The organism is Kitasatospora sp. NPDC028055, assembly GCF_040637885.1.
Classification (GTDB): Bacteria; Actinomycetota; Actinomycetes; order Streptomycetales; family Streptomycetaceae; genus Kitasatospora.
Genome location: NZ_JBEZXE010000028.1, coordinates 1 through 57,671, shown reverse-complemented (window position 1 = coordinate 57,671; position 57,671 = coordinate 1). Strand labels below are relative to the sequence as shown.

The following is a 57,671-nucleotide window of genomic DNA, read 5'->3' as shown; positions in this document are numbered from 1 at the left end:
TCTCTCCTACGGGCTTGCCGATCGCGCTGGCCCAGGTCTCCAGGGCCTGCCTGCGGGCGTCGCCACCGTCATCACTTCTGGCCATTTCCGACACCCCACGTTTCTGACGTTTGATCAAAAGCGCGTCAGCAGAAGGATAAGCGACCGTTGCGACAATATGGAGATATCGCGCACAGACCGGCGACGCCCTTCGCGTCCGGCGGGTAGCCATCGAACGCGCAACTGCCGGGTTGACGCCGTCGGCAGAGGGTTTTGGCGCGCCACTCTCAGCCGGCCCACCGCCGCCCTCGACAATGGGCAGCACCCTGACCTGTACAGACAGAAAGTTGATCAAGATTCCGGGGAAGATCCGTGCGTCATCGTTCCATCACCTCGGCCTTGCTCAGCGCCGCCGGCATCTGTTCGCATCGCTCCGCCCGACGATGTGGCCTCCACCTTCCTGACGATGCACCAGACTTGTTAGCGAACGCTCGAGCAGGCCCACGCAGAGACTCCGGAGGCAGAGCCCCCTTTACCCGCTACAGCATCGACCCCGCACGACACGAGCTGATCGCCACCTGGGGAACGGGCGAGGGCGATCTCGCCACCCGCACCGCCTCCCTCCCCGCCGAGGCCGAGACCTCCGTACTCCTGGGCCTGGCCCGCGCGCTCACCCAGCTGTCCGAGGCCGCGTGGCGCACCTACACGCATCCCGCCAGCGCCGCCGGCTCCCTGGAGCCCAACACCGAGGGCTGGCGCCGCGAGGAGGAACGCAAGCACTTCGCCGAGGTCGCAGACGCGATCGCCAAGCCGAACCTCCCCAGCGGCGGCTCGATGGTCGTCTCCTACTGCCGCCTGATCGAATCCGCGAATCGTGTCGGCCGCGCCCTGCACGAGCTCGACGACTCCGAGCTCGACGAGGCCGTACTCGCCGAGGCCGCCACCGAACTCGCCGCCGTTGAGAGCGCCGAACTCGGCGACCTGACCGGCCGCGCCCAGCAGGCCGTGCTCCTCAGCCGGAAAGACGCCTCCCCCGTCCAGGTCGCCGCAGCCAACAGCCTCCTGGAGCAGGACCCGTTCGGGCCGGCCGAGCTCGTCTCCGATATCGACCCGACCGCCGCCGCCGCGGCGCACTGGCTCGCCGCCGCGGCCGAGGTCACCGCCGAAGCCTCCGGTCAGAACCCCACCCAGGTCGTCCTCGAAGCCGACAACATCGAAGCCCTCCCCCACGAGACCCCCACCCTCGTCCTCGGCCTCCTCGAAGACGGTGCCACCCCGCACGACGCCGTAACCGGCCTCGTGCGCCACGCGATGCACATCACCGACGGCCTCCTGCCCGACCCCACCGCCCTGCGCGAACAGCTCGACGAGTTGGAGGAGACCGTCTCCGAGTACACCGGCGACGAGGAGGCCGACCTCACCAATGTCGCACTGCGGCTCACCCCCTTGGACCCCAGGCGGCCGGCCCGCGACCTCCTCGAAGACCTCCTCACCGGCATTTACGGCTGCTGTCTCCTCCACAGCGAGTACGAAGAGCTCGACGACGAGGACGACCTCGACGGTGACGTAGAGGACTGGGACGACGAGCAGGCCGAGCAGTACCAGCGGCGCAGCCGCGAGCGTTTCGCCCAGCTCGTCCGCGAAACCGCCGCACACCGCGACCGGCTCATCTGACCTCGCTCGTACGCGCCCCGCAGCTCCGACTGGACGTAGTCGATCACCTACGGTGACTTCGAACCCGCGGTGGCATTCCTGGGCTCCCTCCTGCTTCTGGTCACTCTCCGCGACGAGAAGCAGGAGCGGGCCGCCGCAGTGGGCCCTCCATCCCGGCAACGGAACCGTCCCCCGGTCGGCGGCGTCCCCGATTGCCGCTCAGAAGACGGCTCGGCCGCGACCACCGTGCGCTCACCAGCGCTGGAATCGGCGCTTGACCTGCGACGATCCCTTGGCGCGGCGTCAAGGGCGGCCCGGGGCGAGACTGAGGGAAACCCCTCCGCACGAGCCCTTGAGGCGATCACCATGCCGACCTCGATCCACGACCGTGGCCGCGTCTACCGGCGCTGCGGGTGCCGCGATACCCAGCGTCGACAGCTCGGCGCCCGCTGCCCCCACCTCTCCGCCGATCCCGGCCACGGCACCTGGACGTACGCCGTCGACGTCCCCTGGCCTGACCAGCGCCGCCACACCGTGCGCCGCGGCGGCTACCCCAACGAGGACGCGGCCCGCAACGACCTGCGCCGCTTCCTCGACGGCCACGCCTACGGCTACAACCCCGACCCCCGCCAGACTCTCGGCGACTACCTGATCGCCTGGCTCGCCGCCCAGGAGCTACGACTCAAGCCCACCACACTGGCCCGCTACCGCGCCTACGTCCACCAGGACCTCATCCCCGCCCTCGGATACATCCTCCTCGACAACCTCGCCTACGAACACATCGACCACTACGCCCGCGCCCAGCTCAAAGCCGGCCGCGGCCGCGTCACCGTCCACCGCATCCTCGCCACGCTCTCCAGCGCCCTCGGCGCGGCCGTCATCCGCCACCGCCTCGGCCACAACCCCGCCAAACCCGCCGTCGTCCCCCGACCACCCACGCCCGAGCGCCGGATCTGGACGCCCGACGAGGCGGTCCGCTTCCTGGAGTACGCGCACGAGCACGACCCGCTGTTCGCCCACCTCGTCGAGCTGATCATCAACACCGGCATGCGCAAGGGCGAAGCCCTGGGCCTGCACTGGGACGACGTCCACCTCGACGAGGGCGTCCTGTTCGTCCGCTACACCCTCTCCTCCGTCGACAACCATTACACCGTCCTCACCGCCCCCAAGACCACCAGCAGCCTCACCTGGATCGCCATCAACAACCGCGCCCGCCGAGCCCTCGAAGACCAGGCCGACCACCACTTCCTCGGCCTCGCCATCCCCGCCCACGGCTACGTCTTCCAACGCCACGGCCGCCCCCTCGACCCCCACTACGTCCTCAACCACTTCCACAAACTGTGCGACCAGGCCGACGTCCCCCGCATCGCCGTCCACGACCTGCGCCACCTCGCCACCACCCTCGCGCTCAACGGCGGCGTCCCCTTCGTGATCGTGTCCAAGACGCTGCGTCACCGGACCCTGTCGACGACCGCGAACATCTACAGCCACCTCAACCGCCAGGCAGCCCGAGAAGCCGTCGACGCAATCGCCCGCCTCCTCGACAGCGCCGAACTCGCCCTTCACACCGCCCAACGAGCGGACCGGCCACGGAATCTGATCGCCCAGTTCCGCGACCACCTCACCAACCGCCAACGCCGAACCCACCGCGAACGCCCAGCTCACGCACCCATTCCGCTGTGACCAGTGCGACCACCATGCGACCACCAGCTGACAAAACGCCAGAAAGGCCGCTCCCGCCAGAAGCGGAAACGGCCTACGACCTGCGAAAACGCTGGTCGGGACGACAGGATTTGAACCTGCGACCCCTTGACCCCCAATGCTCAACTACCATGGAACAGACGGGAGTTAGATGTCTTTGACGAGTGCGGCGCGGCGAAGAGATGACAGTTCGCCAATGTTTACTTTGTGCATGAGCGCCCGTTTTCGCCCATCCGCGTTCATGAGCGCTCATCGGGTGCGGTCCCAAAGTGGTCCCAGGGCCAGCGACCCCGCAGCAGCTACTGCCGGTGACCGAGATCTGTCGGTCCTTCAGCAAGCACCGCCGTACGATCCCGACAGCCGCTGTGTCGACGGCGCTGGCCGGCTCGCAGGTCCGGTTCCTGCGGGCGGATCATGGTCGCTTACCCGCTGGCTGCGGATGGTGATCTTCCGGGCGGTGTGTCTTCTTGAGCGTGTCTTCGCCGTCTGGTTCTGAATGCTTCGCGCACCGCCCCGCACGCTCTGCCGCCACACCCGACACGGCAGCCACTCTTACCTCAGAGGCACCACCCAGTCCGAGACAAGGGGAAGCTCATGGGACAGCGTGCGCAGCGTGGTCGGGTGTACCGGCGGTGTGGTTGTTCGGACGGTCACGGGAGGCAGTTGGGTCCGTGGTGTGTGCGGTTGTTGGAGGAGGCGGGTCACGGGTCGTGGACGTACTGCGTCGACCTGGCCCCGGAGGACGGGAAGCGAAAGACCCGTCGGCGCGGTGGGTTCGCCACCCGCGCCGAGGCGGTCCGGGAGATGAAGGCGGTGCTGAACGGCGAGCTGCGCGGGGTGTACGAGGACCGTCGCGTCACGGTGGGGAGCTTCCTGCGGCAGTGGCTGGCCGTGAAGAAGGAGGAGCTCGCGCCGAACACCTACGCCGGCTACGAGGCGTGCGTGGAGCGGGATCTGATCCCCGCCTTCGGCCACAATCGGCTGCCCGACCTGCGCCCCAAGCACATCGAGTGCTGGATCGCCGACCAGCGCAAGGCCAAGCGCGGCAAGGTCACCGTCTACCGGATCGTCTCCACCCTGCGCAACACCCTCAACCACGCGGTGCGTTCCTGGGGGCTGCGCTACAACCCCGCCAAACACTCCGTCCCCGCCCGGCCCCGCGCCGAAGAGCGCACCTGCTGGACCCCCGACGAGGCCGCCACCTTCCTGCGCCACAACACGGAGCACTACGCCGACCAGCTGACCGACCTCTTTGAGGTCATGCTCGGCACCGGCATGCGCCGCGGCGAGATCCTCGCCCTGCACTGGTCCGACGTCCACCTCATGGACCGCAAGCTCTACGTCCGCTGGACCCTCGCCGCCATCGACAACGGAAAGATCCACCTCCGCGAGCCCAAGACCGAGGCCGGCCGCGCCTGGATCAGCCTCTCCGCCAGAGTCATGGCCGCCCTCCACCGCCAAGCCGCCATCCAGATGAACGCCCACCCGGAAGGCAGGCTGGAGGGCCTCGTCTTCGCCAAGCCGGACGGCCTGCCGCTGCGGCCTCAGTGGGTCCTCGACCAGCTCCGCAAGCGCACCACCGAACTCGGACTCCCCCGCATCGGCCTGCACGACCTGCGCCACACCGCCGCCAGCATCATGATCGCCGAGAACATCCCCATCGCCGTCGTCTCCAAGACCCTCCGGCACTCCACCCTCGCCCTCACGGTCAACCTCTACGGCCACCTCCTCAAGGACTCCGCCGACGAAGCCGTCACGGCACTCGCCTCCGCCCTCGACCGGGCGGACGCCCACGTGGCGAGCCCGGCCGACCCCGCCACCGGTTATCGCTTCGGACAGGCGGCGTGAGCCAGCAGGTACTCCTCGCGTCAGGCCCTCGTACCCGGCCGAGGATCAGCGGACTCCGAATCTCCGGAGCGAGCCTCCTCGGCCGGGTCCTCTGCCGTGTCTGGCTGGAGGAGTTCGAGAAGGTCCTGCGCTGCCCAGTCCGGCAGGGTGACCGCCGCTGGGACCGGGAGCTGGGCATCACGCCGCAGGGATTCCTCCTCGAAGATGGCTTCGGTGAGCCAGGCGAACGTGTCGTCGTCGAGCATGTCGGGGTGACAGGCGGCTGCGTCCGCGAGCCGCTCGGCGTCGGGGAAGGCGACCGAAGCGGCCCCCGGCAAGCTGCCGTTGCCCGCGGCGCGGGCGACGGCGCGGCGAGCCGCAGTCTCGTACCAGCCGGATCCCCACCATTCGCCGACCGACTCGGTGCGCGAGCCGTGCAGGGTGAGCAGCCGCAGGACGGCCTCGGGTCCGAGGGTTTCGTCGGCGGTCTGCCACAGGTCGATCTGGCGGTGGATGGAGGCGAGGATCGGGACCCAGACTTCCTCGAAGACGTCGCTGAGCGCGCTGCCGTCTGCGAGCCGGCGGGCGGGTGCGGTGAGGGCCAGGCGTACGGCCGGCCAGTCGACGCCTTCGGGATGGACGTGGGGCAGGACGCCGCGGGTGGCGGCGATGTTGGCGCGGGCCATCGTGATGTCGCGGATCTTGAAGTGCCATTCCTCGACGTCGCTCTCGCGGCGCCAGCACCATTCGGCGATGCCGCGCGCCGCCGCCGATGGAACCGGGTCCGGGACGATCAGCGGGTAGGTGCGCAGTCCGGCGCCGGCCCGCCAGGAGAAGTCCTCGCCGAGTGCCTTGATGGCCTCCGATCCGTCGTCTCCGACCCGGTGGCGGCTGATCGCGTCGTGGATGGTGTCCGCCCACAGCAGCAGAACCAGATCGTGGCGCAGATCCCGGGCTTGTTCGGGAACGTGGATGCGGGTGGCGTCCAGGAGCCCGGCCTCGGCGAAGGCACGGCGTGCGGCCTCGGCCTTGGCGCCCTGAGTGGGGTGTGTGCTCAGGTCGATGGTGAGGGGCTCGTCGAGTGGGCACAGCGGGGGCAGGCTGTCGTCCCAGTCCCAGTCCCAGTGCTCGGTCGGGTCGTCGACGGTGAGCAGGGCGTCGGCGGGGTTCCAGGTGACGCCGATGTGGAAGTTCGAGCGGGAGAACTCCCGGTAGAAGGACCCGGTTCCGGGCTCGTCGTCCTCGTCCGTCTCGTCCCAGAGTTCGCCCTCCGCCCAGCCGGCCTGGCGAAGCGGTGCGGTGAGCCGAGCGAGCAGCCTGGGGCCGGTGGCGTGCGGCGACAGGGTGTCGCGCGTTGTGCTGGTCATGGGTGGCCTGTTCAGTGCGTTCGCGTGCGGGGTGTTGCGCGGTTGGGTCATGGGGTGTCGCGTCCGGCTGCTTCCGCCTTCACCTGCAGCTCGCCGACGATGCGCCGCCAGCGCCGTGCTCCGCTCGTGTACCAGTGGTCTTCGCCGGAAGGTCGCCAGTCGGCGAGTTCACGGAGCTGTTGGGTGATCGTTTCGGTGTCGAGGCGGTCGCGGCCGCCTCGCCTGGGGTCGAGTGTCTGCGCGATGTCGTGGAGCCGGTGGGCGGCCCGGTAGTAGGACAGCTGGGTGTCGGTCAGACGGCGAACGGCGTAGCCGTGGCACTTGCTGCACCAGTCGTAGCCGTTGTCGTCGAGCAGGTCGGCGGCGGTCAGCAGGTCGTCGCCGGCGACGACGCCGCGTTCGCGGGAGTGGGCGCAGAACGGCGAGTGGCCCTTGCCCTGGATCCGAGGGTCGGCGTTGGTGGTGTAGACCTGCACGTCGGCGAGGACGCCGAGCGGGATGCCGCTGCCTCCGCTGCGCCATCGGTCGGCATCCGGGGCCTCGAACGGTTCGAGGTCCAGGTCCTCGGCGTGGGTCAGCAGCCCCAGCCACACCGGCTGGGGAAGTGTGCGGGAGCGGCCGTGGTCGTCGTAGCCGCCGTCCAGCGTCCTCAGGTCCCGCACGCCGCGGGCCATGGCGAGCAGGCGCAGGTTTCGCTCCGCGTTCTGGCGCTCGTACCCGAGCCAGGCCGCTCGCGTGGCGCCCTGTGCCAGGCCGAGGTCCTCGCCGAAGAGCGGGTCGTGCGCACTGCGCGGGTACTGCGGCCAGAGGCTCCCCTGGCCTTCGGGCCTGGGGCCGACCTCGCGGGCCCATGGTTCGATCACGTCGGCGGGGAGGTCCGCTGTGCCGGCGAGGAGGAAGCACTGCCATCCGCGGGCCAGGCGCTTCTCGATCACCGGCAGGGGCACAACTTCGGCGCCACCGTCCGTCGAGAAGACGGTGTACAGCTCGTCCGCGGCTGCGGGCCGAATCGAACGCAGCAGGCGCAGATGCTCCGCGGTGAGCGGCTGGCGTCCGTGGACCGGGGTGTCATCGAAGATCCCGGGCCGGATCGGGCTCGCCGAAGGCGCGGTGATGATGGTCGGCCTGTCCTGGTGGGCTTCGCAGTCAAGGCGGTGGGAGCGGGACAGGAGCCGGTCGGCGATGAGCCGGGGCACGCGCAGCGTGAGGGTGCGGCCCGCCCAGTCGGCGTCGGCGAGGTGGGTGATCAGCACCCCGGTCGTCCAGTCGTCCAGGTCCAGGAGGAAGCCGTGCTCGCGCCAGGGCGGTGTGGGGTCTTCCTTGACCTCGGGCAGGCGTACGGACACCCACTGCAGGGCGTCGTGCGCCGAGGACGTGACCGCGTCCCGAACCTGGACTTCCCAGGAGGCGACGAGTCCGTCGACCGCGGCTCGGGTTTCGGCATACCCCTTCCGATTGGGGCGGATGCCGCGGGTGGGATCGGCGACGCAGGTGCGCGCACCCGGCCCCTCCCAGCCGCGTCCGGCTTCGCCCTGCCACTCGCGCCAGAGCGCCTTCAGTCGCGCACCGACTTCCTTACCGGTCCCGATGGCGCTGAACGCCACCTCCTCGCTGGGGAGTTCGGGCTCCTCCATGGCCGCCGCGGCAGCGGCCGCAACGAGCCCTTCGGAGTCGACGAACAGCGCAGCCTGAGCCCGCAGGACCTCCAGGTACTGCTGCTTCGCGGCGAGCTTCGGCTCCGCCCACGACGCCAGCCAGGGGAACAGGGTGACGCTGGCCTGGGCCAGGTGGAGGCTCGTAGCCGCGCCGCGCCAGGTGGACAGCACGCTCTCCCACAGGCGCTTCGCCTCGTCGCGCGCTTCCCGGTCCTCCTCATCCGGCTCCTCATCGTCCTCGGAGGCAGCAGCGGCCGGCTCGAAGGGCTCGGTGCGCAGCAGGGCCGCGGCGGACTGGACCTCCTCCTGCTCCCAGCAGTCATCGGGGTCCGGTGCCGTGTACTGCCGCAGCTGGTACAGCAGCCCCAGGCCGCCCAGCGCTCGCAGGAAGATGCCGAGGCCACTGGTCGGTGATGCCCACTGTCCGGACTCCGCGCAGTGCGAGCACATCCGGCCGATCGTCTCGGCGTTCAGCGGCACCCGGGACATCGTGATGTCTCGGGTGCGCAGCTGGGTACAGGTCGTGCCGGCGTGGAGCTTGGCGTTCTTGCTCCTGGCCGAGCGGACCGCGATGGGCGCGTCCTGGAACGGGCCGAGCGGCACATCGGCGGTGAGCGGGCTGTCGAGCACGTGACTCCCCTATCGGTCTCGGCTTGCGAGCCTAGATGAGGGCACCGACAAGGTCAGCCGAAAACGCTGTTCCCACATGCGCCCTGCAGACGACAGCAAGCGGCCCTGCCTGACCGGTGATCTCCTGTCCGACCGGACGGTGTCGGAGCATTCCCCCGCGGTGAGCCAGCGCAGACGACCGTCCTTGGGAGAGCTCCGGCAGGTGAGGGCCAGACTGCCCGAAGGCGCACCCGAACGCCGTTCGCCGAGGCGGTCAGGGGTTGCCATTCCTACCTCGGCCCCAGGGGCGTACCCACGGCCGGTTCTGCCATCAGGCGCGGCCGTATTGTCGGAGGGTGCCGGTAGCCTCGTCTGGGGCGCAGGAAGGAGCACAGTTGGCCGGGTTCGAGATCAACCACCGTGCGATCGACGAGATGGTGTGCGAGATCAAGAAGAGTTTCGAGCAGGCGTCTCAGCGCCATCAGATCCGCGTTCCGATCGGAACGGACCTACCCGGCGGTTCCGGTGTCGAGGATGACCCTTTTCTGTCGAAGGCCCTGTTGTGGCTGGACGAACGGGCAGCAGAGCAGCGCGGGTACTTCCAGGACATGAAGGAGTTCACCGACCGCGAGCAGCTCCCGCAGGAGGAGGCAGCGGGGCTTGCCCTCCAGCTCGAGCAGCACGGCTTCGTCCGGATCTCCCGCAGCTTTGGCGGCGACGACACCGCCGTGTTCCTGGCGGACGAGGGCCGACTGGAGGTCCGGCGGCTCAAGAAGCTCGCTGGCGACCGCGTCCTGCGCGCCAACTACGTCGGCAATGCCCTCCTGCGATGGCTGCATGACCAGGGCGCCCCGGTCGGACCCGGCACGTTCACGCACGCACCCACCGCGTTCTTTGCCGGCACCGCATTCACCTGCGAGGAGGTCTTGGGCGCGGTCACCGAGCTCGTATCCGCCGGCCTCGCCCAGCGCGAAGCCGGCCACGACGGGAATGCACCGCACTTGCTGCGGATCACCGAGGGCGGCAACGCCTGCATCCGCGGCGGTCACACCGTGAGGAGCTACATGGACAGCCAGAACACCGCGCGAACTACGACGAACAACTACCATGGCACCGTGGTCAACGGTGGCATGAGCGGCGGCGTCGCCTCCACCGGCGACCACAACACAATCAACAGTGGCAACAGCATCGATGCCCAGGCCCTCGCCGACCTGGTCCAAGGCCTACGGACGGTCGCTCCGCAGCTCGGCCTGGACGCCGTCGACGCGGAGGACTACGCGGCCGACGTCGAGGCCCTCGAACGCGACGGGCGCGACCCCGAGCAGGGCGGCCGGATATGGCGCAGGATCACGCGACTGGCCGGCCCCGCGCTCACCACGGCCATCGCGACCGGCGTCGGCCAGCAGCTGATCGAACTCGGATCCGGCCTCTACAGCTGAACCAGGTGACGCGCAGGCGCCGACCGCCCCACGGTCGGCGCCTGCGCCTGCCACACCGACCGCAGCGGCCCGGCAGAGCTGCCGTCACCGCCAGTAGCGGCGATCAGCTGGGTTCCTCGTCAGCTGCCTTCTTGGGTTCGGCGTGCCTGCACAGTTGGTCGGCAACTGCCTTGTGCCCGAACTGAGCTGCTAGGGATGCGAGTTGATTGATGAGATGGGATTTCGTGTCGGTGGGCATGTCCTTGATGAGGTTCTGGAGGACTTTTGCGGTGGCAACCCAGGAGTTCGCCGGGTCGTAGGCTGATACCTCGGCGACCAGCGTGCCGAGCTGGCTGATGGATTCGGTGGACAGGTCCTGTGGGTGGCGTAGGACGAGGTGGGCCAGTGCAAGGCTCGGGTCCTCGCGCAAGGCGTCTCGCAATGAGCGACTGAGGTCGAGTTCGCGGCGGTGTTGTTCCTCCTTCAGGTTGTATTCGTGGGTGCGTCTGAGAGAGTGCAGGGCCGAGGCCAGGTCATCCGGTGTCGCCCATAGGCGTACAGAGGCCCAGCTGACGGTCACCGAGGCGTCAGGTACGGCCGCTGGAAGGCCGAGACGGGCATTGACCCGTTTCTCGACGCTCACTACGTCGGGCAGCGAATGGTCGCGCGCTATGTCGCGGATGATGTTCAGGACGTGGTCGCTCGCCGCGGCCTCGGGGTCGTGGTGTCGAGTCGCGTCGGGTGAATCGGACCAGCGGCCGGTGACCTCGAGGTGGAAGCGGTAGCACTCGGCAGCACTGGGCACGGTTCCTTGGATATGGAGTTCTCCCTCGCGTTGTTCTGGAACGGGACTACGTCTGCGGAACACCGGAGTGGCTTCCCGAGTTGGCGGGGTCCGCTTGCCTAACGCAGGTGATCAGCTCGTCGCGCAGGCGGGCGCGCTCAGTCAGTGGCTTTGTCGGCTCGGACGGCTCCCAGTGAGTGGCGAGCCGGTTGAGGCTCAGGAAGCGAACGGCACGGTTCTCGTCGGGTCCGTCGTGGACCGCCCGGGCGAAGACGTTGAACACGGCATCGCGAGCATCTGGTGCGGTGTCGGCGCCGTCCATCCACACGCTGAACGCCACGACCGCGGGATCGGGTAGGGGGTCGTGTTCGAGCGCGGTGCGCCAGCTCTGCACGATCCACGGGAGGTCGTTCTCCTTGTCCTCGCCCGCCAACAGGGATGGTGTGCCGTCTTCGTCGCTGCGGCCTGCGAGGTGGAGGAAGGCGTGGCTACCGGAGCTGCGGACCGTCGCCTTGGAGTTCGCGGCCCAGCTGCGAAGTACGCTCCTGACCTTCTTCCTCTGGTCGGGGTTGTCCCACATCTCGTTGATCGCCTTACCCACCGCGTCGGTGATCTTCTGGTTGCCACTTTCGGCCAGCGCGTCAAGCCGCAAAAGCGCCTCCCGTGGATACACCTGGCTCACCTGTCGGCACACCGCAGCCAGGGTCGCGCGCAGGGCGACGGGTTCATCCTCTTTCCGTGCCCATTCGAGGATCTTGTTCCTGACCATGCGGCCGGCACCGGCGTCCACGGCGGCGACCGATAGGAGGTCTCGGGCGTGCTCCCTGAGTACCTTTTTGGCCGACCACTGCGTTGTCACCGACTTGAGTAGTGCCACGGAGCGGGTTTTCTGGGTGTGGCGAAGGACCCACTCCGCCACGCGGTCGGCCAGTTGAAGCCCGAGATCTCCCTCGAGTTCGACGGCTTGAGTGGCGGTCCACTGCGTGAAGAGGTCGACAAGGTGGGCACGGTCCACCAGGAAGTACTCGACGACTGCCTCCGCGTATCCCTCGGAGGGCAGGGTCACGGAACCATCTGCCGAGAGCACGGCACCGATCATGTGGGTCAGCTCGATGATGCCCGGTCCCTGCTGACCGGGCCTCGGCACGGGCGTCTCCCCCAGAGCCTCCGCGAGGCTTTCCGCGGCGGGGTAGATCTTCTCGACCGGGGCGCCGTCCATGGCCGCAGCCGCGAGAAGGTAGTTGCGATGGTCACTGTCCGGGTGTCCGATGTGCCAATCGCGCAGCTGGTTGCGCCAGTCGGCGCGGGCCTCGATGACCCGGTCGATCCGCTCGTTGAAAGCAGCCTCTGCATCGTCCGCTGTCGCAGACGGGAGCAATGCGGTTGCCGGCCTGCGCTCCTCCTCCCTGATGGCGTCAGCCCAGCGCTTCACCTCGCCCGGGAGTCGGCCGGCGATCGCCTGGGCGATTCGCGGGTTGTCGATCCACAGCCCCGGATCCGCGCATTCCGGGGCGGCTGCCAGATAGGCCCGAAGAACGCTCTTCGCCTCTGCTGCCTCGAGCGTGACAGCGGCGTGGTCGCCGCCCTGCCCGACGGTCTCCCACAGTTGAGGACTGGCCAGTACGACGAGATAGGACCCGGCGTCCTTGAGGAGGGCGGTCTTCTGCAGCGAATAGCCGAGCCTGCTCACTGTGTCGCCCTCGGCCCGCAGGTCGAGGATCCAGCCCACTCCGCGCTGCCCTGCCAAGTCGTCCATAGCGAAGGGGTCGTCCGGCTCCCGCAGGAAGCGCTTGAGCGTTAGTCCCTTCCCGCTCAGGCCCCGCAGCAGGTGCAGGGCAGTGGTCTGGCGGCCAGTGCCAGTGTCTCCGATCAGGACGAGAACGTTCTCCCTGAGCAGGACAGTGGTGGCTTCTTCCTCGTTCTCGGGCGGCACGTAGACGGCGAGCTGCTCCTCCACCCAGGCCCTGCGCAGGTCGGTGTTGCGCATCCTGTTGATGATGTTCTGGAGCTGGATTCCGATCACGGTGCCGTTGTTCGCACCAGTAATGCTTTGCGTGACAGACGGTGCGGAGCTGGGTGGACGCTCGTCTGACTGCGAAGAGCCGACGTTCTCCTCGACGTTGTCATCCCCCTCGCCAAGGTCGGGTGTCTGGGCGGGGCCAACCGGCGGGCGCGAGGTCTGGGACCCGACGTCCGCGAGAAGCCGCTGCAGGCTGTCGGCGTCCGGCGGGGTGACCGTGTCCTGTGCAGGATTGCCGTATCGGGCCGCCGCCCCGAACGAATCTGCCGGCTCCTCATGTACGGAATACGCGGGTGCCGTCGTCTGCCCCGAACCCTGGACGGGGGCCTGCTCGAACCGGTCGCCGGATCGCGGTTGCCAGCCCGCAGGGCCGACCGTCTCGGGAAGGCTGTGGGTCTCCTGGCCGTCTGCCTGCATGCCCGTCGTCTCGATCGGCGACGAGTCTGCACCGGAGCCAGGATCGCGGGCGACGTCTCTGTCGGCCGCTTCTCCCGTCCGCGCCGGCGGGCTCGCGTCCACGGGAGGTGAAAGAGGTACGGCTGACCGGTCGGACTCATACGGGTCGGCCGGGCCATGGTCGGAGGGATTGAAGAGCGACCTCATGGGGCTTCTCCTGATCGTAGGCGGGCTGAGGGCCGGGGAGCGCTCGTTGGCCTGCGAGTTCAGCTCTTCATGCCCCACCGCCAATGACCGGCGCCGACATTCCGATCACGGTGGAGCCGTTGGAGACGTTCTTGAAGTCCTGGATGACCGTGCCCGTGACGATCGCCTCGCCCGCCTGCATGCCGGTCACATCACTGTCCACCTGGTCGATGCGCTGGACGACCAGAGGAGCAGACCCTTCGCGGTTCTCGCCGGTGAACGTGAACCGATGCGAGTAGATCTCCTCGATGGCCGAGCGGAGCTGGCCGAGGACATCGGTCAGCGCCGAATCACCCGGCACCACCAGAGTCGGATCCTGCTGGTAGCGCGCCAGCACCGTCCGTGCCAGGCGCAGCTCTCCGACTCGGTCGCGCAGCCGCTGCTCGTCGGCCACGAGCGGTAGGGAGACGGTGCCGACCAGTGTCGGCGGCAGGTCGGCCGTGGAGAGATCGTTCGCTTCCTGCCGCCCGTCGTGGCGATTGAGAAGAGCCTCAAGACGCTGGTACAGGAAGGTGAAGGTTGGCGGCAGAGCCGCAGCTGCCACCGCGGAAAGGCCGAGGATGTCGGACATCGGATCCCCCTGGAAAGTACGTGGGCTGATCGCCGGTAGCCATTCATACCTTCCTGGACCGGCTGGAGTGCGGCACATGCCAACGATGGCCAGATTCGCATTCCCCACAGAGGAGGATGATCGCCCACTTTTACGAACGATCGATTTCAGTTCGAATAATGAGTGCCATCTCCCGCACCAGTCACTCTCGCAACAGACGGATGGCGTGCCCATGTCCGTGCAGGAGAAACGGCAGCTCATCTGGGTGCAGGCGGATACGGGCCGCCCTCCAGGCAACTTCAGGCTCCAGCAGGCCACCAGAGGCCCGGACCAGACGCAACGCATACCAGCTCGTCATCGGAGCCAGAATCCATCGAGATAACGTCACAGCCGGAGTCTCGCACGCCGAAACGAAGGCCGAGCATGTGAATCCAGCCGATGGCCGAACTGAAAGCGCGAATTTACGCCAGTCCAACCACCCAACGAAGCCGGATCCCTCAAGGCAGTCCGTTTGGTGACCTTGATACAGGCGCAGACGGGCTCAAGTGCGGCACACGGGAGATGCTGTTCACTTGGTCGCGCGCAGTCCGTGGTGGTGCCGGCCCGCCGCTGAAAGCCGTCCTGACCTCGGCCGGGATCCCGTGCAGCAGAGCTTCCAGAGGACTACCCAACTCGCCGCGCTGGAGGCTGCGTTGCCGACTGTGCGGGACGAGGTGCGGGAGCCCGCCGGTCGAAACCGTCAGCCGGCGAACCGCATAGCCCCCCAGCACTTTGCCGCACCAGTCGAAGTCGTCGCGCGTTCCTCTCCGGTGGGTTGCACGATTGCTGCCCGTCCCAGCCGTCAGTCCGTCGTCCCGCCGGGCTCGCCCAGGACGACGCCGCCGTACACGGGGAGGTGATGGTGCAGGTGCCCTCGGCGCAGGGAAGCTGCTCCGGGGCCCCGGGATTGAAGGAGCCGTCTGCCGCCACCTCGGCGCCGGCGATGGTGACGCCGCTGGTGGCGGTGAGCGAGGGCATGCCGAGCCGCCGGGCGGAAACCGTCGTGGAGTGGTGTCGGCCCGCGTCGACCACGACCGTGATGGGCGAAGCGCCTCGGTTGAGCAGCATGGTGCGGATGCCGCCGTCTGCGGATTCGACGGCGTGGGCGGCGAGTTGGTCGGGCTGTGAGACCTGCACCGGAGGAGTCGGCCGGTGCCCATGAGCCGGGCGAAGAGCATGCCGTAGTACACGGGTTGGGCGCGGTACTGGCGGTCGCCGGTGCGGCACAGTGGCGTGTATAGGGTGCACTTGCCGTCCGTCAGGGAGCCGTGGAAGTTCGCTCCGACGAATCCGTGCTCGCCCAGCAGCATGAGGTAGTCGGCGGCCCAAAGGGCGGTCGCGTCGCTGTTGGAGACACCGGGGATTCCGCCGCAGGAAGCGGAGTTGGTCTCGCTCATCCGCAGCGGGAGGCCGACCTTCGCGGCCTCGGGGACGAGTGCGTCCAGTCGTTGGGCCTCGGTTCGGGCGGTCTGGGCCGACACCAGTGTCTCGGCCGTCCCGTGCTGTTTGTTCGCGCAGTTGGTCAGCGGGTAGAGGTGGCCGGTGAGCAGGGCGGCCTTGTCCTTGGCCCAGGGGAAGTATTCGGTGACGAAGCGCGTTCCCTCGTTGTATCCGGCGTCGTTGCCGACGAACGGCACCTTCGGCGATCCGGCCCGTACGGCGGCCAGGCAGGCCGCCGCGTCGGCGGGTTCGTCCTTCGCCGTCCAGTTCTTGGGCCGGAAGCCGTTGACGTTCCAGTGGTCGGGCTCGTTCCCGCAGGCGATGCCGACCAGCGAGGGGCCCAGGGCCTTGGTGACGGCGCTGGTGTCGGCGGTGACCTGGGCCGCGTCGAACTGGCCCTCGTTCTCGGAGTAGATGACCTTCCAGCCGGTGGCCTGGGCGAGCCGGGCCAGGGCGGAGAGTTGGCCGTCCGCCACGGGGACGTAGTGGTTGTCGACGCTTGTCCCCGCCGAAGCGCATGACGCCCGGCCCCCTCGGCCGGACGTGTGCCCGGCCCGTCAACGGTGGCAGCCGGTGACGGGCCGGGCGGCGAGGAGCGGACGGATGGTCCCGTCCGCCGGTCGGGTCAGCTGCCCCGGCACTCACCACGACCGATGTGCTGCTGTCGTCGATGTCCACGGCCGCGGCCCACGCGATCGACCCGCAGTACGTGGTGACCCCGGTGCAGAACTATTGGTTCGGGCTGGCGTCGTCTGTCCTCATGGCGCTCGTGATCACGGTGGTCGTCGAGAAGGTCCTCGCACGGCGTTCGGATCTGGAGCCCGACGAGCCCACCGCGGTCGAGGCGTCGGACGGGCCGACCACCCGGCAAAGCCAGGCGCTGCGGGTGACCGGCCTGTTCGCGCTGGGCATCACCCTGCTCCTGGTCGCGGCGATGATCCCGGCCTCCTCGCCGCTGCGCGGAGAGCACGGCGGCATCGTCAACTCGCCCGTGTTCAGCGGCATGGCACTCGTCCTCGGCGTGTTCTTCGCCCTGGTCGGCTGGGTCTACGGCCGCCGGGCTGGGACCTTCACCAGCGCCCGGGACGTCGTCTCCGCAATGGCCGAGGGCACGAAGGCCATGGCACCGACGATCGTCCTCTTCTTCGCGATCTCCCAGTTCCTCGCCTACTTCAAGTGGACGAACCTCGGCAACATCCTCGCGATCAAGGGCGCGGACGCACTGCGCGACCTGCACCTCAACGGCTGGCTCGTGCTGGTCGGCCTCGCCGTGCTGATCTCGGTGATGAACCTCGTCGTCACCAGCGGCTCCGCGCTGCGGGCACTGGTCGCCCCGGTCCTGGTCCCGATGCTGATGCTCGTAGGGATCAGCCCGCAGGCCACCCAGGCCATGTACCGGGTCGCCGACTCGGTCACCAAGTGCATCACCCCGATGAGCCCGTTCTTCATGATGGCCGTGGCCTACCTCCGGCAGTACCGCAGGAACGCCGGCATCGGCACCCTCGCCTCCTTCACCCTTCCAGTCGCCGCCGTCGCCTGGGTCGCCTGGGTCGCCTTCTTCATCCTCTGGTACCTGCTCGACATCCCCTTCGGCATCGGCTGAGCCGCCCGCCCGCTGCCCTCCCCGCACACCTTCGCAAGAGAAAGCCGATCATGACACCCGCCACAGCCACCCTCGCCGGCCGCGCCCAGGAAGTCTCCTCGGAGATCGTCACCGACATCCTGACCCTCGTCGGTCAGGAGACCAGCAGCTACGACCTGGCCCACCTGGCCGCGGGCCGGGATCTCCTGCACGACCTCGCCGTCCACCGGCTCGGTCGGCCCGGCGAGGAACACCGCCACGACGGCGGCGAGCGCGGCGACACCCTCACCCTGACCTACGCCGGCACCAGCCCCGGACACATCGCCCTGGTCGGCCACTACGACACCGTCTGGCCGACCGGCACCCTGGCCGGCTGGGCACCACCCAAGACGGACGAGGGCCGGGAGAAGCTCAGCGGGCCCGGCATCTTCGACATGAAGACCGGCCTGGCCCAGGGGATCTGGGCCCTGAAGCTGGCCCGGGAGTGCGGCGTCCCCGTCCCCACGGTCACCTTCGTGTTCAACGGTGACGAGGAGATCGGCTCCCGCTCCTCCCGCCCGGTGATCGAAGAAGTCGCGAACAAGGTCGACGCGACGTTGGTGCTGGAGCCGTCAGAGCGCGGCGCGGTCAAGACCGCCCGCAAGGGCAACGGCACCTTCCACGTCACCGCCAGCGGCGTCGAGGCGCACGCCGGCCTCGCGCCGCAGGACGGCGCCAGCGCCATCATCGCGCTGTCCGAGTTCGTGGTCGCCGCCGCGGCCGTCGCCTCCCCCGACCGGGGCACGACCATCAACACCGGCCTCATCACCGGCGGCTCCGCCACCAACGTCATCGCCGCCCTCGCCACCGCCGACATCGACATCCGCGTCAGCAGCAAGGCCGAACGCGAGCGCGTCGACGCCGAGTTGGAGGCCATCAAGGTCAGCGACCCGCGCGTCCACATCGACATCGACCACGGCTGGAACCGACCCCCGATGACCCTCAACACCGCCTCCGCCCCCCTCCTCGACCTCGCCCGCGAAGTCGCCCGGGAACAGGGCCACGACCTGCCCGCCGTCGCCGTCGGCGGCGCCAACTTCGTCGCCGCCCTCGGCCTGCCGGTGCTGTGCGGCATGGGCGCGGTCGGCGACGGCGCCCACGCCCAGGGCGAGTTCATCTACCCCGACACCGTCCCCACTCAGACCGCCCTGGTCGCCGGCCTGCTCGGACGACTGGCGGAACCGCTGCACTGCTGAACGGCGGCTCCTCCCCGTCGACGAGGCCCGGGTTTGCGACCCGGGCCTCGCGCATTCCCACGCGCGGTCGGTCCAGGCGTCCAGGACCAGGCGGGCCCGCTCGGGGCCGAGGTCGGCGAAGGAGGCGTCATGGTCGGCGGTGAAGCAGACCACCTCGCAGCGCCCGGTGCCGGGCCGTTCCACCTGCAGCGGGTCGGCGGGGCCGACGCCCTTCGCCTCGGTGTGGACGGCGAGCGAGGGGAAGCGGTTCTCGAAGACCGCCACCTGATAGTCGGCCGCCGGGATCTCGGTGGCCTTCCCCTCACCCGAGGGGCATAGCGGGCATTCGTCGGCCAGCGGGTGGTAGGTGCGCGCCTGGCAGTGGGCTGCGATGGTCACCCAGGCGCCGGTGGCGAGATCGCGGCGGACGGTGGACAGGTCGGCCACGGCCTCCAGCGGGCGCGGTCGCTGGAGGTCCGGGGCGTGGACCCGTCCAGGTCGAAATAGAGGAGTTCGCGGCCGTCCGCCAGTTCTGCGGTCGTCTTGATCACGGCTTCCCTCTCGGGACAGGGCTCGCCGCTACGGCCCCGGGCGGACATCGGCCGGGGCGGCGGCGGGCAGGGTGGAGCGCGGCGGCGGGCAGGGCAGCCGCCTCGGTGCGGGGGCGGCCGCCGGTTCCGTGGGAACCGGCGGCCGGCCGTGGTTCACGGGGCTCCTCGCCGTCGGGGGCCCCGGTTCGTCCGCTGCTACCGCCAGTCGAGGAGCAGCCAGCCGCGGTGCGGCAGGTTCCGGTCGACCTCGGCGGTGCGGCCGGTGGGGCTCTCCGGCATACGGCATCACCGGATACCTGCCAACCCCTTGGCCTGAGCCCAGCTCGGTGCCCAGCGTGCGAGCAGCACAAGCCTCTCCGGCACCTTCACCACCCCTCCGCCACCAAGGCCGACTCCCCGAACCCCCCAGCCTCCGTCTGCCAATTTTCCGGATCGGCAGCACACCTGGCGATCCGTCAGAATTGCTGGCGACCAGAAGCTGCACGATATGACCGGAGGCACGGCCCCATGACCCGCTACAGCATCGACCCCGAACGACGCGAGCTGATCGCGACCTGGGGAACCGGCGAGGGTGATCTCGCCGCCCGTATCGCCGCCGTCCCGGCCGGCACCGACACGGCCGCGCTGATGCGGCTGGCCCGCGCCCTCACCCACCTGTCCGAGGCCGCGTGGCGCACCTACACCCATCCGGCGAGCGCCGCTTCCTCCCAGGACCCCAACTCCGAGGGCTGGCGCCGCGCGGAGGAACGCAAGGCGTTCGACGAGGTCCCCGGCGCCATCACCCGGCCAAACCTCCCCCAGGACGGCATGCTCGACGTCGAGTACAGCCCCCTGGTCGAGTCCGCTCACCGTGCCGGCCGCGCCCTGCACGCCATCGGCAACGCGGAGCTCACCGACGCCGTCCTCGCCGAGACCGCCACCGAGCTCGCCGCCGTGGAGAACGCCGAACTCGGCGACCTCACCGGCCGCGCCCGCCAGGCCGTCCTCCTCAGCCGCGAAGGCGCCTCCCCCGTCCAGGTCGCCGCCGCCGACCACCTCCTCGGACAGGACCCCTTCGGCCCCGCAGCACTGTTCACCGAGATCGACCCCACCGCCGCCGCCGTCGCCGCAGCCCACTGGCTCGCCGCCGCAGCCGAGGTCACCGCCGAAGCCACCGGCCACTCCCCCACCACACTGCTCTTCGAAGCCGACAACATCGAAGCCCTCCCCCACGAAACCCCCACCCACGTCCTCGAACTCCTCGAAGCCGGAACCTCCCCCTACGACGCCGTCACCGGCCTCGTGCGCCACGCCCTCCGCATCGCCGACGGCCTCCTCCCCGACCCCGCCGGCCTGCGCGAACAACTCGACGACATCGACGACGACCTCGCCCAACACACCGGCCCGGACACCGACCCCGAGGACACCGGCCTGCGCCTGACCCCACTCGACCCCCAACGACCCGCCCCCGACCTCCTCGAAGACCTCCTCGCCGGCATCCGCGGCTGCTGGCTCCTCCACGAGGAATACGACGAGGACGGTTTCGGCGACAACGAAGACCAGGACGACGACGAGCACACCGGACAGCCCGGCATCGACCGCAGCCGATTCGCCCGCCTCGTCCGCGAAGCCGCAGCCACCAACCGCGACCGGCTCATCTGACCAACCTGGCGTCGGCCACAGAAGCCAGCCGACGATCAGCTGACTGCGGTCCCCTTGGCACTGATCAAGGGAGACCCGCGGGTCACGGGCAAGTTCCCGGGGCCGGTGGTCGCACGGTGGTCGCCCCGCGGACGCACACTGGAGGTGAGGACGACTCGCGCACGATCATTCCGAGGCGATCACCATGCGCTGCTCACCGAACCCCTCAGACGACCGGGACCGAGGCCGCGTCTACCGGCGCTGCGGGTGTCGTGACGACCACCGACGCCAGCTCGGCACCCGCTGCCCCCGTCTCGCCGCCGACCCCCGCCACGGCAGCTGGGCCTTCGCCGTCGACGCCCCCTCCACTGACGGCCACCGCCGCACCATCCGCCGCGCCGGCTTCCCCGACGAGATCGAGGCCCACACCGCGCTACGGCGCTTCAACGAGGGCCTGGCCCTCTGCGTCATCACCGACCCCCGGCAGCGCACCGCCGACTACCTGAGGGACTGGCTGGACGAGGAGGAGCTGCGCCTCAAGCCCACCACCATGGCCCGCTACCGCGCCTACGTCGAACAGGACCTCATCCCCGCCCTCGGCACCATCCTCCTGGTCGACCTCACCCGCCAGCACCTTCGGGCCTTCGTCACCGACCAGCTGCGACGAGGCCGCGGCAAGGTCACCGTCCACCGGATCATGGCCACCCTCTCCAGCGCCCTCGGCAGCGCCGTCACCGGCGAACGCCTGGCCCGAAACCCCGCCAAACCCCCGCTCCTGCCCCGCCCGGCCTCCGCCCCGCGGCACCTGTGGACCGAGGAGCAGGCCGCCCGCTTCCTGCGCTTCACCCACGTCACGGACCCGCTCTACGCCGACCTCGCCGAACTCATGATCGGCTCCGGCATCCGCAAGGGCGAAGCGCTCGCCCTGCACTGGGACGACGTCCACCTGCCCGAACGCGTCTTCTTCGTCCGCTCCACCCTCTCCGTCGTCGACAACAACCAGCTCCTGCTGACCACGCCGAAAACCAAAGGCAGCAAAGCGTGGGTCGCCCTGTCCGACCGCGTCGTCGACGCCCTCGAAGACCGGGCAGGCACACGGGCGTTCGGCCAGATCACCCCCGCCGGCGGCTACGTCTTCCACCGCTACGGCCGCCCCCTGCACCCCAAGAACGTCCTCGACCACTTCCACCTGCTCTGCGACAAGGCCGGCGTCCCCCGCATCGCCCTGCACGACCTACGCCACCTCACCGCCAGCTTCGCCACCGCAGCCGGCGTTCCCCTGCCCGTCATCTCCAAGACCCTGCGCCACCGCACCCTGTCCACGAGCGCGAACATCTACACCGAGCTGACGCTCCTCGCCGCCCGCGCGGCCGTCGACGCCGTCGCCTGGATCCTCGACAACGCCGACCGCGCCGCCCTCGGCCGGCCCTCCTGCCGCGCCCGGCGCCCCTGGCACCAGAACCCGCGCCCGCACCGGCAACTGCCCGCACACCAGCAGACACGAACGGAAGAACCCTCAGCCACCTGGCCGATGTGGCCCGGAGACCACCGTGCGACCACCAGCTGACCGGGCAACAGAAAGAGCCGGCACTCGGTTTCCCAAGTACCGGCTCTCACAACCGACTTCACAGTCGGGACGACAGGATTTGAACCTGCGACCCCTTGACCCCCAGCAGCCGAGACCCTGAGGTCTCGGCTTTCTTTTTGCTCAACCACCATGAGGTGCAAGTGAATTGGGACTTCTCCGCAAAAGTGACGCCGCAGGCTGCTGACATTGGCTCAATGTTCACTTTGCGCACAAGTGTCCATTTCGGATCATCAGCGCCCGTAGGCGTTCATCAGGTGTGGTCCCAAAATGGTCCCCAGGCCAACCACCCCACCCCAGGTACTGCCTGTGATCGAGATCTGTCGGGCTTTCAGCAAGCGGCGTCACGACCGCCCGACTGTGCTTGCGCCGATGCCGTCAACCGACCCACGGGGCCGGCGCCTGCGGGCGGATCATGGTCGCTTACCCACTGGCTACGGATGGTGATCTTCCGGACGGTGTGTCGTCTTGAGCGTGTCTTCGCCAGATGGTTCTGATGTGCCTCGCGCACCGCCCAACGCGCTCTGCCGCCACACCCGACACAGCAGCCACTCTTGCCCCAGGATCACCACCCAGTCCGAGAGAAGGGGAAGCTCATGGGACAGCGTGCGCAGCGGGGTCGGGTGTACCGGCGGTGTGGTTGTTCGGACGGTCACGGGAAGCAGTTGGGTCCGTGGTGTGTTCGGTTGTTGGAGGAGGCGGGTCACGGGTCGTGGACGTACTGCGTCGACCTGGCCCCGGAGGAGGGCAAGCGCCGCACCCGCCGGCGCGGTGGGTTCGCCACCCGCGCCGAGGCGACCCGGGAGATGAAGGCGGTGCTGAACGGTGAGTTGCGGGGCGTCTACGAGGACCGCCGTACGACGGTGGCGAGTTTCCTGCGGGAGTGGCTGGACGCGAAGAAGGAGGAACTCGCGCCGAACACCTACGCCGGGTACGAGGACTGCGTCGAGCGGGACCTCATCCCCGCCTTCGGCCAGTGCCGGCTGCCCGATCTCCGGCCGAAGCACGTCGACGCCTGGGTGGCCGCGCAGCGCAAGGCCGGCCGCGGGCGGGTCACGGTCTACCGGGTGGTCTCGACGCTGCGCAACGCCCTGAATCACGCGGCGCGCACGTGGCGGCTGCGCTACAACCCAGCCAAGCACTCCGTCCCGCCCAAGCCCCGCGCCGGGGAGCGCACCTGCTGGACTCCCGAGGAGGCCGCGGCGTTCCTGCGCCACAACGCGGAGTACTACGCCGACCGGCTGAGCGACGTGTTCGAGGTCATGCTCGGCACCGGCATGCGCCGCGGCGAGATCCTGGCCCTGCACTGGTCCGATGTGCACCTCATGGACCGCAAGCTCTACGTGCGCTGGACCCTCGCGGCCGTCAACAACAACGGCATCCTCTTCCGCGAGCCCAAGACCGAGGCCAGCCGCGCCTGGATCAGCCTCTCCCCCAGGGCCATGGCCGCTCTCCACCGCCAGGCCGCCCTCCAGATGGCCGCCCACCCCGATGGACGCCTGGAGGGCCTGGTCTTCGCCAAACCGGACGGCTCACCGCTTCGCCCCCAATGGGTCCTCGACCAGCTCCGCAAGCGCACCGCTGAACTCAACCTGCCGAAGATCGGCCTGCACGACCTGCGCCACACCGCGGCCAGCATCATGATCGCTGAAGGCATCCCCGTCGCCGTCGTCTCCAAGACGATGCGCCACTCCACCCTCGCCATCACCATCAACCTCTACGGCCACCTCCTCAAGGACTCCGCCGACGAAGCCGTCACAGCGCTCTGCGCCGCCCTCGACCAGGCGGATTCCGAGGCGGTCCACCGGGCCGACGCTGCGGGCGGCGAAGGCTTCCGACAGGCAGCGTGACTGAACCGGGCCCCTTGCGTCAGGCGCTCGTGCCGGGCTGCTGGTCGGCAGTCTCCGAGCCGCCGGGGCAGGGTCCTCGGCCTCCTCTTCCTCGACGTCCGGCTGGAGGAGGTCGAGAAGGTCCTGTACGGCCCAGTCCGGAAGGGTGAGCGCGGCGGGGACCGGCAGCAGGGCGTCGCGCCGGAGGGATTCCTCCTCGGCGACGGCCTCGGTGAGCCAGGCGAACGTGTCGTCGTCCAGCAGATCGGGATGGGAGGCGGCGGTGTCCGCGAGCATCTCGGCGTCGGGGAAGGCGGCCGGGAGGCTGCCGTTGCCCGCGGCGCGGGTGACGGCGCGCCGGGCCGCGGTCTCGTACCAGCCGGATCCCCACCATTCGCCGACTGACTCGGTGCGGGAGCCGTGCAGGGCGAGCAGCCGCAGCACGGTGTCCGCTCCGAGGGTGTCGTCGGCCCGCTGCCAGAGGTCCCGCTTCACGGTCACTCCCCCGCGGTGAGCCAGCGCAGGCGCCCGTCCTTGGGAGAAGTTCGGCAGGTGAGGGCCAGCCCCTTCGAGGAGGTGGCGGTGGCGCCGGCCTCGCGGCACTTGCGGTGGGGTTCGTTGCAACTCCCCTTCTTCTTGCCCGGTATCTCGGCGCAGTTCTCGGTGTCGTGCGCTTCCTTGCCCTCGGGGGAGAGGTTGTCGTAGTTGCTCCCGTCGTGCCGCCCAGGGGAGTCAACGTCCGGGTCCGCAATCCCGGTGGGCGTCCCGGTCCCGCGGCTCCTGGTGGGTGATGCGGCGGCGGCCAGGGGGGCGGTCGGCGACGCCGTCCGAGATGGGGCCGGCGGGGTGGAGGCCGTCGGCACGGGCGACACCGACTGGGCGGCGGACGAGGTGGGTGCGGATGATGAGGGCCGCGCGGAGGACGGAGGTGGCACGGCCGCAGGCGACGTACCAGCGCCACATGCCGCGGCCATGCAGAGGAGCGCACCCGTGGCGGCCAGCGTCGCGGCCCTGGGCATGGTGCGCATGCTGATCAAGAAGCGAGGCATCGGGCCAGTCTAGGCAGTGAGGGATCTCGACCGTCATGGCCGTGGCTTCCGGGCCCCTCGGCCCGAGGCGAGATCCGCTGTGCAACCCTCACCACCGACCCGTAGCTCGGTGCACACAGTCCTTCGTCGTCAACGCCCCTCCCCTGTCTGCCATCGCCGCACCGTCCGCCGCGTCGACTTCCCCGACTGGCCCGACGCCCGCGGCGCGCTGTGACGCTTCGGTGAGTACCTGCCCGGCTGCGTCATCATCAGCCCCGACGAAGCACCGCGAACGCCTCCGCTACGGCTCACCACGAAGGAGGCTGATCATGGGTCGTGGACGCACGACACCTACCCGACCCCGGAGAGCGGCAATCGAGCATGGGAGAATCCTGCAGGTGAGCCCTACGTCATCGCCCCGGAGCCCGGTTCAGCTGTGTGCGGATGCCGGCTGTTCTCAGCCGTCCGCGTACCGGACGCGTTCGCGCGATGCCTGGTGCGACGATCACATCACAGGCATTCTCCGCGCTGGTGGGCTGGAGCCACTGGAGCCGTTCACCAGGCCGACGGTGTGGCGTCTGACCCGGTGCCTGACGTGCGGCTGTGAGGCGCACTACCGCTTCGAGCACACCCTCGCCAAGAACGCGGAGGGCGAGGCGACGTGCCGGGCGTGCTACTGGCGCCAGTGGGCACAGGAGGAACGACGGCGCCACGGCGTGCACGCGGACCTGACGCCGGTTCCCGTATCGGAGGCGCGGGAACACGCGGAGAAGCACGGCTACGACTACCTGGCAGCGCTGGCCGACCCGTCCTACTCCGACGACCCCCACCACGTCCGCTGCAGGTACTGCGGCCGCCTCGCCGCCGAGCGGATGGGGGACATCGCGTTCGGCTGCCGGTGTCAGACCAACCCGAGCCGTGCGCGCCAAACACCCAACTCGCCCGGACAGAAGCAACGGGCGTTGCTCAAGGACTCCGGGCTGCCGGTCCTCGACTGGTGGGACCACGAGACGAACGACCTCGCGCAGTGGGAGACCGTCACCGTCACGGCCCGCCGGGAGGCGGCCTGGCGCTGCCCCGACTGCGGCCTGCGGTTCACCGCCCGGGTCCACGACATGATCCACCGGGAGCAGTGCCCCGCCTGCGAACCGAAGCGCCGCGCCGCGTGGGAGGCGGAGTATGAGCGCTACCAGGTCACGCCCGTGGCCGAGGTACCCGAACTGCTCGCGGCGTGGGCCGACGACGAGGACCCCCGCAACGTCACCGTTGCCGAGCTCGGCCCGCTGCGAAGGTTCCGTTGTCCGCAGGGACACCACCCACGCATATCCCCGTACACCTACCTGCGCTCGGGCTGCCCCTCCTGCCGGAGCCAGGAGACACGCACCGCCCGGCTGGAAGCCGAAGCCGCCGGTCCCGCGCCGGTCAGGATCAGCCCTGAGATCGCTTCCCAGTGGCACCCGACCCGCAACGGTCACATCAGCCTGGCCAAGCTCTCCCCCAGGTCGCGCAGGACGGTGTGGTGGCAGGATCCCGGGTGCGGCCACGAGTGGCAGGATACGCCGGAACAGCGGGACAAGGGACAGCGCCTGCGCTGCCCCGAATGCCGCACGATCCTCGACTCGCTCGCGTTCCACTTCCCCGAACTCGCCGCCGAGTGGTCGCCCGTGAACCCGCTCTCGGCCTGGCACGTCCGGCCGAGCGGACAGACAGCCTTCGTCCCGACGTGGGTGTGCGCCGCCGACGCGGCGCACGTGTGGCAGGCGTCCTTGGCCTCCCGCGCCGCCGGCAGCGGGTGTCCCGAGTGCAGGGAACACGGAAAGTCCCAGATCGAGCTCGATCACCACGCGGCCGCGGAACGAGCATTCGGCAGGGCATCGTCCGGTCAGCCCGTGCGCCACGACGGGTTCGTCCGGCGCGGCGTCTGGCACGTCGACATCACGGTCGAACTCAGCGGCGGCCGGAAGCTCGCCGTGGAGTACGACGGGTCCTACTGGCACGCGGACAAGGCCGATGTCGACGAGGAGAAGTCCCGTGACCTGTTGGCCGCCGGGTACCTCGTCGCGCGACTTCGCGAGCATCCGTTGCCCGCTCTGCCGATCAACGACCCCAGGTACGCCGAGTTCACCGTTCACTCGACGGCTTCCGACCCGGACGGTGTCATCGAGCGGGTGAAGCGGTGGGCGTCCGAACGCTGATCGATCACGGAACTTGTCGTAACGGCAGAAGGTAGGTGCGGCCTCGGCCGGGCCCTCGGCCCGTCCCGGAGGGCGTCGGTGCGGCCACGCCCGGTCTGCTCGTCGGAGAGGACTGCGGGCGGGCTACGCCGGATCTCATGCAACCGTCCATGAAGCCACCGCGATGCACAGCGATCTTCTGCTCCACGGTGAGCAACTTCCACTGCCCTTCGCACTGTTCCTTCGGGTACGTCACCCCGCCCTTCCGTGTCAGGACGTCCCGGGCGGCGCGCCCCACGGGAACCGATGCCTCCCGACTGCTGGGCTTTCCGACCAGTTGCTGAGCCAGGAACGCCGGCGTGCCCGGGGTCGGGCTCGGCAAGGACACGGTGCGCGCTGCTGCCGTGGATGTAGCCGTGGCGCTCGATTGGTCGTCGGCTGCACAGGCCGATGCGCTGCCGATGACCGTCGCTGTCAGGACGGCGGCCACCAGGCTGCTTCTCGCGTTCAGGATCGGAGAAGTTACACGCCTACGAACGGCACAGGCCCCTCCGGGTGATAGCAAGGCGCCCTCTGCCAGGGCGGAGCCGGGCACGGACCGGGCACGTGCCGCAGCCGACTCGCTGTCGCTCCCGGCGTACTCAGCTCCTCAATCCCGCTGGGTGGCAGCGGCCGGCCTTCCGGCCAGAGCCACAGGGACATGCGGTGTTCTTCGGGACCGAACGACCCGGCCCCTTGGGCTTGGCCTTGGGAGCCGTACGGCCAGTCATCTGCGCTATGCCGCGCGCCCGCCAGCGAGCAAGCGCCGCAGGAAGGTGGTCACCTTGCTCGAGTAGCCATTGGGCCGCCGCTCGGCCGGATTCATCGGGGAACGTCTCCGCTGCATTATGCAGCCCATCGTCGGCGAGGAACGCTGCCGCGATGGTGGCGTACGACGACCCCTGGAAGGTCTTCATCCCGCTCAGGCGGAAGACGTTGCGGGCGTATCCCGCGCCCGCCATGACGGCCGCGCCGGTGACCGTCGCGCCGGGATCATCTTCGCCTGCTGGCGTGCTGGTGGCATTGAACCGATCCACCAGGGTCTTCTCGCTGGGAGAGACCTCGATGTGCGTCTCCGCTGCCAGCAACTCCTGGTAGTAATCGTGTAGTTCGCTGCGGTCGGAGTAGGTGACCTTGTCGATGGCGGAGGTGTGGGAGAAGTGCACGACGTACATGTCGTCCTGCAGTCCGGAGGTCTTGATCTCCACCGCATCTGTGCTCGCGTAGCCGGCCGCGAGCACGCCGGCCGGTCGACGCTGGCCTCGGCGACCATCGTCACCCAGGCGCGCGCCTGGAGACGACAGGAACGGACAGACCTGTGCTGCGTAGACACCGCAGATCTCGTGCACGGGGGCCTCGCCGCTCCAGATGGCGTCGACGCTCCCTCCTTCCGGCATGTGCATGACGAACTGCCACCGTGTTTCGTCGCGGAACGGCAAGCCGCAGACCGCACACCAGTCGAACGTCGCGAGGACCAGTTTCCGATGCTCGTCGATCGAGCCGAAGTCGACGCCGTCACTGCCGCGGTCCACCGTCGCGATCACTGGATACCCGCGAGGGTCACGACTGAGATGCCCCAGACGCTGAGGGATGGTGATGTCTCCGGGTTTCACGGCTGCTCCTAGATGATCTCCGCTGTACCTCCCAGCGAGCATATGGGCGATGTACGACAAGCACCCGGGAGACCAAAGAACGCACCCACGACCGAGAGCCGTTGCATCACTGATGCCCACCTGAAGCCGCGGCCCGTTGGCACCCATGAGCACTCATCGCGGGTGGCCCCGAAGTGATCCCAGGCCGAGCACCTCGCCGCAGTTGCTGCCGACGGCGCGGCGGTCAGAGCGTGTCACGACGCTGCAGCGCCTGGGCCTTGTTCTGGAGATCATTGACGATTCTGCGCCATTTCCGGGATCCGCGCCCGGACCAGTGGCTTTCGCCGATCGGGTGCCAGTCGGCGAGTGCGGCCAGCTGTTCGGCGGTGGTCTTGGGGTCGGTGTGGTCGTGGCCGGGCCCATGCTGGTCGATGTCCCGGGCGAGGTTGTGCAGGCGGTGTGCCGCACGGTAGTAGGAGAGCTGGGTGTCGGTGAGCCTGCGGACGGCGTAGCCGCCGCACTTGCTGCACCAGTGGTAGTCGAGGTCCTCGCGGCCGAGCAGGTCCGCTGGGGTCAGGAGGTCGTCGTCCTCCGCGACGCCGCGCTCGTTGGAGTGCCTGCACAGGGGCGAGTGGCCCTTGCCCTGGATCCGCGGATTGGCGTTCGTGGTGTAGATCTGGACGTCCGTGAGAACGCCGAGCGGAATGCCGCTTCCCCTTCGTCGCCAGTCGCCGGTCGCGGACTCGAACGGTTCGAGGTCGAGGGTTTCTTCGGCGAGCAGGCCGTGCCACACCGCGCTGGGTACTGTCCGGCGGTGGCCGTCACGGTCGTAGCCACCGTCGACGGTGCGCAGGTCGTGAACGCTGCGGAGGATGGCGAGGAGCCGCAGGTTGCGTTCTCGGTCACGGTCGTCGAAGGCGAGCCAAGCGGCCCGCGGTTCGCCGTACTCCAGACCGAGTTCAGCGCCGAATCGCGGGTCGTCCGCGTCCGGTACGGGTTGGGGCCAGAGAGAGGTGCCCGTCTCGGGCCGGGCGCCGATGCGCTCGGCCCAGGGATGGATCAGGCTGGCCGGCAGGTCGGAGGCGCCGGCGATGATCACGCCTTGCCATCCGTCGGCCAGCCGCTTCTCGATCACGGCCAGCGGCAGGACTTCGGCGCCGCCGCTCGTCGAGAAGACGATGAACAGCTGATCGGCGTCGGGCGCGAAGGTCCGCAGGGCACGCAAGTGCTCCGCCGTGACCGGTAGACGTTCCAGGACCGGGGTGTCGTCGAACACCCCGGGCTGGAGGTTGCTCACGGGGTGGTGCGCGTCGCCGTTCGCGGGCTCGGTGCCGTCGGTGTGGAGCTCGCAGGCGAGCGGCCAGGACCTGGCGAGGAGGCGTTCCGCGACGAGGGCGGGGACGTGGAGAGTGAGGGTGCGGCGGCCCCAGTCGGCGTCGGTGAGATAGGTGACCAGGACGCCGAGCATCCACGAGTCGACGTCGTGGAGGAAACCGTGCTCGGGCCTGTGCGGGGTCTTCTCCTTGATCTCCGGCAGCGTCACCCTCACCGGCTGTGCGGACGCGGGGTCCGCCGCGGCGACGGCGGTGCGGGTGTGCTCCACCCAGGAGGCGACGAGCAGTTCGGCGGCCTCGCGGGCCTGGTCGTACCCCGTGCGGTTGCTCCGGATTCCGTGCATGAGGTTCGCCACGGCACAGGTAGGCCGAGCGGAACCGTTCCTGCCAGGGGAGGCTTCGGCCTGCCAGCCGCGCCAGAGCGCTGTGAGGGCCTTGGCGATGTCGCCGCTCTTGCCGAGCGCGCCGAACGCGGGATCGTTCACCGGGAGGTCGGGTTCGCTCATGCCGGCTGCGGCCGCGCCGGTGAGGAGCCCTGTCGGGTCGACGAACACCGCTGCCTGGCCGCGGAGTTCCTCCAGGTGGTGCTTCTTGGCCGCCAGCTTCGGCTTCACCCAGTCCGCGAGCCAGGGGAACATCGCCGCGGTGCTCTCGGCCTGGTGCAGGCTCTGCGCGGCGGCGCGCCACCGATCGAAGATATGGTTCCGCAACCACTCGGCGTCGCATCGACCATCCTCGTCGGGGGCTTCGTCGTCCTCGTCGTCTTCCTGATCCGCGACCGCCGAGCGAAGAAGATCAGCCGCGGCCTGGACCTCCTCGCTGTCCCAGTGGACATCCTCGTCCGGCCTGGCGTAGCACTGCAGTTGGAACAGCAGCCCGACCCCGCCGAGCGCCCGCAGGAAGACGCCCAACCCGCTCCCCGACCTCGTCCACGGCCCCCAGGACCAGCACTGGGCGCACAACCGCTCGACCGTCGCAACATCCAGCGGGAGCCTGGCTTCCGTGACCGCCGCGGTCCGGAGCAGGGAGCAGTCCGTCGTGGTGTGCAGCTTGGCGTTCCTGCCCTTGGCCGAGTGGACGGTAACCGGTGTCCCCTCGAACGGGCCGAGCGGGATGTCGACGGTCAGCGAGTTCTCGTACACGAAGCCCCCTGTCGATGGCGGTCCCAGAAGCCTATGGCCCAGCACCGACAACATCGGGGGGGTTCCAGCGTTGATGCACGCGACGACACCTCTACTGGTAACGGGCCTCCCGACGGGTGACAGCCGGCGATCAAATCTGCAGCCCCGGGGCACAGCCGATCTCCAGGACGTCGTACAGGTGTTGACCGACCCCCCAGCGTGCAAGACGCTCGCGGTCGACGAGGTGAAGGCCTTGCTGGTTGGCGAAGGCGACTGCGGGGTCGGTAAAGCCGTTGAGCGCGCGACGACCGGGACCGCTGCTCCGTGCACCGGCCGGGCAGTGCCGTTGAACCTCTGGACGGCCTCCGACCCCAGCGGGGCCGCGTGTCGCTTGCACTGCAGCACGACGCGTCGCCCCAGGCCGTCCACGGCGACGACGTCGGCACCGAGGTCCCCGGCACCGCCGACCCGCTCCGCGCTGGCAAAGCTGTCGCGTTCCAGCAGTTCACGGCACATCTCCTCGAACCGGACCGGCGACGCGCCCTGGAACGCCTCCAGCGTGTAGTCGAGAGACCGCCGCACATAGGACGCGGCGGGCTCGGACGGCGCGGCCCGGCGCAGCGGCTGGTGGGCCCACTGCTCGACGCGGTCGGTGACCGCCGCGGTGAGCGTGGTGCGGGCGAGGGCGAGGCGTGCGGAGATGCCCGCGCGGACGAGGGCCCACAGGGGTTCGGGGAATCGGCGCAGTCGTGGGCCGAGGCCGCTGCGCCGTAGTACCGGGCGCAGGCCGACGAACGCGACGGCGGTGCCGGCCAACGCGGCTGCTGCGACCAGAGGGTGCCCCGATATCCAGGCCGTGGTCTGTCCGACGATGCCGAGGAACACCAGTCCGCCGAGCAGCGCGAACCCACTGCCTTCGTCACATGGTGTCTGCGCTGCCGGACTTCCGTGCTGCGGACCCCCACCACCGGACGTCATTCCCACCCCTCTCTCATTTCTGACGAAAGGTTAGGACCTCCAGCTCACGAAGGAGGGTGGGTCTGGGGAATCCGGCCGCTGGTCGGTACCTCGGGACCCACTGGCCGACCGCTGGAGAAGCGGTCGGGTACCGACTGAGCCGGTGCTGGCGCCCCCGCTCGTATGCCACCGACGTGCGCCGCCACTTTTCGCCATATCCATGACCAGCACCGCTGCACCGCGTGGAAGGGCATCCGTCCCAGGTGGAAACCGTCCCCTCTCCGAGGACGGTCGGCGGGGACGCCTGCCCTTTTGCCCGCACCGTTGTGCGGTCCTGCCCTATCCGGTGAGGCCAGGGGCACCGTGCCGGGCCAGCGGTGGAGGGCGCCGCACGCGAAGGGGTTGTCCGATTCGCATCCCGGCCCGTGATCATCTCCCCGCGTTCCGCCGGTTTCTGTCGTGGGGCGCTGCTACATCAAGGGGCGGGACGAGCCGTGTGGTGCGGCCCGCCGACGGGAGGGAGACGAGTCCGATGCCGGTACCCGAGGGATACCACGTCGTACGCAGCTACATCCGCCGCAACCCGCGCCCGAGCGCGCGGAAGATGAGCGGTTGGACGATCGCCGGGATCTGCGCCGCCGTATGGCTGTGGGGGCACTTCATCGGCTTCGGCGGGACCGACACGGCCCCGCCGCCGGCTCCCGCACCGGTTGCCTCCGCCCCCGCCGTGGCACGCTGATGGCGCGCCGTCGGCGCCGGCTGCGTCGGCCACAGGGCACCACCGAGCTCGTCGCGGCAAGTGCTGTCGCCCTCGCGGTGATTGTCCTCCTCGTCCGGGCGGCCGAGGCCGGTGCTCGGGCCGCCCTGGCGCATTGGCCCGTCCTTGCGGCCATCGTGGGCGTGGCCGGTGTGGCCGCAGCGGTGTGGTGGACGCGGCGCCGAACCGCGACCCGGGCCCGTCTTCAGCGGCTGGCGCAGCTGCGGTTGAGCCTGGCCGGCATCGACGCGCTCGGTGACCAGGAGTTCGAGTACGCGCTGCGGGACCTGCTGGTCCGGGACGGCTGGAGCGCCCGCAAAGTCGGCCAGCAGGGGGATCAGGCCGCTGACGTGATCGGCCGGCACCCGGTCCTGGGTCGCATCGTGCTGCAGGCCAAGCACACCACGGTCGGCGCCAAGGTCGGTTCCCAGGTGATGTACCAGGTGAAAGGCACTGCCGGCCCCGTGCACAGGGCCGACGTCGCGGTCGTGGTCACCAACGGCTCCTTCACCCGCGACGCCAAAGTCTGGGGCGACAAGCACGGCGTCCACTGGATCGACCGCGACCGGCTCGGCCGGTGGGCCGAGCACGGCATCGCCCTGCACGACCTACTGCGCCTTCCCGCCCGAACACCCAGGCGCAGGGCACTCGGCGGCCCCGCTGCCACCCGCCGGATCCGGCGGGAAGGAGCACACGGCAGTGCGCGATGACGGTACCTTCGATCCGCTGCTGAAGTTCATCGCCGGCGCGGTACTGGCCGTGGCCGCCGCCAAAGTCTTCTGGCAGTGGCTGACCACCTCGTTCTGGCACTGGCTGAGCATGGACGTGCGGGGCTGGATCACCGACCACCCCTGGTGGTCGGCGCTCACCGGCGGCCTCGTCGTCCTGGCCCCGCTCCTGGCGGCGACACTCTGGCTCTTCGCTCCGCGCGGGCACGTGCACCACTGGGCCGACGACGTCGAGGACGAGGAACCGCCCGCCCTGACGTACTCGATCCACCATCTCGACGTGATGGACCCGACCGACTTCGAGAGGGCCTGCGCCGCACTGCTCGTCCGGGACGGCTTCCTCCAGGTGCAGCACTCCGGCCGCTCCGGCGACCTCGGCGCGGACGTCACCGCCAGGGACCACCTCGGCCGCAAGGTCGTCCTCCAGTGCAAGCACTACCGCAAACCGGTCGGCTCCCGGGACGTCCAGACGTTCAACGGCACCGCCCGGCCCGAACACGGCGCCGACGTTGCTCCTGCCGAAAACCTCATCCGGGGCCTGTGACCTGCGCGTTCTCGCGAGCGGCCACGGGTGCCCGCATGAGCGTGCCAGGCTGATGGATCGTGCTGCTGAGACTGGCGTACCTGGGCGTGACCAACGCGTTCGCGATGCTGCGTCTGCTTCCGATGAGCGACCGCGACAAGGACGTGGAGATCCTGGCCCTGCGCCATCAGATCGCGGTGCTGGAACGGCAGCTGGGCGGGCAGCGGGCCCGGTTCGAAGCGAGCGACCGGGCATTCCTTGCGGCACTGTTCCACCACCTGCCGACGCAGGTGCTCCGCCGGATGCGGCCACTGGTACGGCCGGACACCGTTCTTCGCTGGCACCGCGACCTGGTCGCCCGCCGTCACGCTGCCCGATCCCGTCCCAAGCGCGGAGGGCGGCCGCGTACCGTACGCTCCATCCGCGCCCTGGTCCTGCGCCTGGCCGCAGAGAATCCGGGGTGGGGGTACCGCCGCCTCAACGGCGAGCTTCTCGTCCTCGGCGTGAAGGTGGCCGCGTCCACGGTGTGGGAGATCCTCCAGAAGGCCGGGATCCCGCCGTCACCCGAGCGGACCTCCACCACGTGGGCGGACTTTCTGCGGTCCCAGGCCGACGCGCTCCTCGCGTGCGACTTCTTCGAGACAGTCACCCTGTCCGGGGCCCGGTTGTACGTGTTCGCGGTGATCGAACACGCCAGCCGCCGCATCCGGGTCCTGGGCGTGACCGCGCATCCGACCGCGGCCTGAGTGGCCCAGACGGCGAGGAATCTCGCCATGGATCTTGAGGACGCCGGCTGCCGGGCCCGCTTTCTGATCCGGGACCGGGACGGGAAGTTCCCGCAGCTGTTCGACGAGGTACTCAAGGACGCGGGCATCGAGGTGGTACTCAGCGGCGTCCGGATGCCGAGAATGAACTCCATCATGGAGCGCTGGGTACAAGCCTGCAGGCGAGAACTACTGGACCGGACATTGATCTGGGACCAGCGCCATCTCCTGCACTCCCTGCGCGAGTTCGAGACGTTCTACAACGGGCACCGGCCACACCAGGGCATCGCCAACGCCCGCCCACTCCACCCACTCCACCAACCGATCACCGATCCAGGGCAAATCGCCCGCCTCGACATACGACGACGCGACCGACTCGGCGGCCTCCTCCACGAGTACCAACATGCTGCCTGATCAGAGCGGATGACGTTTTCGGCAAGGGCAGGTGGTTCTCGGCACGGACAACCCTGCGGGTGAACCGCGCTGATCGAGGATCGCTGCACGGCGATCCTCGATCACGCCGACCTGTCCTACCTGTTGTGGAGCAGCCGGCCGCCGTCGACGACCAGGGTGTGGCCGGTGATCCAGGACGCGTCCTCGGAGAGCAGGAAGGCCACGGCAGCACCGATGTCGGCGGGCGTACCGAGCCGCTTCAACGGGACGGAGCCGACCACCTTCTCCTCACGGCCCTCGACGTTAGCCCTGGTGAAATCGGTGAGGACGGTGCCAGCCTCGACGCAGTTCACCCGGACTCCGGGCGCGAGCTCGTTCGCCATCTGCCGGGTGAAGTGGTTCACCGCCGCCTTGGCCGTCCCGTACGAAGTGCCGTCGGGGACGGCGAGCTTGCTGGCGATCGAGGATATGTTGACGATGGCGCCGCCGTGCTCGCCAAGCCAGCCGTGCCAGGCCGCCTGAACCCAGGTCAGCGCGGACGTCAAGTTGAGCTCGATAGTCCGTCGGTACGCCGCCACATCGGCGTCGACCAACCGGCGGCCGTCCCGCTCCGTGCCCCCGACGTTGTTCACCAACAGATCCAGCGACCCAAACCGCTCGACCGCGGTCGCCACCGCGTTCCGCGCGTGCTCGGGATCGTTGGCCTCGCCCGCAATCCCGATGGCATGTTCCTCGCCGAGTCCGGCGGCCGCCGCTCGCAGCTTGTCCTCACTGCGCGAGGTGATCACCACCTTGGCGCCCCGCTCAACCAACGCGGTAGCGATGCCGAAGCCGATGCCAGTCCGACCGCCGGTCACCAATGCAGTCTTGCCAACCAAGCTCGTCACAGTCCACGAACCTTCCTGTGTGGTTCCTGCCGCTACTTTCGGATCACTGCCCCTGGAAAGCATGAGGGAGATCCTCCTGGAAATTGATTCAACCAGCACCAGAAGGCGGCAACAACCCGCCCAGAGACCATGTTCTAGTTCTCTTGTCAGTCACGAACACGCCACGAATATGCCTCCAACACGCTCGCGCAAAGCTATATCCGATGAGGCCGATGGAGGCCGATGGAGGCCGATGGAGGCCGCCAACGCTCAGCCGCCGCGAGATCCGCCGATCGCTCATGACCTTGCTCACCAGGGTCAGATCTCCAGCTCCCGTTCGGCGAAGCGTCTCCGGGTAGTTCGGCGCCGAGACGATGGGGGTCAGTACCCGAGCCTTTGCTGGAGTTAAGCCGAGGTCCGGACACCCAAACCGAGCCGCGGGCGCCAGGGTTAATGCCGAGGGTGAGTGCTTAAATGAAGGATGCTTCAGCTAAATTGGGAGATAGTAGCCGTTGCTCCATCGATCTTGGTGAGCGCGAGTTCGAGGATGTCGACGTGGAGTGGGCGGTCGAGCGTGACGCGATGCCCGCCAGCGGTGTCAAAAGTCAGTGAGACGAGGGAGGGGCCTCTGCTACCCAGGGGATCGACCAAGATCTTCCTGAGGAAGCAGAGGCCCCGCGTGATCACCGGCAGCGGCACACCGAGATCCCCGACAGAGTCCAGCGGACCAGGTTTCCGGACAATCATGTCCGGGAACGAGACTCGTAAGGTTCGTCAGTGGACCTCAGCGGCTTGGTTGGTCCAGGTCGCGTACATTTGGGTGTACTTGCCGTCGGCGGCGACGAGTTGGTCGTGCGAACCGACCTCGACGATCCCGCCCTCGTCGATGACGATGATGCGGTCGGCCTTCATAGCAGTGGAGAGCCGGTGCGCGATCAGGATCGCGGTGCGGCCCTCCAGCAATACGTCCAGGGCATCCTCAATCTTGGACTCGGACTGGAGGTCCAAGTTGGACGTGGCCTCGTCCAGGACCAGCACCCGGGGCTGGGCCAGGAAGGCCCTGGCCAGGGCGACGAGCTGCCGTTCGCCGGAGGACAGGGACTGGCCCCGCTCCTGGACGACGGTGTCGAGACCGTCTGGCAGCCGCTCGACCACGTCGTCCAGGCCGACCACCCGCAGCGCCTCCCGGACCTGGTCGTCGGAGGCGTCCGGGGTGGCGAAGCGGATGTTGTCCCGAAGCGGCCCGGCGAACAGGAAGGGCTCCTGCGGCACGACGCCGAGTTGCCGGCGCAGCGACTCGATCCGCACGTCCCTCAGGTCGCGCCCGTCGATGAGCACCCGGCCCGAAGTCGGGTCGTAGAACCGGGTGACCAGTTTGGCGAGGGTCGACTTGCCGGCACCAGTCGGACCGACGAACGCCACGGTCTCGCCGGCCCGGATCTCCAGCGACACGTCGGAGATCACCGGTCGGTCGGGCAGGTAGCCGAACGTCACGCCGTCGAAGACGACTTCACCCTCGACCTTCGGCAGGTCGACCGCTCCCGGGTCTTCCTCGACCTCCGGCCGGGTGCTCAGCAGCTCCTTGAGCTTCACGATCGACGACCGCCCCTGCTGGTACGTGTTGTGCTGCTGCACCAGCTGCTGGATAGGCTGGAAGAAGGCGCCCAGGGAGAGCAGGAACGCCACCAGCTCACCGATGGTCAACTGCCCGTCGGCGACCATGCCGGCGCCGATTGCCAGCAGCGCGATCTGCCCGGCGACGCCGATGACCTGGGTGCTCGGCGTGTAGACCGAGTTGATCCGGGCGGTCCTCACGTTGACGTCGTAGTACGCGCCGGTGACCTGCCGGTGGCGCTCGGTGTTGCGCCGCTGCCGGTTGTGCGCAGCGACGATGCGAACACCCTGCAGGCTCTCGGAGAGGTCGGCGATCACGTCGGCGACGGTGTCCCGCACCCGCACGTAGCCCTTGCCGGTCGCCCGGTGGAACCACAGGGACAGCCCGGTCAGGACGGGCACCACCAGCAGGATGGTGATGAGCGCCAGCCACGCGTTGTAGCTGAACAGCACCACCGTGACCACGACCATGGTCAGACCCTGGACGGCGAACTGCGCCAGGCCGTCCTGCAGCAGCTGCTGGAGGTTCTCGATGTCGCTGGTCATCCGGCTCATGATCACGCCGGCCTTCTCGCTGGTGTAGAAGCTCAGCGACAGCCGCTGCAACTGGGTGAAGACCCTGATCCGCAGGTCGTTCATCACCCACGCGGCAATCCGCCCGGTCACCTTGACCCGCGCGGCCTGCGAGAGACCGGTGAGCACCAGGCTGGCCAGGTAGACGACCGCGACCACCACCAGTGTGCCGAAGTTCTTCGCCGTGATGCCGTCGTCGATCCCGATCTGGGTCAGCTTCGGGCCGGCCTGCAGGGTCAGCGCCTCCACCGCCACCAGCACGCCGGCCAGCAGCGCCATCGGCCAGTACGGGCGGATCAGCCTACGCAGACTCAGCTTGGGGCCGTCAGGATTGGGTTGGCTGTGCTCGAAGACGACCTCGGGCTCGGAGTGCTCCGGCTCGGCCTTGAGCAGCTTGTCGACGCTCGCCTGCATCTCCGACGGCACGCCGGCGAAGGGCAGGCCTGGTGCGGTTGCGCTGCCGCCGCCGTTGAACGCCGCGCCGCCACCTCCGGGAGTCGTCATCGACCCACACTCCTCAGTTCCTCGATGCTCTCGTCCGCTTGTGCGAGCACCTCTGCGTACTCCGGTGTGCTCGCCAGCAGCTCCCGGTGCGTGCCGTCGGCGACGATCCGCCCGCCGTCCAGCAGCACCACGCGATCGGCCAGGGAGATCGTGGACAGCCGGTGCGCGATGATCAGCGTCGTCCGGTCGGCGAACAGGGTCCGCAGCCCGGAATGGATCTCCTGCTCCACCTGGACGTCGATGGCGCTGGTGGCGTCGTCGAGCACCAGCACCGGCGGATTCACCAGCAGCGTCCGGGCGATCGCGATGCGCTGCCGCTGTCCCCCGGAGAGCGAGTAGCCGCGTTCGCCGATGACGGTGTCGTAACCGTCGGACAGCTCGGTGATGAACTCGTGCGCCCCGGCCAGCCGGGCCACGCGCTCGATGTCGGTGATGTCCGCGTCCGGCCGGCCGTAGGCGATGTTGTCACGGACCGAGGCCGAGAACAGGAACGGCTCGTCCGACACGACGCCGACGGTCTCCCTCAGGCTGTGCAGGGTCAGGTCCCGCACGTCGTGCCCGTCCACGGAGACGGAACCGCCGCGCACGTCGTAGAACCGCGGCAGCAGTCGGGCCAGAGTGGACTTACCGGAGCCGGTCCGGCCGACCACCGCCACCGTCTCGCCGTGGTTCAGCCGCAGCGAGAGCCCGTTCAGCACGTCCGGGCCGTCGCCGTAGCCGAAGGTGACGTCCTCGAACCGGACGTCACCGCGCGCCCCGGTGATCGCCCGTGCCCCTGGGGTGTCCACGATCTCCGGCTTCTCGTCCAGCACCTCGTACAGACGCTTGGCCGCGGCCGAGGACCGCTGCCCCAGCATGAGCAGGTTGCCGAACACCTGGAACGGCACCTGGAGCATCAGGAGGTACGCGTTGAACGCCAGGATCGCGCCGATGCCCATGTCGCCCTGGATGACGAGGTGTCCGCCGTACAGCAGCACGATCGCCATGCCGACGCGGGGCAGGTTCTGCACCAAGGGCGTCCACCGCGCACGCAGATCGGCGTCCTTCACATTCGCCCAGCGGACGCCGGTCGCGGCCTTCTGGAGCAGCGCCAGCTGGCTCCGCTCGGCGGCGAACGACTTGACCACGCGAACGCCGTTGATGTTCTCGTCCACCACGGTCGCGACCTCGGCCAGCCGGGCCTGGATCAGCCAGCTCACCGGGAACATCGAGCGCTGCATCCGCCGGCTGGTCACGAACAGCAGCGGCATCGGCAGCATGGCCAGAACGGCCAGCGGCACGTTGATCGCCAGCATGTATACGAAGGCCACCAGCGAGATGCTGCACTGCACCAGCAGGTAGGGCGCGAACGACAGGTACATCTGCACAGCGCGGATGTCGGAGTTGGCACGGGAGATCAACTGCCCACTCTGCACCCGGTCGTAGAACGGGAACGACATGCCGGCCAGGTGCGCGTACACGATGTTGCGCAGGTCGTACTCGATCTTGGCCGCGGCGCGGAAGAGTAACTGCTTGGACAGGTAGCCGACGACCAGCATGATCACCGTCAGCGCGACCAGCCACCACAGGTAGTGCGACAGCGGCACCCTGTCCGACACGATCGAGTTGTCCACCGCGTCCTGGATGAGTGTCGGCACCTGCACGGCCACCAGCAGGCTGGACCCGGACATCACCAGCGCCGGGCCGAACATCCACCCGTGCGCCCGAACCAGCGGCCACGCCCGCCGGAGCCAGGAACGGCTCGGATCGGGGTCGATCGCCGCGCTCGGCGGCGGATATGTCTTGCTCACCTGGTACCCCTCTGTATGCGCCCTTCCGGGCGCCCCACTCGGCTTGCTGACCGCTCGGCGACGACCGGCCGCCACCGCCTCCCCGGGAGAGGTTCCGCGGTGGTGGCCGGTCGTCACCATCGTTACTCGCCGGGCGAGTCGGACCGCTTGGCGAGCTCGGCCTTGACCGCCGCATATAGTCCGTCCGCTGTGAAGCCGAGGTCGCGCAGGATCTGCGCGGCCGGGCTCTCCGCAGTGCGGATCAGGCCGATCAGCGCGTGGCCGGTGCCGACCCAGTCGTTGCCGAGTTCGGCCGAGGCGCGGGAGGCCGCCTCGATGGCCTCCTTGCTCTCCGGCCGGAAGGGGATGTGGCCGCGCAGCCCCTTCTGCCCGGCCGGAGGCAGCGCCGCCTCGACCGCATCGCGGATGCGCTGCTCCGACTCGGCCTCCGCCAGGAGCACCTTGTACGCCAGGCCCTGCGGCTCACCGAGCAGGCCGAGCAGGAGGTGTTCGGTGCCGATGGAGTCGTGCTTGTAGGTCCGGGCGGCCTCCTGCGCGAGCACGATGCCGTGCCGGTTGCGCTTGGTGAACCGCTCGAAGGGATTGGGGGTGTGGCGCTGCTGGGCGGCCTGCCTGGTCACCCCGATTGCGTCGCCGATCTCGCTCCACGAAGCGCCAGCCTCCTTGGCCTTGCTGACGTAGTGGTCGACGAGCTGGTTGCCGAGGTCAGTCAGGGTCCGATTGCGCAGCTGGGCCTCGCTGATGCGGGCGAGGTGGTCGGCGCCGGGCATTTCCTCGTCGAGGCGGGCGATCAGGTCGGCGAGGCTGATGTTGAGAGGACTCATGCCGTCAAGACTAACTTGACGCCCCTCAGGCGTCAAGAAGAACTTGACATCTGTCTCCGGGGCTCAGGCGATCGACATTCCGCCGTCGATGGACAGCACCTGACCCGTCATGTAGTCGGCGTCCAGCAGCAGTTCGATGCCGCGGGCCACCTCGTCGGGTGTACCCATGCGGCCGAACGCGGTCCTGGCCAGGAGTGCGGCGCCGACCTCGGCCGGTACCTCCTGAGTGATCGCCGTGGCCATCAGCCCGGGCGAGAGCGCGTTAACCGTCACCTTGGACCGCCCGCACTCCAGGGCCAGACTCCGGGTCATCCCCAGCACGCCGGCCTTGGCCGCCGAGTACGCCGTCTGGCCCTTGCTGCCGATCAGGGCGGCGGGCGAGACCACGTTGACGATCCGCCCCCAGCGGGCCCGCAACATGTCCGGGAGCACCGCCCGGCAGGTGTGGTAGGTGCCGATCAGATCGACCGCGATGGTCCTGGTCCAGTCGTCGACGGACTGGGTGACCAGGAGGCCGTCCCGGCGGATCGCACCCGCGTTGACGAGCACGCTGATGTCACCCAGCTCTGCGCGCACCCGGTCCACCATGTCCTGCGTGGCGGCCCAGTCGGCCACGTCCGCCTGCACCACGGCGCTGGGCCCGCCGAGTTCGACCGCGAGCTCACGGGCTCGGTCCTCGCCGGTGGTGTAGTGCAGCGCCAGCCGGTAGCCCCGGCGGTCGAGGACGCGTGCGACGGCGGCGCCGAGCGCCCCCGAGGCTCCGGTGACGAGGGCGACCCAACTGTCGCTGCCCTGCGGCTCCATGGTTGCCTTCCGGTAGTACTCGACTCGGTCAGCCCGCAGGTGCGCCACACAGCGGGCAGGCCGTCGCGCCCACCACCGGGGCAAGCGCGACGGCCGGCGCTGTCTCCTACCAGGTGACCGGCATCGTCTCCGGTCCGAACGCCTGGATCGAGTGGTACTTGTACGTCAGCTCCGCCTCGGGCACGGCCAGCTCGAGCGTGGAGGCCTTGTCGAACAGCGTCGTGTAGACCATCCCCAGCACGTCCGGCGTCAGCCGGTTCGCCGGGCACTGGTGCGGCCCGTGGCCGAACGCAATGTGCCGGACGGGTTGCTCCCGCAGGAGGTTGAGCTCGTTGGGGTACGGGCACGTCGAAGGGTCACGGTTGGCGGGCAGCGTCGGGATGGCCACGCCGTCACCGGCCTTGACCAGCGTGTCCCCGATGAGCACGTCCTCCACGGCCACCCGCATCGGGGTGCCGTCGTTGATCGAGAAGAACCGGAGCATCTCGTCCGCCGCGGCCGACATCCGACCCGGCTCGGCGAGCAGCGCCGCCCGCTCCTGAGGGTGCGACAGCAGGGTGAGCACGCCCAAGGAGATCATCGTGGAGAACGAGTTATGGATGCCCTGGGCGTTCGAGAGCATCATGGGCGCCATCCGGTACCAGTCCACCTCGCCGTGCTCGGCACGCTCCTCCGCGATCAGGCGGCTCATCATGTCGTCGCCCAGGTTGTCCGCCTTCTCCTTCAACACCTCGATCGCGTGGTTGTTGAGGATCGCGGCGGCTGCCTTCTCCTCCTCCTCTGTGGAGGTCCGCAGCAGCAGGTCCCAGACGTGGTCGCGCATCTTCTTCAGCTCGGCCGCGGGGACGCCGATGAACATCTCCTGCAGCTTCCAGGCGACCGGGTACGCCAGCTCTGCCACCAGGTCGACCGGCTTCGTCTGCTGCGCCAGCATCGCCTCGACCAGTTCGTTCACCACCGCGTCCATACGGCTCTCCAGCGAGACGAGCCGCTCCGCGGAGAACTCCCGGACCATCAGCCGCTTCTTCTCCAGGTGCTCCGGCCCGTCCAGGTTGATCATGAACGGCGCGCAGTGCTTGAGCTTGTTCAGCGAGCTCGGCGTCAGCTTCGGGAACTTGCCACTGGTCTTGTCCGAGCTGAACCGCGGGTCGGACAGCACGAACCGGGCGAACTCGGGGCGCACCACCAGCCAGGCGAACTTGCCGGTGGGCAGCACGACCCGGCCGATGCCGCGCTCCCGCAGCGCCTCGTACTCGGCCGGCAGCACGCTCGGGTGCTGCCGGCGGATGGGGAAGGTCGGAAGCTCGGTCATGCGGACACCTCTGCAGCCCAGTGGTAGAAGCGAGTGGCCAGGGAATTGCCGGCGGGGTCGTACGGCGGAATGATCCGCGTGAGGTCGTCGACGAGCTGAAGGAAGCGGGGGTCGCCCTCCGTCCACACCGAGTTGATCACCTCAATGCTGTTGGTCTCGGCGAAGTCCTGGATGTGCAGGTAGATACCGCGCCAGAGGTAGATCTGACGGCGCAGCGTCCCCATCCTCTGCGGGATGTCGGTCTCGTCCGACTCCGCGAACAGCCGCGACACCTCAGGGATGTGCTCCTGCCGCTGGGTGTTGACGATCACCGCGCTGTACGAGTGCTCCAGGTCGGCCGGCTGTTCGGCCGGCCACAGGTAGAACCGCTCGGCCGTAGGCCGGTCGACCGGGCCGTCCCAGTCCTCCGTCGGGGCGTGCCCGCCGAAGTAGGCAGACAGGCGCTCGTCCAGCTGGGTGCACCGAAAATCGGTGGCGATCAGCCGCTGCGCCTCGCCCTCGTCGGCGACGTCCCAGTCCTGGACATGGATGTACAGGTCGCTGTAGTGAAAGATCTGCCTCCGGCGCAGCCGGGGGAGCCCTGGTGCAACTTCGCCGTCGAACTCCCGAAGGATCTTGGTGACGTCGGCGACGCCACTGCTGTCGAACGAGCCGACGGTGACGACGGTCGCCATATGCCTCTCCTCACGGTTGGCGGGTGTTCCGAGATCGCGCCGAGCTTGTGCCCTCGCCTTCGACGCTGGATCGACGCTGGATCAACGGCGGAAGGGGGCGCTTCAGCGGCTGTCAAAGGGTTCTCGATGTGCGCTCGAACGGCAGCGGACATGGTCTGAGCGACAGAGACCACGACGCTTGTGAGGTGTCTTGCGGTGACGAGTGTTCAGCAGCGGGTCGACCACGACCTGGTCATCGATGCCGACTTCGGGACGGTGTTCGACCTGGTCGCGGACGTCGAGCGCTGGTCGCAGTTCCATGCGTCCGCCGTGCACGCGGAAGTGCTCCACACCAACGAGAAGGGCGAACTGGTCCAGCACTGGTCGCTGGCCGGCGACAGCGCCGTCCGCACCTGGCGGACCGTGCGCCGCGCCGACCGGCCCGGGCGCCGGATCGCCTTCACGTACATGGACGCCGAGGCGCCCGCCACCGGGATCCGCGGCGAGTGGGTGTTCACCGAACTGGCGCCGAACCGGACCAGGGTCGAGCTGCACCACCACGTCGAGGCGTCGTCCGGCGCCGACCTCGGCCCGCTGCTCGACCGGATCGACCAGGACGGCAAGGAGCACCTCGACACCCTGCGCGTCACGGCGGAACGGCGTGCCGACCTGGACGAGCTGGTGCTCTCCTTCACCGACCCGCTGTTCATCTCCGGCTCCATCGAGGACGCCTACGAGTACCTCTACCGGGCGGACCTCTGGCCCGAGCGCATCCCGCACGTGGTGGGTCTGGCCATGACCGAGGACGTGCCGAACATCCAGTTCTTCGGCATGGACACCAAGGGCCCGGACGGCACCGTGCACACCGTCCGTTCGGTACGGATCTGCCTGCCGTCCAAGCTGATCGTCTACAAGCAGATCTCGTTGCCCGCGATGCTCGACGCGCACACCGGCCACTGGCGGTTCACCCAGACGCCGGAGGGCGTCATCGCGGAAGCCCGTCACACCAGCACCATCAAGCGCTCGGCGCTGTCGCTGCTCGGCGGCGGCACAACGGTCGGCGAGGCGCGCCGGTACCTGCGGCGCCTGCTGAGCTCCAACAGCATGAGCAACCTGCGCCTCGCCAAGGAGTACGCGGAGGAGCGCGCCGACAGCTGAGGCGGGCGCGCGTACCAGGACCCTTTCATACCGGGCAGGGCGGCGGGGCAGCCGCAGAGTCAGGAGGAGCAATGGCCGAGGAGACGACCGCCAGGGGCGGGGGAATATGGGCAGCCGCGGATCTGGTGACCCCGATGGCCATCCGGGTGGCGGCGACCTTGCGGTTGGCCGACCACATCGCTGCGGGTACCCGGACGACCGAGGCGCTGGCCGAGGCGGTGCACGCCGACCGGGACGTGCTCGGGCGACTGCTGGACCACCTGGTGACGGCCGGCGTGCTGTCGGGTGCGGGGGCCGGGACGTACGAGCTGACGGCCATGGGCCGGTACCTGTGTGACGGTCAGCCCGATGCGATGCAGTCCGTGCTCGACATCGAAGGTGCCCTCGGGCACGCCGAGTTAAGCCTGGTCCACCTGCTGCACACGGTCCGCACCGGCGAGCCCGCGTTCCCGCAGCAGTACGGCCTGACCTTCTGGGAGGACCTGTCGGCCGACGATCGGCGCGCCGGATCGTTCGACGCGCTGATGGGCGCCAGGCTGGCGGTGCACGCGCCCGCCGTGGCCCAGGCATACCCCTGGGGCGGCCTACGCCGTCTCATCGATGTCGGCGGTGGCGACGGCAGCATGCTGATCACCATCCTGCAGGCGCACCAGGGCCTGCACGGGACGGTCCTCGACCTGCCCGGACCGGTGCGCCGCGCCGAGAAGGCCATTGCCGAGGCCGGTCTTGAGCACCGGGCCCGGGCTGTGGCCGGCAGCTTCTTCGACGAGCTTCCCGCCGACGGGGACGGCTACCTACTGTCGAGCATCCTGCACAACTGGGACGACGCGTCGGCCGCCCGCATCATGCGGCGCTGCGCCGACGCGGCGGCCACGACGGCGAGCGTGTTCGTCGTGGACTACTTCAACAACCAGAGCGTCCAGACCGAGGGCGACCTGCGCATGCTCTGCTACTTCGGCGGCCGGCAGCACAGCCTCGAACAGCTGGGCGAAATGGCCGCGCCGACCGGCCTCCGGATCGTCTCGGTGCTGCCAGCCGGTCGGATGTCCGTCGTCGAACTGCGGAGGAGCTGATGCGTGTCGTGATCGTCGGGGGTGGCACCGTAGGACTGTGCACCGCCGTCTTCCTTGCCCGCCAAGGCGTCTCGGTCCACGTGCTGGAGCGCCGGGCGCAGGTCAACGACCACCCGCGGGCGTTCGGCATCACCGACCGTTCGGCGGAGATCCTGCGTGAGGCCGGGATCGAGGTGGAGACGGACAACCGCGTCCGGGGCCTGATGACCGGGCCGAGCCTGGCCGAACTCAAGACGGAAGCCGCAGCGTTCGAGCCGCCGGAAACCGGCCCGGCGAGGCTGGGCAGCTGCCCGCAGGACCGGGTCGACCGGGCCGCCCTGGAGCGGCTGCGGAAGCTCGGCGGCCAGGTGGACTTCCACAGCGAGGTGGTCGCCGTCGAGGGCGGCAGCGTCACCACGGCGGACGGCAGGGTCGTCACCGGCGACTACGTCATCGCCGCCGACGGAGTCCGCAGCAAGGTACGGGAGTTGCTCGGCATCGGCGTGACCGGCCCGGGCCGGCTCGGCACCAGCCACATGCTCAACGTGCTGTTCCGCGCCGAACTGCCGACCCCGCCGTTTTCCATGACGTTTCTGCGCAACGAGCGGGCGTCCGGGATCCTGCTCAAGGTCGACGACGCCGGCCGCTGGGTCTTCCACATCCCGAACGGCGACCCGAACACCCCCGTCGACCGGATCCAGCAGCAGATCAGGGACGCCACCGGCGTCACGGGCATCGACCCGGAGATCATCAGCCTGCTGCCCTGGTCCTCGACGGCCCTGGTGGCCGACAGGTTCAGGCAGGGGAACGCCTTCCTCGTCGGCGATGCTGCACACGTGGTGCCGCCGGTCGGCGGTCTCGGACTCAACGTGGGCATCGCCGACGGCCACAACCTGGCGTGGAAGCTGGCCGCCGGTGGTGACGCACTGCTCGACACCTACGAGGCCGAGCGCCGGCCGGTCGCCCTGTTCACCATGCAGCAGGTCGTGATCCGCGCCGAGAACCGCGACCTTCACTGGGACAACAGTCCGAGCCGGGCCGCCGACCGGGCGGCCGTCGGCATGGCGGGCATCATGCTCCCCGTGGTCGGCTACCGGTACGACTCCCCCGCAGTGATCGACCCGGAACCGCTGTCGGACCTGGAGAATCTCGCACTGGACGGCGCACCGGGCAGCCGCCTGCCGCACCGGTGGCTTCCGGACGGCCGGTCCACGGTCGATCTCGTGGACGGCTTCACGCTGCTCGCCGGGACCGAGGCCGGCCACTGGCTGGAGGCCGCCCGTGAGCTGGGTATCACGGCTCACGCGGTCCAGGGGTGGGCCGAGGCCGCCACCATCAAGGAGGACGGCGCCGTGCTCGTCCGCCCCGACGGTTTCGTCGGCTGGCGTACGACCACGCCCCGGCCCGGCGAGGCGAGCGCCCAGCGGTTGCAGGAGGTCCTCGACCGTCTCCTGTGCCGACAGCACTAGACCGAATCACCTCGCGCGCCCGGATCGACCTGGGCACGAACTCGCCTCGAACCGGCGCCGCGAGGATCTGCAGCGGAGGTGGACGATGGATTTCGGCGATGACCCCTACCCCCAGTACGCGGTGCTGCGTGAGGAGGAGCCGGTCCGGCAGGTCATGGAGGGCAAGGGCCTGTACGGACTGCTGGTGACCCGGTACGAGGACGTGCGCAGCCTGCTGTCCGACCCCAGGATGAGCAAGGACCCGCGCAACGCACCGCTCGACTGGCAGGAGGCAGGCAAGGGGCGGCCGTTGGAGGACCGCACCGGGCTCGGGACGCACCTGCTGACCACGGACGCGCCCGAACACACCCGGCTGCGTCGGCTGGTCTCGACCGCCTTCACCGCCCGCCGGGTCGAGAACCTGCGAGGCCAGGTGCAGGAGATCGCGGACGGGCTGCTCGACGGGATCGTGCCGACGGGACGCGCCGAACTGCTCAGCGAGTTCGCGTTCCCGCTGGCGATCACGGTGATCTGCGAGCTACTGGGCGTGCCCCGGTCGGACCAGGACGTCTTCCTCCGGTGGACGAAGGACTTCCGCAGGTGGACGAACGACACCGACTCCGTCCGGACCGGTCAGGAGGCCGCGCGGCCGGTCGGCCTGCGCGACCTGCTCGGTTACCTGACCGATCTGGTCGACCAGCGCCGCAAGGAGCCAGCCGACGGTCTGGTGGACGCCCTGATCGCGGCGCGGGACGCCGACGACCGGCTGAACGAGACCGAGTTGCTGTCGATGATGTCCCTCCTGCTGGTCGGGGGCTTCGAGACGACCGTCAACCTGATCGGGAACGGCACCCTCGCGCTGCTGCGCCACCCCGACCAGCTCGCCCTGCTGCGCGAGCGGCCGGAGCTGCTGGATTCGGCCCTGGAGGAGATGCTCCGGTACGACGGGTCGTTCGAGACGGCGACCTGGCGGTTCCCGCTCGAACCCATCGAGATCGCGGGCACCCGCATCGAGAAGGGCCATCCGGTGCTTCTGTCACTCGCGGCGGCCGACCGGGACCCGGCGAAGTTCGAGGCACCGGACCGCTTCGACGTCACCCGCGCCGAGAACGGGCACGTGGCGTTCGGCCGGGGTGCCCACTTCTGCCTCGGCGCCCCGCTGGCCAGGTTGGAGGGCCGGATCGCCTTCGAAGCACTGCTGCGCCGGCTGCCGGGCCTCGCCCTGGCCGTACCGCCCACGCAGTTGCGGTGGCAGCGCAGCCTCACGATCCGCGGGCTGGACGCGCTGCCGGTCACGTTCGATGCCTGACGCCCACCTCGCGAATACCAAAGTCAGCTGCTAGCAGGAAGAGACTCGCATGCCGAATGCTGTGTTCAGAGTTCGAGCGGTTGGGGCTCGATGAGCCGCCGGATAGCCGTCACCGGCATCGGCGTACGCGCCCCCGGTGGTGGAAGCACCAAGGAGTTCTGGGAGTTGATCTCCTCCGGCACCACGGCCACGCGCACCATCTCGCTATTCGACGCGTCCAGGTTCCGTTCCCAGGTCGCGGGCGAGTGTGACTTCGACCCGGTGGCGGAGGGCCTGTCCACGCAGGAAATCCGGCGGATGGACCGGAGCGCGCAGCTCGCGGTCGCCGCGACCAAGGAGGCGGTGGCGGACGCCGGACTCGACGTGGACGCGATCGATCGGCACCGCATCGGCGTCACCGTCGGCAGTGCCATCGGCGGCACCATGAGCCTGGACCGGGAGTACAACGTCCTGTCCGACGGCGGCCGCAAGTGGCTCCTCGACCACGAGTACGCGGTGCCCCACATGTTCAACTACCTCGTGCCGACCTCGATCGCCGCCGATGTGGCCTGGGTGGTCGGCGCGGAAGGCCCGGTGGGGCTGGCGTCCACCGGCTGTACGGCGGGGATCGAGTCGGTGGCCCATGCGGCGCAGCTGATTCGCGAGGGCGCCGCCGACGTGATGCTGGCCGGCGGCTCGGACGCGTCCATCTCACCGATCTGCGTCGCCTGCTTCGACGCGATCAAGGCGACGACGAACCGCAACGACGACCCGGCCACCGCGTCCCGCCCGTTCGACCGCACCCGCAACGGGTTCGTGCTCGCCGAGGGCAGCGCGATGCTGGTGCTGGAGAAGCTGGAACACGCCAGGAAGCGTGGTGCGCACATCTACGCGGAGATCAGCGGGTGGGGCGTGCGCGCGAACGCATACCACATGACCGGACTGCGGACCGAGGGCCCCGAGTTGGCCCAGGCCATCGAGGTGGCGATGCGGATGGCCGGACGCTCGCCCGAGCAGGTGGACTACGTGAACGCGCACGGCTCTGGGACACTGCAGAACGACCGGCACGAGACCGACGCCTTCAAGCGCACCCTCGGCGAGCACGCGTACCGGACGCCGGTGAGTTCGATCAAGTCCATGATCGGCCACTCCCTGGGGGCGATCGGCTCGATCGAGATCGCGGCCTGCGCGCTGGCCATCGAAGCCGGCTTGATCCCCCCTACGGCCAACCTGCACGAGCCCGATCCGGACCTGGGCCTCGACTTCGTGCCGCTCACCGCGCGGCCGGCCGACCTGCGTACGGTGCTCAAGGTCGGCAGCGGGTTCGGCGGCTTCCAGAGCGCGATGGTGCTGACCAAGGAGGGAGGACGATGAGTACGACGATTTCGGGACCTAACACCGGCACCGAGGCCGGCAGCGGCACGGCACCGAGGCTCCGTCGTGCGGTGATCACCGGCATCGGGGTGGTCGCACCGAACGGGTTCGACACCGACGAGTACTGGGACGCCGTCCTGCAGGGGCGCAACGGCATCGACCGGGTCACCCGGTTCGATCCGGCGCAGTATCCGACCCAGTTGGCGGGTGAGGTGGCCGACTACGAGGTCCGCAAGTACATCCCCGGCCGGCTGGTGCCGCAGACCGACCAGAGCACCCGGCTCTCGCTGATCGCCATGGACGCGGCGATCGGCGACTCCCGCCTGGATCTGGCCACGGTCCCGGAGGACCAGGTCGGCGTCGCCACCGGCATCTCCGTCGGCGGACTGGAGTACAGCCAGCGCGAGTTGGAGAAGCTCTGGAGCCTCGGCAGCGGCCACGTGAGCGCCTACCTCTCGTTCTCCTGGTTCTACGCGGTGAACACAGGTCAGATCTCCATCCGGCACGGACTGCACGGTCCCGGCGCTGTCCTGACCGGTCACACCAGCGGCTTGGAGGCAATCGCGCAGGCTCGCCGCTACGTGGCTGACGGTCTGCCGGTCGCGATGTGCGGTGCGGCGGAGAGCGGGATGTGCCCGCTCGGGTGGGCGATCGAGCTGACGACCGGCCGGATGAGCACGGTGGCAGACCGCACGCGGGCCTATCTGCCGTTCGACACCGCCGCGTCCGGGTACCTGCTGGGTGAGGGCGGTGCCATGCTCGTGGTCGAGGAGGCCGGACACGCGCGCGATCGCGGCGCCCGGCTGTACGGCGAGGTCGCCGGCCACGCCACCACCTTCGACCCGCGGCCAGGGTCCGGCCGGGAGCCCGGGCTGCGCCGGGCCATCGAGTTCGCGCTCGCGGACGCCGGGGTGACGCCGGCCGACGTGGACGTGGTGTTCGCGGACGCGGCCGGGGTCACGGAGCTGGACCGCGCCGAAGCCGCCGCCATCACTGGCGTGTTCGGCCCGCGCGCGGTTCCGGTCACCGCGCCGAAGACGATGACCGGGCGGCTGTACGCCGGCAGCCCGGCGATCGACGTGGCCACAGCGCTGCTGAGCTTGCGGCACGGCATCATCCCGCCCATGATCAATGTGACCGACCCGGTTCCCTCCGATCAGCTCGACCTGGTCCTCGGCCGGCCGAGGGAGGTGCCCGTGTCCACGGCGCTAGTTCTGGCCCGCGGCGAGGGCCTCAACTCCGCGATGGTGCTGACGGCTCCGTAGCGCACGCCGGTGCCCCGGCCGCGGATCCGCCAGGCCGGTCGTCCGGGCCGACGAGCAGCCGAGGGGCTCCCCCGCCCCTCGGCTCTCACCACCGCCCGGTCAGCTACGCCGAGGTGCGCCAGTCCGACCAGCGGTCACGCCCGGCCAGGACGTCTTGGTGCAACTCCTGCAGCGCTTCCGAGGGTTCGAGCCCGAGCTCGGTCGACAGCGTCTTGCGCAGGTCCTGGTAAGCGACCAGCGATTCGTTCCGCCGACCGCTGCAGGCCAGTGCCTTGATCAGCTGAGCGTGGCACCACTCGTTGAGTGGGTTGGCCATCAGCATGGCCTTCAGCTCTCCGACGAGTTCCCGGTGCCGACCGAGCATCGCGTCCGCCTGGATGCGCAGCTCCACCGTGTGCGCGCGCTGTTCACTGAGCTGGACGATGTGCGCCTGGATGGACGGACCGGCCGTCACGTCGGCGAGCGCCGGCCCCGACCAGAGGTCGAGCGCCTGCCGGAGCAGTTGCCTCGCCGCGGCCGGATCGCCGGCGGCGAGCGCGAGGCGCCCCTGCTCGGCCAGCCGGACGTACGCCTCCAGATCAAGCTGGCCCGGGTTCAACTGGAGCACGTAGCCGGTGCCGCAGGTAGCGAGCGCCTGCTCGGCCTTGCCGTTCGGCAGCCACGGTTCGAACTGGCGTCGCAGCTGGTAGATGTACGTCTGCGCAGTGGGGACAGCGCTCTTCGGCGGCTTGTCGCCCCACAGTTCGTCGATGATCGCATCGAGCGTGACGATGTTGTTCGCGCACAGGAGCAGTTGAGCCAGTACTCGGCGCACCATTGGTGCAGTTGGTGTGCAGTCGGCCAGGTCGCTGGTGACGCTCAGGCGGCCGAGTATGCGGAAATCTAACAAGGTTCGTCCCCGTTCACGCGGTATTCGAACAGAAGCCTCGTACGTGGATCTTCGATGGGCCCGCGCTTGGGAGTGTGCAACGACTATCCGACAGCCGTCAAGGACGGTTACAGTAGTCCATTTCTGACGCTTAATCACCATCTACACCACCTTTCGAGGACTCGCGAGCAGAGGCAGCGACTCAGTCGGAAGGGCGAACTGGAAGCTTCCCTCGATCCAGGCTCTATTGATCCATCTGTCCGGCTTGCCATGCTCCGAAGCGGGGGCTCTCCCAGTGCCTTTCCACCATCGCCGAAACCGGAATGAGAATTCGCTGTAATGACAGAGAGCTTCGTGGAATCGAACGGTCACGACGTCGTCGCGGTGGTCGGGCTATCCTGCCGCTTTCCGGGCGCGAGCTCGCCCGAGGCGTACTGGGACCTTCTCTCGGCCGGCGCGGAGGCCGTCGGCGACGTGCCTGCCGCCCGCGCCGCGCACGTCGGCGTGCGGGTGGGCAGAGCCGGGCTGATCGACGGGGTCGCGGACTTCGACGCGGGCTTCTTCGGCGTGTCGCCACGCGAGGCCGCGGCGATGGATCCGCGGCAGCGGCTGCTACTGGAACTGGCGTGGGAGGCCCTCGAACACGCGGGCGTCGACCCGTCGGTGGTGCGCGGCAACCGGGCGGGAGTCTTCCTCGGGGCCATGGGGGACGACTACGCCCAGCTGGTGCACGACCAGGGCGTGGGAGCGATCGACAGCTTCACCATGTCCGCACTCCAGCGCGGCATCCTCGCGAACCGGATCTCGTTCTTCCTGGGTCTGTCCGGCCCGAGCGTGGTCGTGGACTCGGCGCAATCCTCGGCCCTGGTCGCCGTGCACCAGGCGTACGAGAGCGTGGGTCGCGGAGAGTCCGCGTGGGCGCTGGCAGGCGGGGTGAACCTAATCCTCTCGCCGGAGTCGACGGCGACCGCGAGCGAGTTCGGTGCGTTGTCGCCGGACGGCCGGTGCTACACCTTCGACGCGCGCGCCAACGGCTACGTACGCGGCGAGGGCGCCGGCCTGGTGGTGCTCATGCGGCTGGCGGACGCCGTTGCGTACGGCCACGAGGTGGTGTGCGTGATCCGCGGCGGAGCGGTGAACAACGACGGTGGTGGCGAGCAGCTGACCACGCCGAGCCGGTCGGGGCAGGAGGAGCTGCTGCGGACGGCCCTCGCGACCGCGGGTACGGACTCCACCGAAGTGGGATATGTGGAGTTGCACGGCACCGGCACGCCGGTCGGGGACCGAGTGGAGTCGGCGGCGCTGGCTGCGGTCTTCGCCGACCGGGACCGACCGCTCGTGGTGGGGTCGGCAAAGACCAACATAGGGCACCTGGAGGGAGCGGCGGGGGTCGCCGGCTTCATCAAGGCGGCGCTGTCTGTCCAGCGCGGTCAGGTGCCGGCGAGTCTGAACTTCACCGCTCCTCCGGACGACATCCCGCTCACCGACCTGGGCATCGAGGTCGCCGCCGAGCTGCGCGCGTGGCCGGGCGACGGGCCGCGGGTGGCAGGCGTGTCGTCGTTCGGGATGGGTGGGACGAACTGCCATCTGGTGCTCGCGCAGGCTCCGGAGGCGTCGGTGGCCAAGGAGAGCCACCCCGAGAAGGCGGGCCCGATCCCGTGGCTGGTGTCCGGCGACACCGTACAGGCACTGCGCGCCCAGGCCGATCGGCTGGCCGGTCAGGTCGCCGCACAGGACGATCCGGATCCACTCGACCTCGGATTCTCGCTGGCGACCACCCGCGCTGCGCTCGCGCACCGCGCCGTCGTGATCGGCGCCGAAGCCGCCGAGTTGACCGATGGCCTGACCGCGCTGGCCGCGAACGTTCCGGCGCCGAATGTCGTGTCCGGTGCGGTCTCCGAGGGCGGCACTGCGTTCATGTTCACCGGGCAGGGCGCGCAACGTACCGGCATGGGCCGGGAGTTGTACGCGCGGTTCCCGGTGTTCGCCGGGGCTTTCGACGCGGTGTGCGCGGAACTGGATCCGTTGCTGGGCCGCGGTTTGCGGGAGATCATGTGGTACGACGCGGAACTGCTCGACCGGACCCGGTACACACAAGCGGCGCTGTTCGCGCTGGAGACGGCGCTGTTCCGGCTGGTGGAGTCGTTCGGCGTACGTCCGACGCACCTGATCGGCCATTCGATCGGTGAGGTCACCGCCGCGCACGTCGCGGGGGTACTGTCGCTGTCCGACGCCTGCACGCTCGTCGCGGCACGCGGACGGCTGATGCAGGCGGCGCCGTCCGGCGGGGCGATGGTGGCCGTCAACGCCGACGAGAGCGAGGTGCGGGCGCTGCTGCCCGAGTCCGGGGTGGGCATCGCCGCCGTCAACGGGCCCGGTTCGGTCGTGATCTCCGGCGACACCGACCCGGTGCTCGAGATGGCGGAATCCTTCCGTGCCCAAGGGGTGAAGACCAAGCAGCTGAACGTCAGCCACGCGTTCCACTCCCCCCATCTCGACGGGATCCTGGACGAGTTCGCCGACGCCATCCATGGGCTGACCTTCCACGCCCCCCGGATCCCCGTCATCTCCAACCTCACCGGGCGCCCCGCCACCACGGACGAGCTGACCAACCCGGGCCGCTGGGCACGCCAGATCCGTGGCACCGTCCGCTTCGCCGACGGCATCCGCGCCCTGCACGACGCAGGCGTCTCCCGCTACCTCGAACTCGGCCCCGACCCCGTACTCGCCGGCATGGCCCGGGAAACCCTCGCCGAGCAGACACCGACGGCGGTGTCCACGCTGCGTACCGGGCAGCAGGAAGTCCGTACCCTGCTCAGGGCGCTCGGCAGCATGTACGCCACGGGGGCGGGAGTGGACTGGACGCCGCTGCTGAACGGCGGCCGCCGGGTCGCGCTGCCCACCTATGCCTTCCAGCGCCGCCGGCACTGGATCGGCGAAGCGCGGGAGGCCGCACCCGCCGCAGGGCCGGCACCCATCCGCGACCGCGACGGCTTGCTCGACCTGGTGCTCACGCACCTCGCGGCTGTCCTGGGGTACGGCGCGGGCCACCTGGCGCCGCTGACGTCCTTCAAGGACCTCGGGCTGACTTCACTCACCGCAGTCGAGCTGTGCGCCGGGCTCTCCGGAGAGCTGGGTCTGGTCCTGTCCGGATCCCTGGTGTTCGACCATCCCACCCCTGACCGGTTCGCGACGTACCTGCATGCGGAGCTCACCGGGCACCGCGACGCGGGTGTCGCGGTGAGCGTCTTGGCACCCGGCGACAGCATCGCCGACGATCCGATCGTCATTGTCGGGATGGGGTGCCGGTTCCCCGGTGGTGCGTCATCGCCGGAGCGGTTGTGGGACCTCGTGCAGTCGGGGCGGGACGCTGTCGGCGGGCTGCCGCGCGATCGTGGCTGGGACTTGGACAACCTCTTCGACCCGGACCCATCGACATCCGGGCGGACATACGCTCGGCACGGCGGTTTCCTCGACGACATCGCCGGCTTCGACGCCGGGTTCTTCGGTATCTCTCCGCGCGAGGCGCTGGCGATGGATCCGCAGCAGCGGTTGCTGCTGGAGACCGCGTGGGAGACCTTGGAGGACGCCGGAATCGAGCCCGGTTCGCTGCACGGCAGCAGCACAGGCGTGTTCATCGGGGCCATGGCGGGCGACTACGGCCCGCGGCTCGACACTCCGTACGGTGGGGTTGATGGATACGTGCTTACCGGTATCAGCGGGAGTGTCACGTCCGGCCGGTTGGCGTACTTCCTCGGCCTGGAAGGGCCTGCGGTGACCGTCGACACGGCGTGTTCGTCGTCGTTGGTCGCGCTGCATCAGGCGGCTCAGGCGGTGCGGAGCGGTGAATGCGCTCTGGCGGTGGCCGGTGGCGTGAGCGTGATGTCCTCACCAGGGATGCTGGTGGAGTTCTCCCGGCAGCGGGGCCTGTCTGTTGACGGGCGGTGCAAGGCGTTCGCGGCGTCGGCCGACGGCACCGGTTGGGGCGAGGGTGCAGGACTGGTGGTGCTCGAACGCCTTTCCGACGCCCGCGCCAACGGCCACCGCGTACTCGCGCTGCTGCGGGGATCGGCCGTGAACCAGGACGGCGCTTCGAACGGGCTGACCGCACCGAACGGCCCGTCGCAGCAGCGGGTGATCCGCACGGCACTGTCCAATGCCGGACTCACCGCAGCAGACATCGACGTGGTCGAAGCACACGGCACGGGCACCGAACTCGGTGATCCGATCGAAGCACAGGCGCTGCTGGCGACGTACGGGCAGGAACACTCCCAGGACCAGCCGCTGTGGCTGGGCTCGCTGAAATCGAACATCGGTCACACCATGGCGGCGGCCGGGATCGGCGGCGTGATCAAAATGGTGGAGGCGCTGCGTCGCGGCGTGCTGCCCCCTACGCTGCACGTCGACGAGCCGACCCCCCACGTCGACTGGAACGCGGGGGCGGTCCGGCTGCTCACCGAACCGCGCGAGTGGCCCATGACCGGCCGACCGCGCCGTGCTGGCGTGTCCTCGTTCGGCATCAGCGGCACCAACGCCCACCTGATCCTGGAACAGGCACCACAGACCGGGCAGGCCGGCACATCACAGTCGTCATCCTCGAAGCCACCCGCAGCAGGTGTGGCGGAGGGGCCGGTCGGGTGGGTGCTGTCGGCGCGGACCGAGGAAGCACTGCGCGCATACGCGGGGCAAATCGCCGCCGCCGCCAACCCCGGGCTGTCAGTCACGGGCATCGCCACCACACTGGCCGCACGCACCGCCTTCGAACACCGTGCCGTCGTGGTCGGCACCACCCGAGAACAACTG

At 69.3% G+C, this 57,671-nt stretch carries 36 protein-coding genes and 3 pseudogenes (1 of these 39 running past the window's edge); 20 read left to right on the top strand and 19 right to left on the bottom strand.

Annotated elements, in window-relative coordinates:
• On the bottom strand, positions 1–85 hold the start of the coding sequence (locus tag AB0F71_RS25065) for a DUF6083 domain-containing protein (RefSeq protein WP_360238249.1). It extends 659 nt beyond the left edge of the window; 85 of the gene's 744 nt are visible here — the first part of the coding sequence; it begins with the start codon at positions 83–85; its stop codon lies beyond the left edge, outside the window.
• 371 nt (positions 86–456) lie between these two features.
• Between AB0F71_RS25065 and AB0F71_RS25060 the strand changes: the two genes are divergently transcribed.
• From AB0F71_RS25060 to AB0F71_RS25050, 3 genes are all read left to right on the top strand, one after another.
• The gene (locus AB0F71_RS25060; protein WP_360238247.1) at positions 457–1,653 is read left to right on the top strand and encodes a hypothetical protein; all 1,197 of its coding nucleotides are present in this window, start codon (positions 457–459) and stop codon (positions 1,651–1,653) included.
• A 345-nt stretch (positions 1,654–1,998) separates the two neighbouring features.
• A complete protein-coding gene (locus tag AB0F71_RS25055) occupies positions 1,999–3,315 on the top strand; it encodes a site-specific integrase (protein ID WP_360238245.1) in 1,317 nt (438 codons plus the stop codon).
• A 705-nt stretch (positions 3,316–4,020) separates the two neighbouring features.
• The gene (locus AB0F71_RS25050) at positions 4,021–5,181 is read left to right on the top strand and encodes a tyrosine-type recombinase/integrase (protein WP_360238243.1); all 1,161 of its coding nucleotides are present in this window, start codon (positions 4,021–4,023) and stop codon (positions 5,179–5,181) included.
• Positions 5,182–5,201: 20 nt separating this feature from the next.
• Here AB0F71_RS25050 and AB0F71_RS25045 read toward each other — a convergent pair whose 3' ends face one another.
• Entirely contained in the window at positions 5,202–6,527 is a 1,326-nt protein-coding gene (locus tag AB0F71_RS25045) for a hypothetical protein (protein ID WP_360238241.1), read from the bottom strand.
• Positions 6,528–6,574: 47 nt separating this feature from the next.
• On the bottom strand, positions 6,575–8,812 hold the full coding sequence (locus AB0F71_RS25040) for a hypothetical protein (protein ID WP_360238239.1): 2,238 nt from the start codon (positions 8,810–8,812) through the stop codon (positions 6,575–6,577).
• 374 nt (positions 8,813–9,186) lie between these two features.
• On the opposite strand from AB0F71_RS25040, the gene AB0F71_RS25035 reads away from it, so the two are divergent.
• On the top strand, positions 9,187–10,230 hold the full coding sequence (locus AB0F71_RS25035; RefSeq protein WP_360238237.1) for a hypothetical protein: 1,044 nt from the start codon (positions 9,187–9,189) through the stop codon (positions 10,228–10,230).
• A gap of 103 nt (positions 10,231–10,333) precedes the next feature.
• On the opposite strand, the gene AB0F71_RS25030 is transcribed toward AB0F71_RS25035, so the two are convergent.
• The 4 genes from AB0F71_RS25030 to AB0F71_RS25015 all read right to left on the bottom strand — a co-directional run bounded on the left by AB0F71_RS25030 (position 10,334) and on the right by AB0F71_RS25015 (position 16,160).
• A complete protein-coding gene (locus tag AB0F71_RS25030; protein ID WP_360238235.1) occupies positions 10,334–11,014 on the bottom strand; it encodes a hypothetical protein in 681 nt (226 codons plus the stop codon).
• Positions 11,015–11,060: 46 nt separating this feature from the next.
• Positions 11,061–13,616, bottom strand: a complete 2,556-nt coding sequence (locus AB0F71_RS25025) for a hypothetical protein (RefSeq protein WP_360238233.1) — start codon at positions 13,614–13,616, stop codon at positions 11,061–11,063.
• Between the two features lie 67 nt (positions 13,617–13,683).
• A complete protein-coding gene (locus AB0F71_RS25020) occupies positions 13,684–14,226 on the bottom strand; it encodes a hypothetical protein (RefSeq protein ID WP_360238231.1) in 543 nt (180 codons plus the stop codon).
• Positions 14,227–14,702: 476 nt separating this feature from the next.
• The gene (locus AB0F71_RS25015; RefSeq protein ID WP_360238229.1) at positions 14,703–16,160 is read right to left on the bottom strand and encodes a hypothetical protein; all 1,458 of its coding nucleotides are present in this window, start codon (positions 16,158–16,160) and stop codon (positions 14,703–14,705) included.
• Positions 16,161–16,312: 152 nt separating this feature from the next.
• On the opposite strand from AB0F71_RS25015, the pseudogene AB0F71_RS25010 reads away from it, so the two are divergent.
• Both AB0F71_RS25010 and AB0F71_RS25005 read left to right on the top strand, forming a co-directional pair.
• Positions 16,313–17,287 (top strand): annotated as a pseudogene (locus tag AB0F71_RS25010) (AbgT family transporter); the annotation flags it as partial.
• A gap of 50 nt (positions 17,288–17,337) precedes the next feature.
• Positions 17,338–18,501: a M20 family metallopeptidase gene (locus tag AB0F71_RS25005; protein ID WP_360238227.1), complete on the top strand. Its 1,164-nt coding sequence runs from the start codon at positions 17,338–17,340 to the stop codon at positions 18,499–18,501.
• Positions 18,502–18,564: 63 nt separating this feature from the next.
• Here the strand turns inward: AB0F71_RS25005 and AB0F71_RS25000 are convergent.
• A pseudogene (locus AB0F71_RS25000) lies at positions 18,565–19,031 on the bottom strand (galactose-1-phosphate uridylyltransferase); the annotation flags it as partial.
• A 507-nt stretch (positions 19,032–19,538) separates the two neighbouring features.
• Between AB0F71_RS25000 and AB0F71_RS24995 the strand changes: the two are divergent.
• The 3 genes from AB0F71_RS24995 (at position 19,539) to AB0F71_RS24985 (ending at position 24,086) form a co-directional block, all read left to right on the top strand.
• Positions 19,539–20,672: a hypothetical protein gene (locus tag AB0F71_RS24995; RefSeq protein ID WP_360238225.1), complete on the top strand. Its 1,134-nt coding sequence runs from the start codon at positions 19,539–19,541 to the stop codon at positions 20,670–20,672.
• 184 nt (positions 20,673–20,856) lie between these two features.
• Positions 20,857–22,218: a site-specific integrase gene (locus AB0F71_RS24990; protein ID WP_360238223.1), complete on the top strand. Its 1,362-nt coding sequence runs from the start codon at positions 20,857–20,859 to the stop codon at positions 22,216–22,218.
• Positions 22,219–22,925: 707 nt separating this feature from the next.
• Complete coding sequence (locus AB0F71_RS24985) at positions 22,926–24,086, top strand: site-specific integrase (RefSeq protein WP_360238221.1); 1,161 nt, start codon at positions 22,926–22,928, stop codon at positions 24,084–24,086.
• A 476-nt stretch (positions 24,087–24,562) separates the two neighbouring features.
• On the opposite strand, the gene AB0F71_RS24980 is transcribed toward AB0F71_RS24985, so the two are convergent.
• Positions 24,563–24,928: a hypothetical protein gene (locus AB0F71_RS24980; protein ID WP_360238219.1), complete on the bottom strand. Its 366-nt coding sequence runs from the start codon at positions 24,926–24,928 to the stop codon at positions 24,563–24,565.
• Between the two features lie 881 nt (positions 24,929–25,809).
• Here AB0F71_RS24980 and AB0F71_RS24975 point away from each other — a divergent pair.
• Positions 25,810–27,288, top strand: coding sequence for a zinc-ribbon domain-containing protein (locus AB0F71_RS24975; protein WP_360238217.1), 1,479 nt, complete (start codon positions 25,810–25,812; stop codon positions 27,286–27,288).
• Between the two features lie 620 nt (positions 27,289–27,908).
• Here the strand turns inward: AB0F71_RS24975 and AB0F71_RS24970 are convergent.
• Both AB0F71_RS24970 and AB0F71_RS24965 read right to left on the bottom strand, forming a co-directional pair.
• Positions 27,909–28,919, bottom strand: coding sequence for an SEC-C metal-binding domain-containing protein (locus tag AB0F71_RS24970; protein WP_360238215.1), 1,011 nt, complete (start codon positions 28,917–28,919; stop codon positions 27,909–27,911).
• A 223-nt stretch (positions 28,920–29,142) separates the two neighbouring features.
• On the bottom strand, positions 29,143–32,331 hold the full coding sequence (locus AB0F71_RS24965; protein ID WP_360238330.1) for a restriction endonuclease: 3,189 nt from the start codon (positions 32,329–32,331) through the stop codon (positions 29,143–29,145).
• Between the two features lie 717 nt (positions 32,332–33,048).
• Between AB0F71_RS24965 and AB0F71_RS24960 the strand changes: the two genes are divergently transcribed.
• The 3 genes and pseudogenes from AB0F71_RS24960 to AB0F71_RS24950 all read left to right on the top strand — a co-directional run bounded on the left by AB0F71_RS24960 (position 33,049) and on the right by AB0F71_RS24950 (position 35,496).
• Positions 33,049–33,777, top strand: a complete 729-nt coding sequence (locus tag AB0F71_RS24960; protein ID WP_360238213.1) for a restriction endonuclease — start codon at positions 33,049–33,051, stop codon at positions 33,775–33,777.
• A complete protein-coding gene (locus AB0F71_RS24955; protein WP_360238211.1) occupies positions 33,767–34,339 on the top strand; it encodes a restriction endonuclease in 573 nt (190 codons plus the stop codon). The genes AB0F71_RS24960 and AB0F71_RS24955 overlap by 11 nt, the downstream gene beginning before the upstream one ends.
• A 59-nt stretch (positions 34,340–34,398) precedes the next feature.
• A pseudogene (locus tag AB0F71_RS24950) lies at positions 34,399–35,496 on the top strand (integrase core domain-containing protein).
• 116 nt (positions 35,497–35,612) lie between these two features.
• Here AB0F71_RS24950 and AB0F71_RS24945 read toward each other — a convergent pair.
• From AB0F71_RS24945 to AB0F71_RS24915, 7 genes are all read right to left on the bottom strand, one after another.
• Positions 35,613–36,362, bottom strand: coding sequence for an SDR family oxidoreductase (locus AB0F71_RS24945; protein WP_360238209.1), 750 nt, complete (start codon positions 36,360–36,362; stop codon positions 35,613–35,615).
• 753 nt (positions 36,363–37,115) lie between these two features.
• Entirely contained in the window at positions 37,116–39,032 is a 1,917-nt protein-coding gene (locus tag AB0F71_RS24940; RefSeq protein WP_360238207.1) for an ABC transporter ATP-binding protein, read from the bottom strand.
• Positions 39,029–40,822: an ABC transporter ATP-binding protein gene (locus AB0F71_RS24935; RefSeq protein WP_360238205.1), complete on the bottom strand. Its 1,794-nt coding sequence runs from the start codon at positions 40,820–40,822 to the stop codon at positions 39,029–39,031. The genes AB0F71_RS24940 and AB0F71_RS24935 overlap by 4 nt, the downstream gene beginning before the upstream one ends.
• Positions 40,823–40,944: 122 nt before the next feature.
• A complete protein-coding gene (locus AB0F71_RS24930) occupies positions 40,945–41,646 on the bottom strand; it encodes a Clp protease N-terminal domain-containing protein (protein ID WP_360238203.1) in 702 nt (233 codons plus the stop codon).
• A 63-nt stretch (positions 41,647–41,709) separates the two neighbouring features.
• Positions 41,710–42,450 carry an SDR family oxidoreductase gene (locus AB0F71_RS24925; RefSeq protein ID WP_360238201.1) on the bottom strand — a complete coding sequence of 247 codons (741 nt, stop codon included), beginning with the start codon at positions 42,448–42,450 and terminating at the stop codon, positions 41,710–41,712.
• A gap of 106 nt (positions 42,451–42,556) precedes the next feature.
• Entirely contained in the window at positions 42,557–43,762 is a 1,206-nt protein-coding gene (locus tag AB0F71_RS24920; RefSeq protein WP_360238199.1) for a cytochrome P450, read from the bottom strand.
• The gene (locus AB0F71_RS24915; protein WP_360238197.1) at positions 43,759–44,436 is read right to left on the bottom strand and encodes a TcmI family type II polyketide cyclase; all 678 of its coding nucleotides are present in this window, start codon (positions 44,434–44,436) and stop codon (positions 43,759–43,761) included. The genes AB0F71_RS24920 and AB0F71_RS24915 overlap by 4 nt, the downstream gene beginning before the upstream one ends.
• Before the next feature lie 195 nt (positions 44,437–44,631).
• On the opposite strand from AB0F71_RS24915, the gene AB0F71_RS24910 reads away from it, so the two are divergent.
• The 6 genes from AB0F71_RS24910 to AB0F71_RS24885 all read left to right on the top strand — a co-directional run bounded on the left by AB0F71_RS24910 (position 44,632) and on the right by AB0F71_RS24885 (position 52,000).
• Positions 44,632–45,573 (top strand): aromatase/cyclase, encoded by a 942-nt coding sequence (locus tag AB0F71_RS24910; RefSeq protein ID WP_360238195.1) that lies wholly within the window; start codon positions 44,632–44,634, stop codon positions 45,571–45,573.
• 71 nt (positions 45,574–45,644) lie between these two features.
• On the top strand, positions 45,645–46,646 hold the full coding sequence (locus tag AB0F71_RS24905; protein ID WP_360238193.1) for a methyltransferase: 1,002 nt from the start codon (positions 45,645–45,647) through the stop codon (positions 46,644–46,646).
• A complete protein-coding gene (locus tag AB0F71_RS24900; protein ID WP_360238191.1) occupies positions 46,646–48,094 on the top strand; it encodes an FAD-dependent oxidoreductase in 1,449 nt (482 codons plus the stop codon). The genes AB0F71_RS24905 and AB0F71_RS24900 overlap by 1 nt, the downstream gene beginning before the upstream one ends.
• An 85-nt stretch (positions 48,095–48,179) precedes the next feature.
• Complete coding sequence (locus tag AB0F71_RS24895) at positions 48,180–49,382, top strand: cytochrome P450 (protein WP_360238189.1); 1,203 nt, start codon at positions 48,180–48,182, stop codon at positions 49,380–49,382.
• 90 nt (positions 49,383–49,472) lie between these two features.
• Positions 49,473–50,735, top strand: coding sequence for a beta-ketoacyl-[acyl-carrier-protein] synthase family protein (locus tag AB0F71_RS24890; RefSeq protein ID WP_360238187.1), 1,263 nt, complete (start codon positions 49,473–49,475; stop codon positions 50,733–50,735).
• A complete protein-coding gene (locus AB0F71_RS24885; RefSeq protein ID WP_360238185.1) occupies positions 50,732–52,000 on the top strand; it encodes a ketosynthase chain-length factor in 1,269 nt (422 codons plus the stop codon). The genes AB0F71_RS24890 and AB0F71_RS24885 overlap by 4 nt, the downstream gene beginning before the upstream one ends.
• 103 nt (positions 52,001–52,103) lie before the next feature.
• Here AB0F71_RS24885 and AB0F71_RS24880 read toward each other — a convergent pair whose 3' ends face one another.
• On the bottom strand, positions 52,104–52,889 hold the full coding sequence (locus tag AB0F71_RS24880) for an AfsR/SARP family transcriptional regulator (RefSeq protein ID WP_360238183.1): 786 nt from the start codon (positions 52,887–52,889) through the stop codon (positions 52,104–52,106).
• A 318-nt stretch (positions 52,890–53,207) separates the two neighbouring features.
• Between AB0F71_RS24880 and AB0F71_RS24875 the strand changes: the two genes are divergently transcribed.
• Positions 53,208–57,671 (top strand): beta-ketoacyl synthase N-terminal-like domain-containing protein (locus AB0F71_RS24875; RefSeq protein WP_360238181.1); only part of this gene is annotated, 4,464 nt, incomplete at its 3' end.

Coding starts and splice junctions, on each gene's coding strand:
- AB0F71_RS25055 (WP_360238245.1), top strand. CDS start 1,999: ATGCCGACCTCGATCCACGACCGTGGCCGCGTCTACCGGCGCTGCGGG.
- AB0F71_RS25045 (WP_360238241.1), bottom strand. CDS start 6,527: ATGACCAGCACAACGCGCGACACCCTGTCGCCGCACGCCACCGGCCCC.
- AB0F71_RS25025 (WP_360238233.1), bottom strand. CDS start 13,616: ATGAGGTCGCTCTTCAATCCCTCCGACCATGGCCCGGCCGACCCGTAT.
- AB0F71_RS25020 (WP_360238231.1), bottom strand. CDS start 14,226: ATGTCCGACATCCTCGGCCTTTCCGCGGTGGCAGCTGCGGCTCTGCCG.
- AB0F71_RS25005 (WP_360238227.1), top strand. CDS start 17,338: ATGACACCCGCCACAGCCACCCTCGCCGGCCGCGCCCAGGAAGTCTCC.
- AB0F71_RS24995 (WP_360238225.1), top strand. CDS start 19,539: ATGACCCGCTACAGCATCGACCCCGAACGACGCGAGCTGATCGCGACC.
- AB0F71_RS24990 (WP_360238223.1), top strand. CDS start 20,857: ATGCGCTGCTCACCGAACCCCTCAGACGACCGGGACCGAGGCCGCGTC.
- AB0F71_RS24965 (WP_360238330.1), bottom strand. CDS start 32,331: ATGACGTCCGGTGGTGGGGGTCCGCAGCACGGAAGTCCGGCAGCGCAG.
- AB0F71_RS24960 (WP_360238213.1), top strand. CDS start 33,049: ATGGCGCGCCGTCGGCGCCGGCTGCGTCGGCCACAGGGCACCACCGAG.
- AB0F71_RS24940 (WP_360238207.1), bottom strand. CDS start 39,032: ATGACGACTCCCGGAGGTGGCGGCGCGGCGTTCAACGGCGGCGGCAGC.
- AB0F71_RS24930 (WP_360238203.1), bottom strand. CDS start 41,646: ATGAGTCCTCTCAACATCAGCCTCGCCGACCTGATCGCCCGCCTCGAC.
- AB0F71_RS24925 (WP_360238201.1), bottom strand. CDS start 42,450: ATGGAGCCGCAGGGCAGCGACAGTTGGGTCGCCCTCGTCACCGGAGCC.
- AB0F71_RS24920 (WP_360238199.1), bottom strand. CDS start 43,762: ATGACCGAGCTTCCGACCTTCCCCATCCGCCGGCAGCACCCGAGCGTG.
- AB0F71_RS24915 (WP_360238197.1), bottom strand. CDS start 44,436: ATGGCGACCGTCGTCACCGTCGGCTCGTTCGACAGCAGTGGCGTCGCC.
- AB0F71_RS24905 (WP_360238193.1), top strand. CDS start 45,645: ATGGCCGAGGAGACGACCGCCAGGGGCGGGGGAATATGGGCAGCCGCG.
- AB0F71_RS24900 (WP_360238191.1), top strand. CDS start 46,646: ATGCGTGTCGTGATCGTCGGGGGTGGCACCGTAGGACTGTGCACCGCC.
- AB0F71_RS24895 (WP_360238189.1), top strand. CDS start 48,180: ATGGATTTCGGCGATGACCCCTACCCCCAGTACGCGGTGCTGCGTGAG.
- AB0F71_RS24890 (WP_360238187.1), top strand. CDS start 49,473: ATGAGCCGCCGGATAGCCGTCACCGGCATCGGCGTACGCGCCCCCGGT.
- AB0F71_RS24885 (WP_360238185.1), top strand. CDS start 50,732: ATGAGTACGACGATTTCGGGACCTAACACCGGCACCGAGGCCGGCAGC.